51 protein-coding genes and 1 tRNA gene (2 of these 52 running past the window's edge) are annotated in these 57,671 nt (G+C 38.2%); 11 read left to right on the forward strand and 41 right to left on the reverse strand.

Annotated features, from left to right (window positions below; translation table 11 throughout):
- Positions 1–1,007, forward strand: the 3' portion of a protein-coding gene (locus tag HCN54_RS14750; protein WP_167598386.1) for a ferredoxin--NADP reductase. 46 nt of this gene lie to the left of the window's left edge; only the last 1,007 of its 1,053 coding nucleotides appear in the window; its start codon lies off the left edge, out of view; its stop codon occupies positions 1,005–1,007.
- A gap of 72 nt (positions 1,008–1,079) precedes the next feature.
- On the opposite strand, the gene HCN54_RS14755 is transcribed toward HCN54_RS14750, so the two are convergent.
- From HCN54_RS14755 to HCN54_RS14790, 8 genes are all read right to left on the reverse strand, one after another.
- A complete protein-coding gene (locus HCN54_RS14755) occupies positions 1,080–1,355 on the reverse strand; it encodes a type II toxin-antitoxin system RelE/ParE family toxin (protein WP_167598387.1) in 276 nt (91 codons plus the stop codon).
- Positions 1,345–1,581 carry a hypothetical protein gene (locus HCN54_RS14760; protein WP_167598388.1) on the reverse strand — a complete coding sequence of 79 codons (237 nt, stop codon included), beginning with the start codon at positions 1,579–1,581 and terminating at the stop codon, positions 1,345–1,347. The genes HCN54_RS14755 and HCN54_RS14760 overlap by 11 nt, the downstream gene beginning before the upstream one ends.
- Before the next feature lie 42 nt (positions 1,582–1,623).
- Positions 1,624–2,568, reverse strand: a complete 945-nt coding sequence (locus HCN54_RS14765; RefSeq protein WP_167598389.1) for an NAD(P)H-dependent flavin oxidoreductase — start codon at positions 2,566–2,568, stop codon at positions 1,624–1,626.
- A gap of 66 nt (positions 2,569–2,634) precedes the next feature.
- Positions 2,635–3,675, reverse strand: a complete 1,041-nt coding sequence (locus tag HCN54_RS14770) for a glycosyltransferase family 9 protein (protein ID WP_167598390.1) — start codon at positions 3,673–3,675, stop codon at positions 2,635–2,637.
- A gap of 3 nt (positions 3,676–3,678) precedes the next feature.
- Positions 3,679–4,293, reverse strand: a complete 615-nt coding sequence (locus HCN54_RS14775) for a DUF4254 domain-containing protein (protein WP_167598391.1) — start codon at positions 4,291–4,293, stop codon at positions 3,679–3,681.
- Positions 4,290–5,294 carry a DNA adenine methylase gene (locus HCN54_RS14780; protein WP_167598392.1) on the reverse strand — a complete coding sequence of 335 codons (1,005 nt, stop codon included), beginning with the start codon at positions 5,292–5,294 and terminating at the stop codon, positions 4,290–4,292. Before HCN54_RS14780 ends, HCN54_RS14775 begins: the two co-directional genes overlap by 4 nt.
- Complete coding sequence (locus HCN54_RS14785) at positions 5,291–5,971, reverse strand: hypothetical protein (RefSeq protein ID WP_167598393.1); 681 nt, start codon at positions 5,969–5,971, stop codon at positions 5,291–5,293. The genes HCN54_RS14780 and HCN54_RS14785 overlap by 4 nt, the downstream gene beginning before the upstream one ends.
- The gene (locus tag HCN54_RS14790; protein WP_167598394.1) at positions 5,923–6,855 is read right to left on the reverse strand and encodes a DUF6427 family protein; all 933 of its coding nucleotides are present in this window, start codon (positions 6,853–6,855) and stop codon (positions 5,923–5,925) included. Before HCN54_RS14790 ends, HCN54_RS14785 begins: the two co-directional genes overlap by 49 nt.
- A gap of 81 nt (positions 6,856–6,936) precedes the next feature.
- On the opposite strand from HCN54_RS14790, the gene HCN54_RS14795 reads away from it, so the two are divergent.
- Complete coding sequence (locus HCN54_RS14795; RefSeq protein WP_009781986.1) at positions 6,937–7,152, forward strand: DUF6341 family protein; 216 nt, start codon at positions 6,937–6,939, stop codon at positions 7,150–7,152.
- A gap of 63 nt (positions 7,153–7,215) precedes the next feature.
- Here the strand turns inward: HCN54_RS14795 and purD are convergent, their stop codons facing one another.
- Positions 7,216–8,487, reverse strand: coding sequence for a phosphoribosylamine--glycine ligase (gene purD / locus HCN54_RS14800; RefSeq protein WP_167598395.1), 1,272 nt, complete (start codon positions 8,485–8,487; stop codon positions 7,216–7,218).
- A 70-nt stretch (positions 8,488–8,557) separates the two neighbouring features.
- Between purD and HCN54_RS14805 the strand changes: the two genes are divergently transcribed.
- Positions 8,558–9,856 carry a phenylacetate--CoA ligase family protein gene (locus HCN54_RS14805; protein WP_167598396.1) on the forward strand — a complete coding sequence of 433 codons (1,299 nt, stop codon included), beginning with the start codon at positions 8,558–8,560 and terminating at the stop codon, positions 9,854–9,856.
- On the opposite strand, the gene HCN54_RS14810 is transcribed toward HCN54_RS14805, so the two are convergent.
- Positions 9,853–10,623, reverse strand: a complete 771-nt coding sequence (locus HCN54_RS14810) for a glycosyltransferase family 2 protein (RefSeq protein ID WP_167598397.1) — start codon at positions 10,621–10,623, stop codon at positions 9,853–9,855. The genes HCN54_RS14805 and HCN54_RS14810 overlap by 4 nt on opposite strands.
- Positions 10,601–11,953, reverse strand: a complete 1,353-nt coding sequence (locus HCN54_RS14815; RefSeq protein ID WP_167598398.1) for an exopolysaccharide biosynthesis polyprenyl glycosylphosphotransferase — start codon at positions 11,951–11,953, stop codon at positions 10,601–10,603. The genes HCN54_RS14810 and HCN54_RS14815 overlap by 23 nt, the downstream gene beginning before the upstream one ends.
- Positions 11,954–12,153: 200 nt before the next feature.
- Between HCN54_RS14815 and HCN54_RS14820 the strand changes: the two genes are divergently transcribed.
- Positions 12,154–13,233 (forward strand): glycosyltransferase, encoded by a 1,080-nt coding sequence (locus HCN54_RS14820; protein WP_167598399.1) that lies wholly within the window; start codon positions 12,154–12,156, stop codon positions 13,231–13,233.
- Here the strand turns inward: HCN54_RS14820 and HCN54_RS14825 are convergent.
- From HCN54_RS14825 to HCN54_RS14855, 7 genes are read right to left on the reverse strand one after another with little or no spacing between them, the layout of a single operon-like run.
- Entirely contained in the window at positions 13,214–14,494 is a 1,281-nt protein-coding gene (locus HCN54_RS14825; protein WP_167598400.1) for an O-antigen ligase family protein, read from the reverse strand. The genes HCN54_RS14820 and HCN54_RS14825 overlap by 20 nt on opposite strands.
- Positions 14,463–15,530 (reverse strand): hypothetical protein, encoded by a 1,068-nt coding sequence (locus tag HCN54_RS14830; protein WP_167598401.1) that lies wholly within the window; start codon positions 15,528–15,530, stop codon positions 14,463–14,465. Before HCN54_RS14830 ends, HCN54_RS14825 begins: the two co-directional genes overlap by 32 nt.
- Positions 15,530–16,840: a polysaccharide biosynthesis C-terminal domain-containing protein gene (locus HCN54_RS14835; protein ID WP_167598402.1), complete on the reverse strand. Its 1,311-nt coding sequence runs from the start codon at positions 16,838–16,840 to the stop codon at positions 15,530–15,532. The genes HCN54_RS14830 and HCN54_RS14835 overlap by 1 nt, the downstream gene beginning before the upstream one ends.
- A gap of 34 nt (positions 16,841–16,874) precedes the next feature.
- The gene (locus tag HCN54_RS14840) at positions 16,875–17,819 is read right to left on the reverse strand and encodes a hypothetical protein (protein ID WP_167598403.1); all 945 of its coding nucleotides are present in this window, start codon (positions 17,817–17,819) and stop codon (positions 16,875–16,877) included.
- Positions 17,819–19,510, reverse strand: a complete 1,692-nt coding sequence (locus HCN54_RS14845; protein ID WP_072981765.1) for a DUF6909 family protein — start codon at positions 19,508–19,510, stop codon at positions 17,819–17,821. The genes HCN54_RS14840 and HCN54_RS14845 overlap by 1 nt, the downstream gene beginning before the upstream one ends.
- 18 nt (positions 19,511–19,528) lie before the next feature.
- The gene (locus tag HCN54_RS14850) at positions 19,529–21,022 is read right to left on the reverse strand and encodes a GH3 auxin-responsive promoter family protein (protein WP_167598404.1); all 1,494 of its coding nucleotides are present in this window, start codon (positions 21,020–21,022) and stop codon (positions 19,529–19,531) included.
- Positions 21,022–21,888 carry a M23 family metallopeptidase gene (locus tag HCN54_RS14855; protein ID WP_072980905.1) on the reverse strand — a complete coding sequence of 289 codons (867 nt, stop codon included), beginning with the start codon at positions 21,886–21,888 and terminating at the stop codon, positions 21,022–21,024. Before HCN54_RS14855 ends, HCN54_RS14850 begins: the two co-directional genes overlap by 1 nt.
- Before the next feature lie 119 nt (positions 21,889–22,007).
- Here HCN54_RS14855 and HCN54_RS14860 point away from each other — a divergent pair, with 119 nt between their 5' ends.
- A complete protein-coding gene (locus HCN54_RS14860) occupies positions 22,008–22,214 on the forward strand; it encodes a twin-arginine translocase TatA/TatE family subunit (protein ID WP_072980907.1) in 207 nt (68 codons plus the stop codon).
- 72 nt (positions 22,215–22,286) lie between these two features.
- Here HCN54_RS14860 and HCN54_RS14865 read toward each other — a convergent pair whose 3' ends face one another.
- The 3 genes from HCN54_RS14865 to HCN54_RS14875 all read right to left on the reverse strand — a co-directional run bounded on the left by HCN54_RS14865 (position 22,287) and on the right by HCN54_RS14875 (position 26,152).
- Entirely contained in the window at positions 22,287–23,261 is a 975-nt protein-coding gene (locus tag HCN54_RS14865) for a DUF4837 family protein (RefSeq protein WP_167598405.1), read from the reverse strand.
- A 19-nt stretch (positions 23,262–23,280) separates the two neighbouring features.
- Positions 23,281–24,879, reverse strand: coding sequence for a lytic transglycosylase domain-containing protein (locus HCN54_RS14870; protein WP_167598406.1), 1,599 nt, complete (start codon positions 24,877–24,879; stop codon positions 23,281–23,283).
- A gap of 85 nt (positions 24,880–24,964) precedes the next feature.
- Positions 24,965–26,152: a phosphoglycerate kinase gene (locus tag HCN54_RS14875; protein WP_167598407.1), complete on the reverse strand. Its 1,188-nt coding sequence runs from the start codon at positions 26,150–26,152 to the stop codon at positions 24,965–24,967.
- A 139-nt stretch (positions 26,153–26,291) separates the two neighbouring features.
- Here HCN54_RS14875 and HCN54_RS14880 point away from each other — a divergent pair, with 139 nt between their 5' ends.
- Positions 26,292–27,440 (forward strand): ATP-binding protein, encoded by a 1,149-nt coding sequence (locus tag HCN54_RS14880; RefSeq protein ID WP_167598408.1) that lies wholly within the window; start codon positions 26,292–26,294, stop codon positions 27,438–27,440.
- Between the two features lie 47 nt (positions 27,441–27,487).
- Here HCN54_RS14880 and HCN54_RS14885 read toward each other — a convergent pair whose 3' ends face one another.
- From HCN54_RS14885 to HCN54_RS14905, 5 genes are all read right to left on the reverse strand, one after another.
- Complete coding sequence (locus HCN54_RS14885) at positions 27,488–28,063, reverse strand: OmpH family outer membrane protein (protein ID WP_167598409.1); 576 nt, start codon at positions 28,061–28,063, stop codon at positions 27,488–27,490.
- Positions 28,064–28,266: 203 nt separating this feature from the next.
- Entirely contained in the window at positions 28,267–29,121 is an 855-nt protein-coding gene (locus HCN54_RS14890) for a class I SAM-dependent methyltransferase (protein ID WP_240924898.1), read from the reverse strand.
- A 54-nt stretch (positions 29,122–29,175) separates the two neighbouring features.
- Positions 29,176–31,053, reverse strand: coding sequence for a tRNA uridine-5-carboxymethylaminomethyl(34) synthesis enzyme MnmG (gene mnmG / locus HCN54_RS14895; protein ID WP_167598410.1), 1,878 nt, complete (start codon positions 31,051–31,053; stop codon positions 29,176–29,178).
- 78 nt (positions 31,054–31,131) lie between these two features.
- The gene (ybeY, locus tag HCN54_RS14900) at positions 31,132–31,545 is read right to left on the reverse strand and encodes an rRNA maturation RNase YbeY (RefSeq protein WP_167598411.1); all 414 of its coding nucleotides are present in this window, start codon (positions 31,543–31,545) and stop codon (positions 31,132–31,134) included.
- Positions 31,538–34,903, reverse strand: a complete 3,366-nt coding sequence (locus tag HCN54_RS14905; protein ID WP_167598412.1) for a hypothetical protein — start codon at positions 34,901–34,903, stop codon at positions 31,538–31,540. The genes ybeY and HCN54_RS14905 overlap by 8 nt, the downstream gene beginning before the upstream one ends.
- A 181-nt stretch (positions 34,904–35,084) precedes the next feature.
- On the opposite strand from HCN54_RS14905, the gene gltX reads away from it, so the two are divergent.
- Positions 35,085–36,599: a glutamate--tRNA ligase gene (gene gltX / locus HCN54_RS14910; protein ID WP_167598413.1), complete on the forward strand. Its 1,515-nt coding sequence runs from the start codon at positions 35,085–35,087 to the stop codon at positions 36,597–36,599.
- Here gltX and HCN54_RS14915 read toward each other — a convergent pair.
- Complete coding sequence (locus HCN54_RS14915; protein ID WP_167598414.1) at positions 36,594–37,259, reverse strand: hypothetical protein; 666 nt, start codon at positions 37,257–37,259, stop codon at positions 36,594–36,596. The two genes, gltX and HCN54_RS14915, sit on opposite strands and share 6 nt — an antisense overlap.
- 90 nt (positions 37,260–37,349) lie before the next feature.
- Between HCN54_RS14915 and HCN54_RS14920 the strand changes: the two genes are divergently transcribed.
- Positions 37,350–38,357: an SPFH domain-containing protein gene (locus HCN54_RS14920; protein WP_167598415.1), complete on the forward strand. Its 1,008-nt coding sequence runs from the start codon at positions 37,350–37,352 to the stop codon at positions 38,355–38,357.
- Between the two features lie 104 nt (positions 38,358–38,461).
- Here the strand turns inward: HCN54_RS14920 and HCN54_RS14925 are convergent, their stop codons facing one another.
- From HCN54_RS14925 to HCN54_RS14940, 4 genes are all read right to left on the reverse strand, one after another.
- Positions 38,462–38,704 carry a DUF6327 family protein gene (locus HCN54_RS14925; RefSeq protein ID WP_072980931.1) on the reverse strand — a complete coding sequence of 81 codons (243 nt, stop codon included), beginning with the start codon at positions 38,702–38,704 and terminating at the stop codon, positions 38,462–38,464.
- A gap of 2 nt (positions 38,705–38,706) precedes the next feature.
- Complete coding sequence (locus HCN54_RS14930; protein ID WP_072980933.1) at positions 38,707–39,105, reverse strand: hypothetical protein; 399 nt, start codon at positions 39,103–39,105, stop codon at positions 38,707–38,709.
- A gap of 6 nt (positions 39,106–39,111) precedes the next feature.
- On the reverse strand, positions 39,112–39,486 hold the full coding sequence (locus HCN54_RS14935) for a YtxH domain-containing protein (RefSeq protein WP_072980935.1): 375 nt from the start codon (positions 39,484–39,486) through the stop codon (positions 39,112–39,114).
- A gap of 146 nt (positions 39,487–39,632) precedes the next feature.
- Entirely contained in the window at positions 39,633–41,663 is a 2,031-nt protein-coding gene (locus tag HCN54_RS14940; RefSeq protein ID WP_167598416.1) for a glutamine--tRNA ligase/YqeY domain fusion protein, read from the reverse strand.
- A gap of 206 nt (positions 41,664–41,869) precedes the next feature.
- Between HCN54_RS14940 and folB the strand changes: the two genes are divergently transcribed.
- Together folB and HCN54_RS14950 are read left to right on the forward strand one after the other, a co-directional pair.
- Positions 41,870–42,226, forward strand: coding sequence for a dihydroneopterin aldolase (gene folB, locus HCN54_RS14945; RefSeq protein WP_167598417.1), 357 nt, complete (start codon positions 41,870–41,872; stop codon positions 42,224–42,226).
- A 51-nt stretch (positions 42,227–42,277) separates the two neighbouring features.
- Positions 42,278–42,348 (forward strand) — tRNA-Cys (locus tag HCN54_RS14950).
- A 57-nt stretch (positions 42,349–42,405) separates the two neighbouring features.
- On the opposite strand, the gene HCN54_RS14955 is transcribed toward HCN54_RS14950, so the two are convergent.
- The 3 genes from HCN54_RS14955 to rnr form a co-directional block, all read right to left on the reverse strand.
- Complete coding sequence (locus HCN54_RS14955; RefSeq protein ID WP_072980941.1) at positions 42,406–43,119, reverse strand: LysE family translocator; 714 nt, start codon at positions 43,117–43,119, stop codon at positions 42,406–42,408.
- A gap of 134 nt (positions 43,120–43,253) precedes the next feature.
- A complete protein-coding gene (locus HCN54_RS14960; RefSeq protein ID WP_167598418.1) occupies positions 43,254–43,925 on the reverse strand; it encodes a head GIN domain-containing protein in 672 nt (223 codons plus the stop codon).
- 60 nt (positions 43,926–43,985) lie between these two features.
- Positions 43,986–46,190: a ribonuclease R gene (gene rnr, locus HCN54_RS14965; RefSeq protein WP_167598419.1), complete on the reverse strand. Its 2,205-nt coding sequence runs from the start codon at positions 46,188–46,190 to the stop codon at positions 43,986–43,988.
- Positions 46,191–47,289: 1,099 nt separating this feature from the next.
- Here rnr and HCN54_RS14970 point away from each other — a divergent pair.
- The gene (locus HCN54_RS14970; protein ID WP_167598932.1) at positions 47,290–47,730 is read left to right on the forward strand and encodes a GNAT family N-acetyltransferase; all 441 of its coding nucleotides are present in this window, start codon (positions 47,290–47,292) and stop codon (positions 47,728–47,730) included.
- An 86-nt stretch (positions 47,731–47,816) separates the two neighbouring features.
- On the opposite strand, the gene HCN54_RS14975 is transcribed toward HCN54_RS14970, so the two are convergent.
- The 7 genes from HCN54_RS14975 to HCN54_RS15005 form a co-directional block, all read right to left on the reverse strand.
- The gene (locus tag HCN54_RS14975) at positions 47,817–48,194 is read right to left on the reverse strand and encodes a hypothetical protein (RefSeq protein WP_072980949.1); all 378 of its coding nucleotides are present in this window, start codon (positions 48,192–48,194) and stop codon (positions 47,817–47,819) included.
- 151 nt (positions 48,195–48,345) lie between these two features.
- Positions 48,346–49,971 (reverse strand): S41 family peptidase, encoded by a 1,626-nt coding sequence (locus tag HCN54_RS14980; RefSeq protein WP_167598420.1) that lies wholly within the window; start codon positions 49,969–49,971, stop codon positions 48,346–48,348.
- A gap of 54 nt (positions 49,972–50,025) precedes the next feature.
- Positions 50,026–50,421, reverse strand: coding sequence for a ribonuclease P protein component (gene rnpA / locus HCN54_RS14985; RefSeq protein WP_167598421.1), 396 nt, complete (start codon positions 50,419–50,421; stop codon positions 50,026–50,028).
- 6 nt (positions 50,422–50,427) lie between these two features.
- Complete coding sequence (locus HCN54_RS14990) at positions 50,428–53,001, reverse strand: M1 family metallopeptidase (protein ID WP_167598422.1); 2,574 nt, start codon at positions 52,999–53,001, stop codon at positions 50,428–50,430.
- 163 nt (positions 53,002–53,164) lie between these two features.
- A complete protein-coding gene (locus HCN54_RS14995) occupies positions 53,165–55,009 on the reverse strand; it encodes a M1 family metallopeptidase (RefSeq protein WP_167598423.1) in 1,845 nt (614 codons plus the stop codon).
- A 95-nt stretch (positions 55,010–55,104) separates the two neighbouring features.
- Positions 55,105–56,760, reverse strand: a complete 1,656-nt coding sequence (locus HCN54_RS15000; protein WP_167598424.1) for a S8 family peptidase — start codon at positions 56,758–56,760, stop codon at positions 55,105–55,107.
- 81 nt (positions 56,761–56,841) lie between these two features.
- Positions 56,842–57,671, reverse strand: partial view of an MBL fold metallo-hydrolase gene (locus HCN54_RS15005; protein ID WP_167598425.1) — the 3' portion only. Its footprint extends 28 nt past the window's final position; only the last 830 of its 858 coding nucleotides appear in the window; the start codon falls outside the window, past its right edge; it ends in the stop codon at positions 56,842–56,844.

A 57,671-nucleotide genomic window follows, 5' to 3' on the forward strand; every position in this document is an offset into this window, starting at 1 on the left:
CTCAGCAAGCTGTAAGCATCACTTTTGGTGTGCCTAATGCTTTAAAAGAGGCATTTACTTTTAAAGCCGGTCAATACATCACCTTAAAAACCAAAATTGACGGCAAAGAAGTGCGCAGAGCCTACTCGCTGTGTTCTACACCAAAAAGCGGAAACTTAAAAGTTGCGGTGAAAGAAATTCAAGGAGGTACATTTTCTGTACTGGCAAACAATAAATTGACTGTAGGAGAATCATTAGAAGTGCATCCACCGGAAGGAAAGTTTATTGTTGAGCCTAACGGCGAAAATCAAAAAGATTATGTGGCTTTTGCCGCAGGAAGCGGAATCACACCCGTACTTTCTATCGTAAAAACGGTTCTTGAAGAAGAGCCTAAAAGTCGTTTTGTACTTGCTTACGGAAACAGAACCGTTGAAGAAACCATTTTTCATAAAGAGCTTTTAGAACTTCAGCTGAAGTACCCTGACCGCTTATTCATCGAATTCATCTACAGCCGGAAGCAGGAAACCGATGCGCATTTTGGTCGAATTGAAAAAGCTACTGTAAACTTCATACTTAAGAACAAATTTAAGTCTCACGATTTTGATCAATACTTTTTATGTGGACCAGAAGAGATGATCAACGGAGTACGTGGCGTTTTAGAAGAAAACGGCGTAGCTAAAGAACAAGTAAAGTTTGAGTTGTTTACTTCGTCAGATGATGGCGAGGAGATTGCCGAAGCTTTAGACGGACAAACCACGCTAAAAATTGTTTGCGATGACGAAGAGTTTGAGTTGGTGATTCCTCAGGATAAAATTATTCTTGACGCCGCATTAGACAATGATATTGACGCGCCACACTCATGCCAAGGTGGTATTTGTAGTAGCTGTATTGCTCGCGTAACTGAAGGAACCGCAGTAATGCGTAAAAATCAGATCCTGACCGACGATGAAGTTGAAGAAGGACTCATTTTAACCTGCCAAGCGCTGGCAACCTCAGCTAATTTGGTAGTAGATTATGACGATATATAAGAACTTGCATTATTAAGCGAAAATCCCCTGAACATTTGAAATGTTCAGGGGATTTTTTAATTTGTCTTAGTTCTAATACCACTGCTTTTGATGTAAAATGCGTAAAATTTTTACTGACTTGTCAAGAATTACGTAATGAATAGAATACTTAAATTCTTCAAAATGAACTATTCTTATTTCTTTATAACGCTTTTGAAATAACTCTGGATTAGTTGCCAAAAACGTAAGACATCTTTTAAAATCCTCAAGGAATTCTTTTGATAGCTTACGGTCTTGAGCGCGAAAAAAACACATAGTAACATCAAGTTCTACCTGTGCTTCCTGAGATAATTCAATTTTATACCTCATACCTTTTCAAAACCTCTTCTGCTGAAGTAAATTTTAGATTCCCTTGATCCAATTTCGTAAGCATATCATCCATCATCTGTTTATACGATTCTGAAGGTTCACTTACTCTATGAGCTTTTTCCGTAACTGTTTTTTCAATTAGGCTTTTAAGCGATCTGTTTTGAGCTTTAGCCTCCTCATCAAGAATCTGAATCACCTCAGGGTCAAGATCTATTAATTTACGCATCTTTTTCATTGTATATAATTTATATATAAAAATAGCACTTCTTCACACAAAACGTTCAATAATTTTTTCTACCGATTCGATAGCTTTACTGTGCTCGATGGTTGGCCCCGCGACCCAAACGGTTTTATATGTCGCTTCGGTTGCGGCTTTGGTAACCATATTGGTTCCTTTCAAGAAGCGCAGCATTTTTACGTATTTCTTCAACCATTTGTTCTTATTGAGAATCTTTTCAAGCCAGGTTTGCTCAGTGCCTATTTCTTGTACATAGGGCGTATTGATGACCGTACATGGTGTCCCGCTGATTTTTTGAGTCAGAACAATGTCTTCAGCTCCATAATTCACACAGGCCTCTTTATATTCTTGAGAAACCCCTGCTTCTTCCGAAGCAATAAACGGACTACCAACACTTACACCAACTGCTCCAAAGCTCAGTTTTTCTTCAAGTTGAGTTTTAGTTCCTACGCCACCCGCTGAAATTACCGGAATCTTCAAAGCTGCGTTTAGTTCTTCAATCAGTTGTTTAGGGGCAATATTACCTCGGTGCCCGCCAGCTTCATTGTTTACGGCAATAACCGCATCACAGCCTAAGCTTTCAACTTTCTTTGCCTGTTCGAGATTCACTATATCGCAAAACACCAGAATGCTCTTTTTATGAGCCTCTTCAATGACTTGTTTGGGATTGCCCAGAGAGGTGATGATAAAATCACAACCTAACTCGCAACATACCTTGAGTTGCTCGGGGAATTTCAGATTTGATTTATTGACGATCAAGTTGAAACCAAACGCTCCGCCTTCGGTTTTAGCGGTTTTCAATTTGGTTAGGGCTGCTCGTAATTCGGGTAAGGTGCGGTAATTCAACGCCGGAATACAACCCGCAATTCCGGCTTGCATTGCGGCTTTTACCATAGCAACGTTAGACACCAAAAACATAGGCGCCATAATGATTGGATGTTTGATATTTAGTAGTTGCGTAAGCGGCGTTTTCATAAGCGTAATTTAGAGAAGTAAGATACCTAAATATTGTACGCTAACGCGAAAAGCTTGAAATGAAAACTAATCTAAAATCTCCGAAAGCCGCTTTAGCACAGTCTCCGGCTGAATGCTATGCATCGCGCGTTCATAGCCTTCAGGAACCTTGTTGCCGTATGCTGAAGTGGGGATCGCAGGAAACTGTTTACGATCTGCGGTAAGTTGGTTTTCCTTCGTCTGCCCATAGGGTGCAAAGCCCAAATACGGGTGCGTAACGCCCCAAAGCGTCACCACCGGAACGCCAAAAAGCGCAGCCATATGACCGTTGCCGCTATCCATCGCAAGCATCGCATCAAGATGGGAGATCAACGCTAATTCTTCTTCAAAACTGAATTTACCCGCGACATTTATACAATTCTCATATTTGGCAGCAAAGGATTTCAGAAGCTGCTCTTCTTCCTTCCCTCCTCCAAAAAGAATGATTTTTAAAGGCTTTTCATTTAAAGCTGACAAGACTTGATCTGCCAGATCTAAAGGGTATTTTTTACCCTCGTGTGCTGCAAAAGGTGCAAAACCCAGCCATTTGTAAGGTTCTTGACCTATGGTTTGCTGTATTGTGTCGTTAAGTTTGCGCTTCGGTAGCAACTCATCTTCTTTTAATCGCACCGGGAAGCCCAAAGCTTCAAAAACATCAGCATAACGCTGATGTGTAGTTTTAAGCGGTTTAAAAACTTTATCTGTTTCTCGTGTAAGCGCTTTTTTTTCGGCTCTACCTTTATCTATTTGTGCTGTTTGACTTCCGCGTAAGCGAAAAAAAGATAACAACACCTTAGACCGAATCACATTGTGCAAATCTGCAATTGCGGTAAATTGTTCGGGTCTAAGCGCTTTATAAAGTTTGTATAAACCGGTACCGCCTTTGTATTTAGTTTTTACCTCGGCACCAAAAAAATGAACGCGCTCAATTCCTAAGAAGAAAGGCTCAAAAAAAGGTTTAGAAACGACCGTGATCTCCAGCTCTGGATAGGTAAGCGTTAACGCGATTAGCACGGGTACGGTCATCGCCACATCGCCCATCGCTGAAAACCGAATACATAAAATATGCGCTGCTTTTGGAGAAGGCATCAACTACTTTTTTGCTTGCCCGCGTAGTACCGGATTGAGCTCATCGTCATTGTACATTTTCATCTGCTTATAGACTTTCATGTACTTATCACCATTGCGAATATCCTTGATCAATTGGTCTATTGCTGTACATAAATCTACGCGTTGCTCTAGCAAAACATCAAGCTTTTGCTGGCAGGCCAATTTGTGATCTTGAGAAGCATCTTCGCGCGTAGCTTCTTCCTCCATATGATAGATCTTAAGCGTTAAAATTGCCAAACGATCTAAGGCCCACGCCGGACTTTCGGTATTGATCGTAGCAGATTCTTTGGGCTCAATGTCTTTATACTCATTCAAGAAATAGCTGTCAATATACTCGACCATATCGGTACGCTCTTGGTTCGACGCATCAATCTGACGTTTCAATTTCAGCGCTGCTTCAGGATCAATTTGAGGATCACGTATAATGTCTTCATAGTGCCACTGCACGGTGTCAATCCACGCTTTGCGGTAGAGTAAATGCTCTAAAAAGTCAACGTCAGTATCATACGGGTTACTGAATGGCTGATCAACGCGGTCTTTGATGTGGTAATCGTCAACGGCGCTCTGAAATATACGTTTTGCGGTATGAGTAATCATTTCTGGTGTTTTTCTAAAATGTGTAAATATTCGGTGGTGGCGTTTGCTTTATGATTTCTGTTTTCGGTTTTGTCAGCCTTAAAACGTTGATATTCTTTGGTGACCAAATCATATTTTCCGTAGCGCTGCATAATTTCTTTTACTGTTGCAGCAGGCATCAATCCTTCGTTATTATAACTTAAAAACAGAGTTTTAAAGCGCGCTTTTGCGATGAGTTCTTCAAAGCTATTTTCAACTTCAAGCTTACTGCAAAAAGCACTTTTTGTATACGCTCGTAAACCGGTTTTTCCTTTGGGTACAAAGGTATCTTTTTTTGCAATAGTATTGAGCACATGATAATTAGCTCCATATTGCCTGGCGTTGTATGGCGGGTCGAGATACAGGATATCTCCCTCAATATCATTGATTAATGCATTGCTGTTGGTGTTATATACCGAATGACTTCCTGAAGTGATCTCGAAATTAGCCGGTGCTAATTCTAAAGTTTTTTGTGCCGATTTTTTAAGCTTTTTGAGGTAAGCGCCATAAACCGAAGCAGTATTGGCAACCTTATCAGCACTTTCTAACAAACTTGCTAAAAGGAAAAAATAGGTGTCTTCATCGATTCTGGACTGCTCCAACCACTCCTCGATTTTAGCCCGAATCGCATCAATTTTCTGACCGTTTTCTGCGGAAAAATAAAGTCGGTTTTCTGAACCTGTCTCACTATACTGATAAAAGATAAAACCTTTTCTAGACGGAATTTCATTAAGTTCTTCAATTAATGCCGAAGCGTCAATTGCTGAATTATTCCCGATGTAATTTCGGTTTAAGACATAGCTGTAAAACTCCAGATCATTTGCAATAACGCTTTTTACATAAGGTTTAAACGTGCGTCCCACGGCTCCGGTTCCGGCAAAAAGATCACAAAAAACCAACTGAGAAAGATCATCGCCGCACACGGCTTTGATGTTCTCGAGCAGCCATTCTGAAAGTTTATGTTTTGAACCGATATAATTCATCGTGTCGCCCAGATGATGTCTGAAAGGGCCGTTTTATTTGTTTCGGTGGTGACGCTAATTAATTTTTCGGGCTCAAAAGTACTCACATAATTTTCAATTAAAGCCCGAAGCCAAGAAATTTCAGCTTTCAATTTATAGTGCTCGCCGTTGCCGGCAAACACCACCAGAAACAATCTGTTTTCTAAATGAAAACGGCGGCCCCTACTCTGATTCTTGTAAAGCCATTTTATAAGCGCTTCAGGATGCTTTTGTGCATATGCAAAATCCTTCTGAAAACCTTTGGGAAATTTGGTAGTTTTTAGGTCAAAACTAATTCCTTGGATACTGAAATCTTTAAGTCGGTCTTTTTCATTTAAAACCGCATTTACATTGGGTTGATCGATAAAAAGCTGCTCTACCGCTCGTGCGCTCCAGTAATTGTACCAGCGATTTAAACTGTAGTAGAAAAATTCCTTTTTATCAAACTGATTGAGCTGTAACTGACTTTTAATGCGTTCTATGAGCTCGTCAAAATCCTGAATGTTGTAAATAAAATTGCTCTGATTATCCCAGATGTTATTTTGCCTTCTAAACCAAACATCTCTGTATGGCCAGCGCTTTTTGAGTTCGTTTTCTATATGTTCTAAAACTACACGCGCCAAAATATTAAAAGAATTGGAATAAGAAATGCGAGCCACATCATCATCTCTTTAAACCAAAAACTCTTGCTGGTTTCTATGTAGGTGGCCGTGATAATCGCAAGCGGTCCAAACAAAAAATACAGCTCGCTTCCATCGCGTAAAGGAGCTACAAAAATTGCTATAAACAGCGCTACAAGCGAACTAATTATAATCAGAATGAACGAGGCTTTTAGCTTTTGAGGAGCATCAGAAACTTGTTTAATGTAGCGCAAACCGCACCAAATATAAAGTGCCAGAAAGAACGATGTGGGCAATAACAGTTTTAGAGAACTATACGCTCTAAAATCTAGCGTAGGCAACTCAAAATAACTTAAAGCAAACTCCTTTGCTCCTTCATAATACAGACTGAATGTAAACGTGAGCAGCAGTACGACAAAGATTCCGCCAAGGGGCATTAGCCAATTTCGGTATTCGCTTCGGCCGTAAAATAAAATCGAAAAATAGAGCACAACCAGAAATAAGATGCTCCAAAAGAAAAACAGGGATGCGATGGTGATCCAAAAAGCCGCGTCAAAGACTTTCTTTTTAAAATCTTTTTCTGTTTTCATACTGATGATGCGCCGCAAAGCCAGCAAAACAAAAAGCCCTGAAAACACGATATCGTAGTTGAAAAAAGAAACCGGAACGGCAAAAGTGAAACACACAAAGAAGTACAAAATATAGGTCGTTCGCTTAGAAAGTGTATTGCGTTTTACCACAAAATTGAGCACTCCCAAAGAGAACAAATAAGCTAGAAGCACAAAAAACTGACCTAACGCCTCTAATGAAGTAAACTCATAAACATCTGATACCAGATAGAATCCTGTGAAGTAAACGATGACTGCCAATACAATCATCGCAAAATTTATTGGTTTTGAACCGCCGAAAAAGCTTGTTAGCATTTTAGTTTTTTCTATTTTTGCAAAGCACACGTCAAAATTAAGGGTGTGACCGTGGTAATCACGTTGTAAAAGTATACAATTATGGAATTGAAAGATTTATTTTACGGTATTCAAGATTTTTTTGTCAACGTTGCTTTTGCACCGTTAGATGCAATTCGTGAATTGCAAGACAGCAGCTGGGTTGCCGCAAACCTTCTTAACTTTGTTTTTATTATCATCGTATCAGTAGCGTTTACTTACTGGTGTGTACAACTTAATAAGTTTGACAAAGACGAGCATCACAACATTCACGGTTAATCAACGACCGTTTTAGATATAAAAAAAGCCTGCTATTCAGCAGGCTTTTTTTATTTGTGATTTTTAAAGATCAAAGCCGATGTCTTTGCGATAATTCATTTTATCAAACTTGATCTTCTCAATATTTTTATAGGAATTTTTAAGTGCAGCTCTAAAGTCGGCATCCAGTGAAGTAACTGCCATCACACGGCCTCCGGCTGTAACCACTTCTCCGTCTTTTAAAGTCGTTCCGGCGTGAAATACCAAAGCATCTTCAACTTCTTCAGTCCCTGTGATCACTTTTCCTTTTTCGTAAGCTTCAGGATAACCGCCACTCACGAGCATTACTGTAGTTGCAGCACGCGTGTCAAGATCTAAGGTAACTTCATCAAGCTTTTGCGCTGCTACTTTTTCAAAAACCTCAACAAGATCATTCTTGATACGTGGCAGCACCACTTCGGTTTCAGGATCGCCCATACGTACATTGTATTCGATCACTTTAGGCTCGTCCCCTACTTTGATCAAACCAATAAAAATAAAGCCTTTATAATCGATGTCTTCGGCTTTTAATCCTTCTACCGTTGGCTTAATGATTCGATTTTCTATTTTTTCCATAAAGGCATCATCGGCAAAAGGCACGGGAGAGATGGCTCCCATTCCGCCGGTATTTAAGCCTTTATCGCCTTCACCAATACGCTTATAATCTTTTGCTGTTGGTAAGGTGATATAGTTTTTTCCATCAGTCAACACAAAAACGCTGAGTTCGATTCCGTCAAGAAACTCTTCAATCACAACGGTTTCACTAGCTGCGCCAAATTTTTGATTGGTCAACATATCGGTCAATTCCGCCTTTGCTTCCTCGAGATCATTCAAAATCACCACGCCTTTTCCGGCTGCAAGACCATCAGCTTTAAGAACGTATGGTGCATTGAGTTTTTCTAAAAATGCCTTTCCCGCCTCCAAACTTTCGGCTTTAAAGCTTTCGTAAGCAGCAGTTGGGATATCATACATCGCCATAAATTCTTTAGCGCGCTCTTTGCTTCCTTCAAGTAAAGCCCCTCGTTTTGACGGACCAATAATTGCTATTTCGCTTAATTCCTTATCATTTTGAAAGAAATCGTAAACCCCTTGAACCAATGGATCTTCAGGACCTACAACCACCATTGTGATTTGCTCATCCAGAACCAGTTTTTTGATCGCTTCAAAATCGGTCACGCCAATGGCAACATTGGTTGCTATACCTGCTGTGCCGGCGTTTCCGGGAGCTACAAAAAGACGCTCACATTTTGAACTTTGTGCAATTTTATAGGCAAAAGTGTGCTCACGGCCACCAGAACCCAGAATGAGGATATTCATCGTAATAGCTTAAAATTTGTTTAAGCCTCAAAAATAAATGTTTGTAAATTGACCTACTAATTTTAGTCTTGTGAATTTAATCAACCTCAGCCTGCAACTTAATAGTTATGCTATCGCTACTGCGCAAAAGCAACTTCAGGAACTCAAACAGCAGGTTGAACATAATTATACCTCTTATGCTGAAACAAAAAAGACCGAAATTGTAAAACATCATCTGCAAAACACCCCTTTTTACAAGAACTTAGTAGGTGATCGCTCTCAAACTTGGGAAGATCTGCCAGTTATCACAAAACAGGATTTACAACAAACTTTAAAAAGTAGATTATCTAAAGGTTTTTCTCCTAACAATGTACACGTTCATAAAACTTCGGGGTCTTCGGGAACGCCTTTTATTTTTGCAAAAGATAAGTTCTGTCACGCGTTAACCTGGGCTTCTATCACTCAGCTTTATTCAACTTCGGGAATCGATTTACAAAATTCGTATGAAGCGCGATTCTATGGAATTCCCAATCACGGCGCTGCCCGATTGAAGGAGCGTTTAAAAGATAGACTAAGCAATCGCTATCGATTTTCAATTTTTGACACTTCAGCAGCCAATTTTGAAAGCTTCATCTCAAGGTTTAAAAAAGAACGCTTTGGCCATTTAAATGGATATACCAGCGCCTTGGTGCTTTTTGCACGCTATCTCGCCGGAAAAAAGCTCATTTTAAAAAACCTTTGCCCGAGTCTTACGCATTGCATTGTTACTGCCGAAATGCTGTTTAAAGAAGATCTTGAATTGCTTCAGCAGCAGTTTGGTGTGCCGGTGATCAATGAATATGGCGCTTCAGAAACCGGAATTATTGCTTTAGGAAAAGCCGGAGGCGCGCTTCATATTGACTCGAGTTTGCTGTTTGTCGAAATTCTTGATGAGGCCAACAGACCAGTCGATCCGGGTTCTTCGGGAAAAATCGTGGTTACTTCGTTGTTCAATAAAGCGCATCCATTTATCAGGTATGAAATTGGCGATCTTGGGGTTTTAGTGTATCAAAATGGTTTACCTGTTCTCACGCAATTAGAAGGTCGTGTGGGTGATTTTGCGCTGCTTCCTGACGGAAAAAAAATTCCGGCTTTGGCGTTTTACTATGTGACTAAAGAAATTATGAACGATACGGCGAGCGTAAAAGAATTCAAGATCATTCAGAATAAACCGAATCATTTCAGTATCAATTATGTTGCAGATGCTGAATTTTCTGATCAGGATATTGAAAAGATCAAACGCGCTATGCTGAATTATTTAGGCACAGAAATTCAGCTTTCTTTCAATAAAAAACCCATTCTAGACCGAAGCAAGCGCGGAAAATTAAAGCAGTTTACCAGAACGTTTTAATTGCGGTATTTTACAAAACCTCTATACGCCCAGCACGTCAAATAATAGGCTGATGCAAATACTGATAATTGCTCAACCTCACGATAAAATTTCCACTGATATTTGATCAATCCGGCTTTATTGCGCGAAAGTGAATCCCGCCGAATGCGATAAATCGCCAAGGGCTCTTGAATGCCGTAAGCATAATCAATTTTCTTTAAGTACTGCAGCCACAAGCCCATATCTTGACGTTTTTTGATGAGCGGCATATACTTTTTACCCAAAACTTCGATATCGAGAAAAGCCGTCAAACAACTAATGGAATTGCTTTTTAAAATATCAGTATAACTCACCTTTTCAGGAACGATAAAGTCTGATAAATAAGGCTCTAAATTTTCATCTAGGCGTTTATAAGAGGCGAACACAAACGGATGCATTTTTGCCTCGGTACTACTTCGCTCTAAAAATTCGGGAAACCAGAGATCATCAGCATCCAGAAAGGTCAGATATTTTCCTCTAGCCTTTTGAATACCCAGATTACGAGCGTGTGCGGGACCTTTATTTTCTTTTAAGGAAAAACATTTTATACGCAAATCCTCAGCCTGTAAGCGTTTTATTTCTGCAACCGTTGCGTCTGAAGAAGCATCATCAACAATGAGCAATTCCCAGTCGGTCACGGTTTGTTGTTGAACAGAGGCGATGGTTTCTGCAATAAACTTTTCAGAATTATAACAGGGGGTTACAATAGAAACTAACGGCCGGGCATCAATAGGCTTTTTTATCGCCATAAATCACTTGAAAAAATGTTTTTGCTATAATACGCAGATCCATCAGGATAGACCAGTTTTCAACATAAAAGATATCAAAACGCACCCTACTTTTGATATCATGTTCGGTTTCAATTCCGCCACGATACCCGCTCACTTGAGCGAGACCGGTAATTCCCGGTTTTACTAGATGCCGCACCATAAATTTATCTATTTGCTGTTTAAACGAATGGGTATGGCTCACCATATGCGGCCGCGGACCAACAACAGACATCTCCCCGAGCAAAACATTATAAAATTGCGGTAACTCGTCTATACTCGTTCTTCTTAAAAATTTACCCAGTTCAGTGGTACGCATATCATTTTTACTCGCTTGTTTGTCGTTTGCATCTTTATTGATGGTCATGGATCTGAATTTGTAGCAATAAAACTCTTTGCCATCAATACCGTTACGCTTCTGTTTAAAAAACAAGGGACCTTTTGAGGTCAAGGGAATTATAAGCGCCAAAATAGGCGTCAACCACGATAAAATCCCTAAGATCACCACTAGTGAAAACACGATGTCTAATGAGCGCTTTAAAAACAAGTTGATTGGCGTATCAATAGGAAGCGTGCGCAGCGCCAGTATAGGCGTAATACCGTAGTATTGAAAGTCCATTTTCTTGGTAAAAATGTCTTTATTGTCCGGCAAGAATTTTAATGCGATGAGATTATTATCAGCAAATTGAATCAGTTCTTGAATTTCTTTGTTTTTCAATTCGGCGACCGAGCAATAGATTTGATGAATTCCTTGATCAACTGCAAATCGCGTCACCTCTTCCAGCTCGATGGTATCAAGGCGAAGATCAAAATTGGCGATAAACTGAAAGCCATACGCCGGATTATAATTGAAGAAATTTTTGAGTTGCTCGGTTTTTGCGTTTCGGCCCACGATAATTACTCTAATGGTATCTCGTCCCAGCTGCTTTCTAAACTTTTTTCGCAGATTAAAAACCACAAGCTTTAAAAGCGCTATAAAACCTATGCTGAGACACACGTATTCTAGAACAGCAGAAACAACTACATCGATTTCGTTGAAGATTCCAAAAAAAGAAAAACAACAAACTAAAAGAAGAAATGCCTGCTTAAGCACTAATCCTAAAATATTCACCAACGGCGTAAACCTATATACTTTGTAGAAACCAATTCCCACGGATGTAATAAGCCAACTGAAGATCAAAAAGGGAATAAAATACGTGTATTCTGCTTTTGAAAATTCAAACAAAAGCGCACACAGCATCAAAATGAGAAGATCACAAAAACCAACTAAGGGTTGAAGGACAAAACTATGTTTCGTACCATTTTCGTTCATACAAATTCGGTTAGTTGAGCTGACTTGGGACAGAGTCAACTGGACAAATTTAGCAAACAAGTTGAGTGCTACTTGAGCAGTATTCTTAAAATTTTTATAAAGCGCATCTCTAAGTAATGGCTTTAGATGATCGTTTAATTGAATTTATGATGCTATCTTGCTATCCTTCAAAAGCGCTAAAACACCCCAAGTTACTGCTCATGAGTACATTAAAAATCGTTCACGTTGTGGAAGCCTTGGGTGGTGGTGTTTACACATATTTCAAAAACCTCACTCAGGTTTTATGCGAAGCACCAGATCTGGAGGTAACAGTGATTTACAGCGGAAACCGAGATGAAATCAATAACGATCAGGTGACTGTTGATTTTCATCCTCAAACCCGCTTGATCTGTATCTCAATGCATCGCGAAATACGTTTCAAAGAAGATTTTAAGGCGTTTAAAGCGCTCAAAACTACTTTAAAGCAAATTGAGCCTGATGTGCTTCACTTGCATTCTTCAAAAGCGGGTATTTTGGGTAGGTTTGCCTATTTATTTTCTCCGCGTTTAAAAGCAAAACTCTTTTACACGCCACACGGATTTTCTTTTCTTCGGAAGGATATTAGTAGTCTAAAACGTCATTTATTTTTCAGTATTGAGTTTTTGAGTCAAAAGCTTACTGGTGGAACGCTGATCGCTTGCGGAGATACCGAATTACGCTATGCTAAGAAAATTGGTCCGGCACGTTTAGTGCGCAATGGTATTCAGCAACTGGGGCTAACAAACTTTGAGAAACAACACCGGCCGCAAATCAAATGTATAGGAACTTTAGGCAGAATCACCTACGCCAGAAACCCGGCCTATTTTAATCAGCTCGCACTAAACCATCCTGAGCTCGAATTTTTATGGATTGGTGATGGTGAATTGCGTCATCAACTCACCGCGCCCAATATTACCATTACCGGTTGGTTTAATCACTATGAGCAAGGCTTGAAAAAGCTCGAAGCATTAGACCTTTATCTTCAGACCTCCTTGTGGGAAGGTTTGCCTATTGCGATTTTAGAAGCTTCCGCCCGGGAAATTCCCATTGTCGCCACAAATATTATTGGAAATAAAGACATTGTTGCAGACGGAAAAACCGGCTTCCTCTTTGATGCTGAACACGAATTTGACCAGATTTTACAAAAATCTAAAAATCAATCTACACGAATAGCACTGGGGAACGCTGCCAAGAAACGCACGGCAATTTTATTTAACAGCGCCGTGAATTTTCGAAAGCTAATTAGGCTTTATCAAGCTTAATATCCAGCGCATTTTTAGTAAAAATCGACAACCATAGTGCGCTAAACACGATACCATCAAAACGTATTAGAAAATCATCCACCAGGTTTGCTGTTAAAAACAGTACAAAGAAAAACACGCATAAAATCTGCCGAGAGCTAAACCCGATATACGCAAACAGGCCTATATAAACCGCAACGACAAGCAGTCCTAAAATCCCGAATTTGATCCAGAAATCAAGAAATTGATTATGCACCGGAAACTTATACTTGGTTAAAAACTGCTGATTGGTTGCATCAAATTTGTTGATCACTGCTTGTTTTCCATCGGCGGCTCCTACGCCTATCACCGGGTGTTCTAAAGCTACGTCAAGACTGGTTTTCCAGATACTCAAACGAGTTACGAGACCATTATACGCAGTAGCTTCCGGATTTTCAAGACTATCTAGTTTTCCTACTTTATCAAGGTGCGCAAAAGTCACCTCGGAAAATTTTTCGATACTGTACGGAAAGATTTTTACAAATCCGTAGGAAAGTAATGCAAACCCGAATACCCCGATGGCAAGCCGTTTGAGTAAGCCTTTTGTTTTCAATTTTCGCACATCTGCCAGACTTATTAAAATGATTCCGAAGAACGCATTTACAATAGCTAGCCTTGTATTGATATACAGCAGCAGTATCACTGAAATTAAAAAGAATACCAAGCGCCAGATCACGTGAGTTTTTCTGATCTGCCCTAAAGCCTCTTTAAAAAAATAAAAGTTGATCACCACTACAAAAGCAACATGCATATTAAGCGCCGGAGCGTGCATCTTTATGGAGCGCGCGAAGGCATAACCCATTTCCCAAAGATCAACGCCGTTAAGGTATTTGCTGAATAATTCTGGTTCAATTATCGCGAACCTCATCAAACACAGACTTAAAACTGTCGTTGTCGCTAGTGCGTAATATCTGAGAATAAGCACCGTATTAAAACGGTGGTTTTGACTTAATATAAAAAAGGGAAGCAAAAGCAGACTTAACCGCTTTTCGCCGTGTTTTATACCTTCAGCAATACTGGTGTTATTCCATAAAAACAAGAGATCGAGTATGAAAGGTGCAGCGATTAAAAACATAAAAAAAACGCGGCGTCGAGTAAACTTCAGCTGGTTGAAGAATACGAGATTATACACAACAAACAAGATCAATAACACCGTAGCCGAAATTCGAAAAGGAATTGAGATGGCTAGAATTGTGAGCCACGCATTGTAGCTAAACCGGTATGTTCTTTCTGAAACTATCATAATACAATGCGACGTAAATAAATGGTAAGATGCCAATTTTATGCTTAACCGCCGAACCTAGATCGGGTTCAAAAACACCTTGGATGATAAAATAGGCAAAAACGAAGTAAAACGCCCAAAGCTCATACCGGTAAGCGTTTTTATTACTGAGACAATTTTTAAATAAATACAACAAATACAGAGAGAGTATCAATTGCCAGAAAACAAAAAGTACAATTTGAGGCCGAAATAGATGTTTTAAGCCATTTACAGGCACATTTACCGAAGCAAAACCATAAAGAATACCATAAGCCTCTCCATACCAAGTTTCGGTGTCTAACGGCGATATAATAACCGAATTGGTTGCCTCTTCGCCCAAACGCTCTTCATTAAGGGCTTCGCGCGTGCTTTGCGACAGGTATTCTCCTTTTACCATTCCGTAGGAAAGGCTTATAAAAATCACCATAAGTAGTCCGGAGCAAATGCCTGTGAGGGCCTTACGCTTAAAATTGATCAAGGTTATTAAATAAATAACTCCTGCAACTATGGGAATCAAAACATAATACGGCCGATACCAAATACCGAAAAAGAAAAGCCCCAAAACGATTAAAGTAAGAGTAGTTCGCAGACTCCACCTGCGCTTAATCAATAGCCAAGGCATCCAAGCGATAAATAGAAAGGTGATAAATTCTTTGGAAGGCATTGAGATGAAAAACGCCAGCATAAGGATTAAAAAGTAGGCCAAAATACTGCGTACCGTAAGTTTAGCAAACTGTTCTGGAATCCCGATTTTATAAATTACCCAAAGCAAAATAGGAAGTTGAATAATTGCAACAAGTTCAAAAGGTAAACTGCCTAAACTCGTTTTATCATAAAACAACATCGTCACCGGGTAGCTGCGCCAAAAGCCTTTTTCATTATAAAAATCTTCGGCAATAACGATTGCATCAAAAAAGAAACGTTCGGGAAGATAACTTGGTGCCAATACTCCCAATACGACAACTACCAGCCCTAAAAGGAGGTAAAGCAAGGTAGATCTTGGGATAAGCAATCTCATTAGTGTAAAAACAATTTAATTCGGTCTTTTTTATAGACCCAAACCACAGCGCAGCCGTTCCAGAATATCACACTAAATGCTGAAGCAACCGCAGCTCCCAGCATCCCATATTTCGGGATAAGTATCGAATTTAAAATCGCGTTGATCACCACAGCAATGATCAGGATATATTGTAAAACCACTTGTTTTTTAGTCATATTGAGATACACTTGAGTAACGCCAAACAACGTACTCATAAAATGCCCAGCGATCAATATACGCAATGCCGGAACGGCTTCTTGATATGCGGCACCAAAAACGCCAAGAATTTCTGCCGCAAATACGAATAAAATTACCGAAAGTAGTAATGCAAGACCTACAATAACACGCACTCCTTTTTTTAAAACAGCTTGTAAAGCAACTTGATCGGTCACAAATAAATCGGCAATTCGTACAGATAAATACGAACCCATGACATTGATTAAAGTCGAGATCAAAAAGATGATTTTTATCGAAGTTCCGTAATACGCTAAAGTCTCAAAATTGGTGTAGCGCTTTAAAAAAAAGACATCAATACTAATGAGCAGATAAAAACCAAAAGCACTTATCGCAATGGGAATCGTAGCTTTTAAAACCGTTTTAAATCGTATGGATGTTTGCCTAGAAACCACGGGATTCAAGCGTTTATACTTTAAGTAAACCTCCAATCCTGAGAGCAACGCGCAAAAGAGAAAACTCAGTAAAAAAACCTCAACAACATAGTCGTGCTGATTAAACAGGAAAAGAATTAACAGACCAAAACCAAAAGGTAACTGTTTTAAAATACCGCGGTATAGCTCAGACTTCTCGTGCAAGTCAAAAGCTCTGAAAAATTCGGTATTGAAGAGTGTCACCGCATAAAAAAATAAGCAGAAGCCCATTTTCATCAATAAAGTTCCTGACCTCTGATCGTTAAAAAACAAATTGTAATATTCTTTCGGAATTGCTAAAATGATCCCCAATAAAACGATGGAAACTCCAAGAAGTAACGCGAGCATTTTTAGGTAGACTTGAAACAAAGTACCTGCCTGCTCAGGTTTTGAAAACCTTCCTGAAAAAAACAAAATGGATTGATCTGTTCCTAGTAGCGTAACACCACCGATCAAGAATAAAGAGGAACGTGTAAATTCATAGGCGCCTACGACTTCAGCTGAATAGAAATTTGTTAGATAAAGTGTGATTCCAAAGAGGAAAATCACGCCCAAAACCCGTAAAATAAGAACGCGCAGCGCACCACCAAGCACATTGTGCAGGTTAAATCTATTGAAGTATTCCTGAAGTTTTTTAACCATAAATACATTTCAACAGTTGCGGATAGCAGGTTATTTAATGCTGGTCTTTCAATCGGGTATGTATTTTCAAACCGAGATGATAAAAGATAAAAATTAGTACAAGTACCACCGGAATGATGTACATCAATAAACTTCTCAACGAGGTCTTATCAACCCAGTTAGACACCCCATAAACCTTAAAAACGGCATCTAAACTTTCTAGTTGCTGCACGAGCTCTGCGTTGCGTTCTAATAGTTTAGTTTTTGAATTGATGATGGCGCTAACCTCATTATTTTCGGCACTATTTAGTAGCGCAAGATTGCGATGGTCTTGAGCAACCGCTGAAGGTACCACGGTTAAAATACTATCCAGTTGGTTGATCGAAAATCTATTGGCCTGAATTTCTGTTTCTATGCTTTTATAGGCTGCTTTCCGCTTGTTTTGGAGGAAAGGGTTTGCTTCAAGATAATCTAAGATTCCCTGTACACTAACAGTATCTTTTGCAATCACTACGATCTTGTGCAAGTCATAGGCCGGTGCATACAAGGGTTTTTCAAAAAAGCTAGATTCATCATCATAACTTTCAGAAATTCTGGGAACTATATCTACGGGAAAGACTTGAAGATTTTTGAGTACACTGGTTATATCTTCAACCGGTTCGATCTCAATTTTTTTCAGTTTTTCTGCGGAAAAATATCCAGTAAAATCTGCTTCATTTTCAGAAATGCTGCGGTCGAGGGTTTCAATTGTTCCGTATAGATAAGACGTGCTTTGAACATTAGGAGCTACTAAAACCTCAGCGGTTTTAAGCGGTTTCAAAAGTCTTGACAAGCCATAACCTACCGCAGCGCCTAAGACAATAAGCGCTACCAATATCAGACTATTCCTCAATAAAAATTTCACAAAGCGATACCCAAAAATCAGGAGCTTTTTCATCTGGCTTTTAAGCCCTCTGAATAGATCAAAAATATCGATATCCTGATTATTGTTCTGAGGCATTAGTCTTTAAAAATTTGTTCTAAGATTTGTTCGGTAATCAAATAGGTAGGTTTAACTCCTGTAGTTCCTAGACCACCTGAAGCCAGCGTGCTCCCGGTTTCAAGCGGATTATCTGAAGCATAATACGCATAGCGCACTTTAACGCTATCGCTAATGCTTCCGCGTAATTTTGCAGCAGCTTGAATCGCTTTTTGATAATGCGCGCCTTCCATCTCCAGACCAATAACATTCCACGTGCTTTCATAGAAAAAGCGCAAAATATCTCTGTTTTGTAGTGAGGTCCCCAAAACCGTGATCATTGCACCGTCGTAAACTGAAATCCCGTGCCCTTCAAGATCCTCTTTCTTCAGTTGGTTTTCAAACGGATAATTATCTGCGGTACCCTCAAACAAATGCGCAGTAGGGATCATAATATCGCCTTTTCCTCCTTCGAGAATTCCGGCTTTTCCCATTATAGAAACCGATTTAACATCAAGGTGTACCGTTTCTCTCTTGTCTTCATAAGGTTTAAGCAGCTCTTCCATGGTTTCATAGGCTTGCTCCCCAAACGCATAATCCATCACGATGATCACCGGCTCCTTCCCTTCTGGGTAAGAAGTTTTTGAGCAAAAGTTATTTTGTTTCAGATCTAGCTTAGCCGTATCAAAAATCTGTACATCAATATTGGTCCCGCTTTGATCAGGAATAAAGAGCATTCCGTGTTGCTGTGCTGTTTTTTCAACCCGCGCACGCAATTTTCCGCTGCTGGCGTTACTCAATGTCTCATAAATCTCAAGATTTGACTTTTTTGCCATTTCTTTTTCTAAAGCAACAGGCGCAAACAGCGTATTCATCACACTGTGCATATTGGCACTAATTATGTGTATGGGGCGTCGCAAAAGGTCTTTAGCATCCAACTCTTTTTTGATCGAATCTGCCCACACTTCGCCATGAATATGATGGCCCAAACGCTCTCTTAAAACCGGTGAAAAAGTAACTAGACGCTTATCGCTTTCTACAATCTCTTCAATCGCCCGCTTGCCTAACCAATAGACCAACTTTAAAAAGCGTTTTTCATTATTTGGCGCTGAAAACTTGCTGTAAATCGAAGTAACCTCGTGAAAAGTACGCCCTAGAATGTTTGCAGTATGCGTTAAGGCGATCTCGCGCTCAGCCTGTGAAAGCGGTTCTTCGGTCAATACGGCTTTCTCTAATTTTTGCCAATCGCGCGTGGTATGACCTTCTTCATTGATCACTACGCGCTTCATAATTTTATGAGACTCCACAAACAAGAACGTCAGGTGTGTTAAGATGTCATAGATCTCAGAACGGCCCCTGGTGATCTCTATATTCATTTGCTCATCGTCAATACGATAACAATTTCGACGACGCTTTGGCGGAACTATAGGTTTAAAATGCGAATTTTTATAGCCTTCGTCACTGGTAAGATTGATGTATCTACACTCTTCTATTCCTTCCGGAAGGCGGTCAATCACATACAATAAACCATTGAGTTCGACTTTTTCTTCTGCAATGGTGCCGTAAATCTCGGGGCGTAAAATAAGCAACGCTTCGCGCAGGGTTTCACCCGAAACGCCCATAGGTTTATAAAAGCCTCTGTTAAACAAGTGACGCATGGTTATATACATACGCTCTATTGCTGCAGAGCTTTCCTGAGATCGTGTTCTATCTTGTTGTTTTATTAAACTCATTAAATCAAATATACTTTTTTAAAAATCAAGTTGACTAAGGGCATCAGCAATACTACGATCGTTAGCAAGTCTGGGCAATTTATTTTGACCGCCAAGTTTGCCTTTTGATTTCATATATGCCGTAAAACCTCCTTGCGGAATTACTCTGATTTCTAATCTTTTTAAAATGTTTCCTGTTATTAAATCTTTATAATAACTGTTTTGTTCTTGGAGCGCCAGGTCAATTGCTTGAGCAAAGGTCTCTAAATTCTCGGGTGGTGCATCAAATTCGATGAACCATTCGTGATAAGGTAAGCCCTGATCAGGATTGATTTGCGGTGCTACCGTAAACTCACTCACTTGTGCTTTAAATTGGCTCGCTGTGCTCGTTAAAGCTTCTTCTACCTCCTTGCCTATCACGTGCTCGCCAAAAGCCGAAATAAAGTGCTTAATTCTTCCTGTAACCACTACACGATGCGGTTTTGTTGAAGTAAACATTACCGTATCTCCCACATTGTATGCCCAAAGCCCGGCAGTGGTAGAAATGAGCATTACATAGTTTACGCCAACTTCTACCTCCCCAATGGTTAAACGTTGTGGGTTTTCGGTGAAAAATTCATCTGCTTTTATGAATTCATAAAAAATCCCAGAATTCAGCAATAACAGCATTCCCTTTTCCATTTGAGAATCCTGAAACGCAAAAAAACCTTCGCTGGCAGGATAAAGCTCAATACTATCAACTCTTCTGCCGATGAGATTTTCAAACTTTTTGCGATAAGGTTCATAATTAACCCCACCGTAGATAAAGAGGTTAAACTCCAGAAAAATATCACCTATATTCTTTCCGGTTTTTTCTTGAAGTTTTTCAAAATACATCTGTACCCACGGCGGAATCCCACTGATGACCGTCATATTTTCTGGCAAGGTTTCTTCAACGATGGCATCAACCTTGGCTTCCCAATCGTCAATGCAGTTGGTTGGCCAGCTCGGCATACGATTTCGTTGCAAATACCCGGGAACATAATGCGCTACAATTCCTGAAAGCCTTCCGGTTTTTATGCCGTTTTTGATCTGAAGCTCCGGACTTCCTTGTAAGAAAATCATTTTTCCGTCTACAAAATCGCTATTTCCGCTTTCGGCGATATAATGCAAAATCGCATCCCGAGCGGCATTGACGTGCATAGGCATAGACGCTTTGGTAATCGGAATATATTTAGCTCCCGAAGTTGTGCCTGACGTTTTTGCAAAATATTCAGGCTTACCGGGCCATAAAATATCTGGCTTACCGGCAACCGCCTCTTCCACGTAGGGCTTTAACGCTTCATAATCTCTAACAGGAACTTTTTTGGCAAACGCCTCAAAAGAATCAATGTGCTGAAAATCGTGATCCTGACCAAATCGCGTCTGCGCTCCATTTTTAATCAAATGTTGAAAAACCGCTTTTTGTGTAGCCACCGGGTTCGCGCTCCATTTCCGGGTTTTTGAGACAATGTATTTTGCAAAAATTTTTGCTGAAAACGACTTTATAGACATTATTCAAACGAAATATAATTAGTAGGATCTACAGGGTAACCGCTGTTCCATAATTCAAAATGCAGATGTGGCCCTGTTGAAAATTTTCCGGTAGAGCCGGCGGTTGCGATGACTTCGCCTGCTTTTACTAAATCTCCTTGGTCTTTGGTAAGTGAGGCGTTATGCTTATAAACAGATAGTAAATCATTGCCGTGATCCAGAATGATCACATATCCGGTTTCGGCAGTCCATTCAGAAAAAATAACCGTGCCGTCTGCCACCGCTTTGATCGCTTCATTTTTAGGCACCACAACATCTGTCCCGTAGTGTTTCTCTTCGGCATCAAAACCTTCTGTGATGCTTCCTTTCACGGGCGGAAATAATGAAAAACTTACCGTTGAAGATGCAGGCTCAAATAGGTTATATCGGTCTTCATTGGCCACTTGCTCTCGCAATAAACTATCCTCTCGAGAGATCCTCATATTGAGACCACTAGTATCTCTGGGTTCTAGAAGCAAAATAGAATCTCTATTGAAATTCACCTCCTCAACATCACCTGTAAGCACTTTCTTTATGCTCGCAAAATACTGCTGATTGATGTCTAGTTGTCGTTTTAAAGAATCGGTCTCAAACATCAACTCAGTTGCCTGACGCTTAAGTTTAACCGAAGAATACCCGGGAATATACTCGCGAAGTGGTGTATACGCGATAAGTAAAGTGGTTAATGCGATTAAAATGATAACTGAAAAACCTACAACGATAAATACATTTAACCGCGTGAGTTTAAAAGAAACGCGCTCTTCAAAAGTATCTTCATTTAAAATAAGGAGCCTGTATTTATGCAGCAGGCGCTTTTTTAGCTTCTTTTTTTCTTTAGATTTTGCCATAAACGTCAATCGATCAACAAATATAAAATTTAATAGGCGTATGCCTATTGCTAAAGTTTCTTAAGGAACGGTCTATTCTTATGATTTCTTGTTATATTTACCGTCTAAATTATCATGATATGAATGCATTAGCAATATTTTTAGGAATGGTAGGGCCTTGGCAAATAGGACTTATCGTGGTTGTAATTCTTTTACTTTTTGGAGGAAAGAAAATTCCGGAGATGATGAGAGGGCTTGGTAGCGGTATCAAAGAGTTTAAAGATGCCTCTAAAGATGAGGAAGCATCTCATAAATCTGATGAAACTTTAGAAGAAAAGAAATCTTAAGTTCTGAAATAAAAGAAATAAAAAAAACCGCTTTAGAAGACTAAAGCGGTTTTTTTATGGTTTGTAATGCGTTTACTTCTTATCTACAAACTTTACCGATCTTAAGATAGATTCTAACTCAAAAAGATTATCTCTTTTATTCGCCGAAGGTTTAAATACAAAGCCTTCTAGCACAAGATATCTATCATTTTCTTTATCGTCAACTGTAAAGTTTACAAAGGGACCTGCCATATAACGCCCTTTAACTTCCCAAATACCATTCATTTGATACGCCGGTCTTCCTGCAATTGTAGTTTCAGAAAGGTAAGGAGCAAATGCAGCTTCGGTAATAAAGCGCATACCTTCACTTACAGTAATGTTATCTCCACCTATAGAATCTCGCATCTTGATCAATGAACCAATAGTGTTAGAGTCGCGATCGATAAGATTGTAAGGCACCTCATATACCGTAATGTTCATATCGCCGTTAGGAATGTCTTTTCTGATCCAGAAAAAGTCCTCATCTTCTTTAGCATAGCGATAAGCTGTAGGGAATTTCATTGTGATCCCAAAAGCTTCGGTGAGTGGTTTATCTTCTTTAAGCGAAAGACTAATTCTTCTAACTTTTTCAGTAAACTCGGTTTCCTTAATGGTGTTTACAATTTGAGCACTATCCTTCTTGATCAGATTAATGATCGCTTCTTCAGTAGGACCTTTTACTAAAATTCCCGTTTGCGGGCGGGCATATTCATCTTTAATAATTTCTAAAGCTGCAGTATCAGCCTGCTCGATCTTTAAAAACGTACGTTGCTTTCGCATAAAGCCAGAAAAAGCTTCATCAGGCATCTGATTGATCGCAAACATAGGCTCTACTTGTGGCAAACCATTTATGGGCCCTGCTAGTTTCTCCCGAATGCTCTCCCCTACCGGACCTTCCCACATCGTATTGGGCATCACCACAGTAAGGTTATTTAAGGCTCCGGAGGAAGCTGATAAGATTTTGCTTGAAGGCTTATCATTACAAGCCACCAGCGCAAAAATTAAAAAGGCTAGGATTAGTTTTTGCATAACATCAATAGGTTTAGAGTTAGTTAGCTATAACCAAGGTCATTCCCGGTTTGAGTTTTGTACCGCTAATATCGTTCCAAACTTTAAGGTTCTCTGCACTTACTCCGGGAAATTTGCGTGCGATCTTCCATAGACTATCTCCTTTGCGCACCACGTATTTCTTCTGAGAACTCCCAGAGCTGCTTTGCGATGAAGCCACTGAAGCTGACGGTTTACTGGGATACAAGGTTAATCGCTGCCCAATACGCAAATTGTTAGAGCGTAAATTATTCCAGCGTTTGATCTGAGAAACACCAACTCCATAACGCTCTGCGATTTTTCCTAAATAATCACCGCTGCGCACTCTATAAGTAATGCTTGACGGAACTTCCAGATATTCGGGCAATGTTTTTTCATCGCGTTCTAATTCTTTTTTAGCGGTTTGATAAATATTGTTTTCATTCGCTACAAAAGGACCAATCGCGGTGATAGGTAAGCGCAAATAATAGTTTTCATCGGCTACAAAAGGGATTACATCCAGTTTATATGCCGGATTTAAAAACTGAATTTCTTCAAGGGAAACACCGGTATATGATGAAACTTGCTGTAAAGTAATGGTCTCTTTAACCTTGATAGTATCAGTTTCAAAATAATTGACATCAGGTTGTGCCGGATGATAGCCGTGTTCTTCAGCATATTCAAAAATATACATGGTTGCTAAAAATGCCGGAATATACCCTGCTGTCTCGCGAGGAAGATGATGTCTGATATTCCAATAATTGGTTCTTCCGCCACTGCGACGAATGGCTTTGCTCACATTTCCGGGTCCTGAATTATAACTTGCTAACGCCAGATCCCAATCTCCAAAGATCTCATATAACTTAGATAAGTATTGTGCGGCAGCTTCAGTAGAAAGAATAGGGTCCATACGCTCATCAACATACGAACTGATATCTAGACCATACAATTTTCCTGTATTGAACATAAATTGCCACATACCCGTAGCTCCTACTCTGGATTTAGCTCTGGGACGTAATGCCGATTCTACGATTGCCAAATATTTAAGCTCAAGCGGCATATCGTATTTATCAAAGGTTTGCTCAAACCCGGGGAAATAAAACTGAGACAAGCCCATTAAACGCTCTAGCGTGGGTTTGTGTCGCTTTAAATATCCTTTAATGACATTTTCTAAAGAAGGATTATACTCAACATTGAACGGAGTGCGCGCATTAAGGTCTGCTAAACGCTTTTTAAGCGTTTCTGTGGTGAGTTCAGGGTAATCTACCTCTTCGTAGTTTGTATCTTCCACTAAAGCCGCCATATCGTCGTATAGCGTGTTTGTGGTAAGTTCTTCTAACCAAAGTTTATCAACCTTAGCCGGAAATTTACGGTCGTTGAGTTTTTTTGAAGTGCTATCCCATTTAACTTCTTTAAAAAGAAAAGGCTCAGGAACTTTTTGAACCACGTGAGCATTAGCGCTATTAAGCTCACGCATGAGATTCTTAAGTTCTACCGTATCTACAATGGGTAGGGATTGAGAAATTTGCAGTGTTGCTGCATTAGGGTTTTTCTTCTGGGCGTAAGATGCCAACGAGGTCATGATCGCAAAAGCATAACCGAGACAATAACGTTTTTTCATATGTGTTTACAACGATGCAAACGCTAAAGTCGTATTTTTTAATTAAAATCTAAAACGCCCGGAAGAAAGCCTAAATCATTTTATACTATTCTTTGATAGCTGCTATACCGGGAAGTTCTTTACCCTCAAGCATTTCTAGCATCGCACCGCCACCGGTAGAAACATAACTTACTTTATTTTCAAAGCCAAATTGTTTTACGGCAGCAACACTATCCCCTCCTCCAACAAGAGAGAAGGTACCATTGCTAGTTGCTTCAGCGATTGCATCACCTAGTGCGATTGTTCCTTTAGCAAAAGGCTCCATTTCAAAAACTCCTAAAGGTCCGTTCCAAAGAATGGTTTTGCTGTTTTTTACAACCTGAGCAAAATTCTCTAAAGATTTTGGTCCTGCATCAAGACCTTGCCATCCATCAGGAATCTTGTCAATAGGCTCCACTTTTGTATTCGCAAATTCTGAAAAACTATCTGCGGCTAAAACATCAACCGGCAAATGTACATTTACATTTTTTTCTTTGGCCTTTTTCAAGATATCTAAAGCGAGTTCCTGCTTGTCATCTTCACAAATTGAACTCCCTATCTGACCGCCCTGCGCTTTGATGAAAGTATAAGCCATTCCGCCACCTAAAATCAAGTCATCTACTTTATCAAGTACATTCTCGATAACGGTGATTTTTGATGAAACTTTTGCTCCTCCTAAAATAGCTAAAACCGGACTCTCGTTGTCATTAAGCACTTTATCAATACTCTCGATTTCTTTTGCTAATAGGTAGCCAAAGCATTTATTTTCAGGAAAAAACTGTGCTACAATAGTCGTTGAAGCGTGTGCTCTATGCGCTGTACCAAAGGCATCATTCACATAAATGTCTCCTAACTGAGCCAATTGCTCTGCAAAACCTTTGTCTCCGGCGGTTTCCTCATCGTGATAACGTAGGTTCTCTAGGAGTAAAATTTCCCCTGGTTCCAATTCTGAAGCAGCTTTCTCGGCAGCAGCACCAACACAATTTTCAACAAATTTTACCTGTACACCAATGATTTCAGAAACTTTGGCAACAATATGTTTTAAAGAAAATTCAGGTTCGTTGTTTTTTGGTCTTCCCAAGTGAGACATTAAAATCGCAGATCCACCATCTTCTAAAACCTTTAAAATTGTGGGTTTTGCGGCTTCAATACGCGTAGTATCTGTCACCTGATGATTATCATCTAAAGGCACATTAAAATCTACACGGATTAATGCTTTTTTATTCTCAAAATTAAAATCGTCGATGGTTTTCATGTAATCTTTATTATTTGTGATTTTGGTAATTAATTAGTCGGTTGCGTTACTAAGCAGCACCGCATTTAAGGCAGCACTGAACAAACAAATATAACGGATAGCGCCAAAAAATACGTTACATTTCTGTTATATTTGGCCAATGCAATTTCAATCAATTCTCGGTCAAAATTTCATTAAAAAACATCTCACCACCAGTGTAGATCGTGGTCGTGTTGCGCACGCGCAATTGTTTGTAGGGCCTAGTGGTAGCGGTGTTTTACCGTGCGCGCTTGCCTATGCGCAATACTTGATCTGTAATAATGTTGACGGCGAAAATTCTGGAGGCTCATCTGCCTGTAATCTCAAGTTTAATCATCTTGCTCATCCTGATTTGCATTTTGCCTATCCTGTAGCGCCTAACGAAAATGTAAAATCACATCCTGTATCTGACAACTTTGCAAAGGAATGGCGCGCTTTTATTCAAGAAAATCCATACGGTAGCTTATACGATTGGCACCGACACATAGGGATTGAAAAAAAACAAGGGAAAATTGGCGTCGATGAAGCCCAAGATATTGTAAAAAAACTTTCGCTTAAATCATATGAAGGCGGATTTAAAGTGATGATCATTTGGATGGCAGATAAGTTGAATAATGCTGCATCAAACAAGCTTTTAAAACTTATTGAAGAACCGCCTAAAAAAACGGTTTTTATACTTATTGCCGAAAATGAAGATCAAATCTTAGACACGATTAAGTCAAGGTGTCAAGTGTTGCGCTTTCCTCCGCTTGCTGCCGAAGCTTTAGAAGAAGCGCTGATACATACACACCATTGCAATCCTTCTGAGGCAAAGAAACTAGCTATTAAAGCGCACGGCGATTACAATCTGGCGCTACATCTATTAGATCATAGCAGCGACGAAGAAGAGTTTGAAACTTGGTTTGTAAGTTGGGTACGTACAGCTTTTAAAGCCCGCGGAAACAAAAAAGCCATTATAGATTTAATCGCGTGGAGTGAAAATATTGCTTCCAAAGGAAGAGAGACACAAAAGAGTTTTTTAGGCTACTGTGAAGATTTTTTTAGGCAAGCCATGTTACTGAATTACAAAGCAGATCAATTAGTGTATCTTCAGCCGGTTACACAATTTGAGCTCGCTAAATTTGCACCTTTCATTCACGGAAACAATATAACAGCCATCATTGAGGAGCTGCAAACTGCCGCGTATCATATTGAGCGCAATGGAAATGCAAAAATTGTTCTTACTGATTTATCTATCAAATTAACCCGCCTACTTCATACTAAAGCATAAAAAAAGCAACCCTCGGATTGCTTTTTACTTATTCTAATATTCACTGTTTATTCTGCGGAAACCGTATCACTTTTTTCTTCTTGCGTTTCAGATGTCGAAGTCGTTTCACCTGAACTGTATGAGGTGTTCAAGGCTTTAAGAATATCATCTGTGATGTCTAATTTTTTATTTCCGTAGAGTACGTTACCGCTTTCATTTTTACCGTAAATAAAATCATAGCCGTTCTCTTCACCATAAGTATCTATAAACTTGCGCACCTTGCTGATGACAGAGTCTATTGCAGCTTGACTTTCTTGCTGAATCTGACCACCACGCGCTTGTTGCATTTGCTGAATTTCTTGTTGTAAAGCTCCCAGTTCCTGTTCCTTTGCCTGACGCTCGGCCGGACTCATAGTGCTTGCATTTTTTTGATAAAGATCTACTTTAATTTGAAAGGCTTGTATTTTTGGCTGAAGCTCTTCACGCACTTCGTCTGTAAGTTTTGTATACTTATCTTGAACTTCTGTCATTTCAGAATATTCTTCAAAAAGCTTTTGTGTATCTACAAATGCAGATTTTGATTTTGTACAACTTGCCAATGTAAATGCAACTGCAACTACAAAAAGACTCAATTTAGTTTTCATAAGAGATTTTAAGATTTTGATGCAAATGTAAATAGTTGCACGAGATAAGCACTCTTTTTACTCAAATTCTTAAGTATTACAATAATCAATACTTAAACTTAAGTTCATCACTAATTTCTATAAAAATTACATAAATATAAAGCGTTCTCAGAGGCTTTTATAGAAAACCAATAACATTACAAAGGAGTGGTGCTTAAAAGCGCTTAAAACTTCTTATTTTGCGTATTTCTTGATTTAAGGACATAAATTATAGAAGAATATTCTTTAGTCTGTTGTGCTCTCCAATTTGAACGCAATCCAATCATAAAAGCGGAAACTGGTTTTATTAAAGAAGTAGATTTATATTTTTCGGAAAGTAAACTGACATAGAACGAATCAAAAATCAGTGGTTTTTGTTCTATTAAATTGAAACCATTTTTTTCAAAAAGCGTTTTAATGCTTTTGTATGAAAAATGATGCAGATGTCTAGGAACATCCCAAGCAGCCCAAAAATTTTTATAATACTTAGCGTCGTAAGAATTGAAGTTGGGAACTGCTACAATCAAAACTCCGTCAGTCGATAAATGATTTTTGATCCATTCAATTTGCTTTTGTACATCTGGTACATGTTCTAAAACATGCCACATGGTAATTACATCAAATTTCCGTTCTCCTACTTCCGCCTCCTCTTCAAATAAATTAATCCCTTTTTCAAAAGCTCGTTTTCTTGCAGCAGCCGAAGGTTCTATTCCTGTAACATCCCAACCGGATTTTTTGGCTTGATTTAAAAAATCACCGGTTCCGGCGCCAATATCTAAAAGCGTTCCCTTTTCCGCATAAGACGAAATCAGCTTAACTTTTTTCTTAAGCATATAATTTTTAACCCACTGATACACTTTTTCAAAAAGTCCGTCATTTGAATCGGTATGGGAAATGTAATTTTTGCTCAGGTAATACTTTCCTAAATTATCCGGAACAGGATCAGTCGAAAACATTTCTAATACTTCATCATAAACCAAAGTAAATTCTTCTTGAGAAATTGAATAATCTTTGATTTTCAGATTAGCTTTTTTAGTCAACGAATTAGCGTTTTATTAAAATGAATTAAAAGTGTTTCACGTGGAACTAAAAATTTAGCGTCCCATATAAACTAACATTACCGAAATATCACTTGGCGATACTCCGCTAACACGTGAAGCTTGCGAAATAGTTGTAGGTTGGATTTTAGACAATTTTTCGCGGGCCTCGTAAGAAAGCGATTTCAGTTTACTGTAATCAAAATTATCTGGAATTTTAATATTTTCTAAGCGCTGTAATTTATCTGCATTGGCCTTTTCCTTTTCGATGTAGCCGGAATATTTAATTCTAATTTCCGCTTGTTCTAAAACTTCAGTATCCAGATCATGTTCCGCGACATATTCTTTTACATCCTTAAAAGAAAGCATGTCGTCTAAAGCAATTTGAGGACGGCTAAAAATCTTAACCATTTTATCAGATTGCTTCATCGGAGTTGTTCCTTTTTCGGCCAAAACTGGGTTTGCTTCTTCTGGCTGAATACTTGTAGTATTAAAAAATTCAACAAGATTTACCGCTTGCGCTTCCTTTTTCTCCAGAGCGCGCATACGTTCTTCACTCGCCAATCCCACTTCAAAAGAACGAGGCGTAAGACGTGCATCAGCATTATCCTGGCGTAATAAGGTTCTATATTCTGCTCGAGAAGTAAACATTCGGTATGGTTCTTTAGTCCCTTTAGTAATTAGATCATCTACTAAAACACCTATATAAGCTTCGTCTCTTTTAAGAATAAACGGATCCTTTTCTTGAACTTTTAAACTCGCATTTACTCCGGCAACCAATCCTTGAGAAGCTGCTTCTTCATAACCGGTAGTTCCATTAATCTGACCGGCAAAATATAATCCAGAAACCAATTTTGTTTCTAGCGTGTGCTTCAATTGCGTTGGTGGAAAATAATCATATTCGATTGCGTAACCTGGTCTAAAGAATTTGACATTTTCAAAACCAGCTACCTGACGTAATGCCTTAAACTGAACTTCTTCCGGTAAAGATGTAGAAAACCCGTTTACATAATACTCAATAGTATTCCATCCTTCAGGCTCTACAAATAATTGATGCCGGTCTTTATCTGCAAAGCGATTGATTTTATCTTCTATTGAAGGGCAATATCTGGGTCCGGTACTTTTAATTCGACCATTAAACATAGGTGAACGGTCAAAACCTTCGCGCAATAAATTGTGCACTTCAGGACTTGTATAACTCATTTGACAAGACCGTTGTTTTGTGAGCGGCTTGGTCGCATCACTATAACTAAATTTCTGCGGATCATCATCTCCAGGTTGCTCGATCATTTTTGAAAAATCAAGACTCCTACCATCTACACGTGGTGGCGTTCCGGTTTTCATCCTTCCCGAATCAAAACCTAAATCTACAAGCTGTTCGGTAATACCAGTTGCTTTTCGCTCCCCTGCTCTACCTCCACCAAATTGTTTCTCGCCGATATGAATTAAACCATTAAGAAAAGTTCCATTAGTTAGTACAACAGATTTACCTTTAATCTCAATTCCTAAAGAAGTGCGAACCCCGGCAACACGATCACCTTCGATCAAAAGACCATTTACCATCTCCTGATAAAAGTCTAAATTAGGAGTATTCTCGAGCATCAAACGCCATTCTTCTGCGAAACGCATACGGTCACTTTGCACGCGTGGACTCCACATTGCAGGTCCTTTACTTTTATTGAGCATCTTAAACTGTATCGCGGTCTTATCTGAAACAATCCCGCTATAACCTCCCAATGCATCAATCTCTCTAACGATCTGACCCTTAGCAATACCTCCCATCGCGGGATTACACGACATCTGTGCAATAGTTTGCAGGTTCATCGTAACCAACAAGGTTTTGCTTCCCGTATTTGCTGCAGCTGCCGCCGCCTCACATCCTGCGTGGCCACCACCAACTACAATTACATCGTATATATCTTCAAAAAAACTCATTGTTCCACGTGAAACATTTAATTACACTTCCTTAAAAACGGGCGCAAAGGTACTCAAAATTAAACGGCTAACCATAGCTTATGCATTCCATAAAACAAGATACTCATCCTCCTTAGCACGCATCAATTCTTTCTCATCTTCAGTCTTATCACCGTAGCCGCACATATGCAATAAACCATGTATGATGACACGCCTTAATTCTACATCAAAGTCAACATTAAAATCCTTGGCATTATCGGCAACGCGATCTGTACTTATATAAATTTCCCCATTGAGAATCTTCCCTTCTGTATAATCAAAAGTCACAATATCTGTAAGTGTATCGTGATCTAGAAATTGTTTATTGATTTCCAACAAAAATTCGTCAGAGCAAAAGACATAACCCAGACTTTCTATGCCAAAAGATTCCTTCACAGCAGCAGCTTTTAGCCAATGCTCAACACGCTCTTCGTCTTCTAAATTAAAATCATTTTGGCTACTAAATTCAATCATCCTGCTTCTGAAAATATTGTTTAACTTTAATCTTATACTGTTCCTGCAGCGGAAGTTTATCCCGATTCAAAATCTCCTTTGCATTGAAATAACGCTTCGCGTCAGGAATGCTGTTTGACGTGTTATTATTAAATTCCTTACGATTAGCATTTGCTTCACGCTGGGTATTCTTATCCTTTTCTTGTTCGGCTTCTTCAAGCTTTAAAAACTGCTGAATAACGTTATTCATTCTTCTCCGCGCTGTCTCAGCATTCCCATTCAAAAGATCATGTTCTACTGCTTCAATACTTCTTAATAAACGCTCAGTCACTTCAGAGGTTCCGGAACCTTGCAACAAATTTTCCAACTGATTTCTGATCGCTTCTTGTTGCTTATAAATCTCATATTGTCTGGCCAATTCGCTTTCCGAAGTTCCTTCTCCACTATCTCCATTTCCGTCACCTTCTCCAGATGACTTGCCAGAATCACCTTGACTTCCAGAATTTCCTTCTTTGCCATTCTCACCGTCTTGACCAGTTTTACCATCCTTCTTTCCTTCTCCCAATTGCTCCTGCAATTCCTTTTGAGACATAATAATATCAGATAACTGTTTACCACTACCCTGTCCACCACTTGGAATAGGCATGGGCATACCAGAACTCCCTGATCCCATTGCAAAAGATAATTGCGCTTGCATATTATCTAAAATATCCGAGAGCATATCCGCTAAGGTATTGGCGCCGGCGAAAACGTATTGCTCACTCGCTACACCTTTGACAATATCATTGTCAGCTAAACGCTCTAAGCTCTGATCTAAATTATAGGTGATTTCGGTTAACTGCTCATTAATATCTTCTTGCAACATAGGATTCCGTAAGGACAAAACAAATAAACTATCGTCTATATGCTCAAAATTATCGCGCAATTCATTCTGCTTAACAAGATATTTTGAGAATGATGGGTTCCCATTGTCTATAGTTGAAAATTTGTCTTTTAGCGCCTCTTGATCAAAAGAAAAAATCACCAAATTATCTAAAATCTGTCTGAGCATTTCAACATCTTCTTCCAACTGTTCGACATCTCCACCACCGCCGCTTGACATTTGCTGCATCATCTTTTGACCCATTTGTTGCATCTTCTTACCAGCTTTCTGCTGATTAGATTTAGCATTTTCTTGCGCTTTTGAATCTTCTTGTTTCTGTAAATTTTCTTCAGCTGATTTTAGTTCCTGACTGATTTCTTCTTCAGTCTTTGAATCGTCGGGAATATCTATAGGTTTATTTAACTGCTTATTTTCATCCTTTAAATTTTTAAGTTCTTCTTTCAAATTTTCAAAAGATTCTGACAGTTCCTTTTGCCTATTCAATTCCGGATTTTGTTTCTTACTTTCTTCCTCTTGATCCTGGCCTAATTTATCTAGCGCTCTACCAATACGCTCCCCCTTTGTTTGTACAAAAAAACGCTTTGTAAGCTCTAGCAATTGTTGCATAGATCTGCTAGAATTCTTTGATTTATTAGATAATTCGTCAAGCTTTTCCTTAAGCTCTTCATCATCCATTAAATCTTGGAGTTTATTTAACTCTTCAACTAATTTTTCCTGTTCTTTAAGTTGCTCCTCATTCTTTTCTAAACGCTTTTTGAGCAACTCATTCTTTTCCGATTTAGATTCGGAAAGTTCATCTAATGCATTAATACTCTTTTTTAATTTTTCAGAATAATTCTGCATCATTTGTTCTTGAACTTTCTGACGTTCAAGAAAGGATTGAATTCTACGTTTGTCATTAAAATCAAGTGCATTCTTTTCCTTCTGAAGATTTTGAAGTTCTTTTAAATCGCGTTCCTGTTCTTGCATTTGCTTTACAGATCTATCCAAACCTTGCAACGAGTTTTCTTGTATCTCAAGCTGTTTATCAACAGCCTCTTCTGTGGTCAAAGATTGAAACGAAAATGTTTCAGAACGTGTTGCTTTATGCCCGTGTAACACATCATTATCACGCACTTCAAAATAGTAAGAGTAACTTACGCCAGCTGATAAATCTAAATTTCCCGGAAATGAGTAATAAAATTGATCTACGGTAGAAGAATTCACAGGAATACTTACTTTTTTACTATTATCTATTTGATTTTCAGAATAATAAATCAATTTAAGATCAAATAAGCCATAATCATCAGCCAGATTTCCTTGAAAATATGTTTCAGCATCATCTAGACTGTCTTTTCGTACCTCGAGATTCATTTCAGGATAAGCATCCTTAATGACAGTCAACTCATAATTGAGTCGTTCATAGCGTTTGAGATTAGCATTACTTGTAGCGATACTATAAGCAGTTGGATTAAAGAACCGTTCTGAAAAACTGAATTGTTGATCATCCTTTTCAAATTGAAAAACGGTATCGCTTATCCACTCTACTAAATTTGTTTGCTCTGTAGCTATAAGCCAACGCACCTGCGTGCCTTCAGGGATGGTAATATTTCCGGTATTCTCTATAATCTCATCAGTACGATTAAGATACTTAGGATAGTTCAATTCGATTTTAAATTCTGATATTCGAGGCGTATTGATTAATTCAAATTGAAACTGATCAGAAACAAAACCATTTCCCTCAAAATATACATTTAGATCTTCATTAGGCTGTTCTACAGTATAACTAAAATTACCTCCTCCCCTATTTTTCATAAAATAAGAAACTCCATTTAGCGAAACCTCAACTTCCTCAGGTAATTCTTGACCGTTCACTTTTGCACGAATTTCTATAGTTTGTCCCTCAACGATAGAAGTGTTTTCATTCTGTAATTCAAAAGAAAAAGGTGCAGGCGGCGCATAAACCCGTTTATAATCCATCACCCGAGTTGCACTTTCTTTAAAAAACGTAGTTCCCTTACTCAGGCTAATTCCTAAAAAGATGAAAACAGGAATCAATGCATATTTTAAATACTTCAGATTTTTCCTGTAATCGATAGCAAGTGAAAACGGGATAGGTTCTAATTCTTTGGATTTTTGCAGAATACTGGCTTGAACCAAATCAGAATTGCTCGCACTTGTTTTCAATTGCAGCGTATTCAACAATTTGTCCTGAACTTCGGGGAAATGATTTCCAATCAATCTAGAAGCTTGAGTATAATCTATACCTTTTGAAAGCTTAAATAGCCGTGCTATAGGAATCAACACAAATCTAAACAGCAACAAACCCGCGAGGCCCGCAAAGGACCAAAATAGAAATGCCCTGCCCCACGTACTCAACCAGAAAAAATATTCGATCACTAAAACTAGAAGCACGTAAGCCAGACCGATCGCAACAAAAAATAAGAGTCCTCTAAGGAGTTCATCCTTATAATATTTACGAATAAAACGCTCTAATTTAGCTTCTAATTCTTGCAAACGTACCTTGATTTAAACCTGTGTTATTTCAATAACTAAAACTACAACAATATATTATAGCTGCTACAAGCTTAACATACAAGCCTAAAATGATTTTGACCAAAAACAGCTATTGAAACCCAAAAAATGTAATGTGTGTCACATTCTCATATTGAGTACCTTTGCAGCCTAAATTTTTACTATGCATCAAAATGTACGCGTGCGTTTTGCACCAAGCCCTACCGGACCTTTGCACATAGGCGGTGTAAGAACGGCACTTTATAATTATTTATTTGCTAAAAAACACGGCGGAACCTTTGTACTTAGAATTGAGGACACTGATCAAAACAGATACGTTGAAGGTGCCGAAGATTATATTGTTGAAGCGCTAAACTGGTGTGGAATACCTTATGATGAAGGCCTGGGCAAAGAAGGTGGTTTTGGTCCTTATCGTCAAAGTCAACGCAAGGATAAATATTTTGCTTTTGCCGAAAAATTAATTGCTTCCGGTGATGCTTATTATGCTTTTGACACTGCCGAAGCTTTAGATGCACATCGTAAATCTCACGAAGAACAAGGTAAAACCTTTATTTACAACTGGCACAATCGCGAGAAGTTAGATAATTCATTAAACCTTTCTGGGGAAGAAACTCAGAAACGCATTGATGCAGGTGAGGATTATGTAATTCGATTCAAATCGCCACAAAGCGAAATTCTTGAACTTGAAGATATCATTCGCGGCGCTGTTGAAGTAGATACGAGTTTGCTTGATGATAAGGTTTTATTTAAGGCAGATGGTATGCCCACCTATCATTTAGCTAATATTGTTGATGATCATCTTATGGAAATCACGCACGTAATTCGTGGAGAAGAGTGGCTTCCATCGCTAGCGTTGCACGTGATGCTTTACCGTGCATTTGGCTGGGAAGCACCCCAATTTGCACATTTACCGCTGATTATGAAACCTGTAGGAAAAGGCAAACTAAGTAAACGCGATGGCGATAAAATGGGCTTCCCCGTATTCCCGTTAGAATGGAAAGATCCTAAGTCTGGCGACATCGCTTCAGGTTATCGCGAGGACGGTTACTTACCAGAAGCGGTTATCAATATGCTTGCCTTTTTAGGATGGAATCCTGGTACCGAAAAGGAAATTTATACGCTTGAAGAACTGGTACAAGATTTTGAATTGACTCGTGTACATAAGTCTGGTGCCAAATTTGATCCTGAAAAAACAAAATGGTTTCAGCAACAGCACTTGCAACTAGCTTCTGATGCTTCCCTAGTTTCTGGTCTACAAGGTATTTTGAAAGAAAAACACTTGGATTACGATGATGCTTATGTAAAGCAGATTATTCATTTAGTAAAAGAGCGTGCGGTTTTTGTTTCTGATTTATTTGATCAAGGAAGTTTCTTTTTTGAAAGACCGACTTCTTACGACGAAAAAGCAGCTAAAAAAGCCTGGAAAGATGATACCGGTGAGATCATGATCAACCTTTCAAAAATCATTTCAGAAACCGAAGATTTTTCTGCCGAAAATCTTTCAGCTAATGTAAAAGGCTGGATTCAGAATGAAGGTTTAGGATTTGGTAAAGTAATGCAACCTTTACGCCTTAGTCTTGTAGGCTCTATGTCTGGCCCAGATGTTTTTGATATTGCTTCAACAATTGGTAAAGCAAAGACTTTAGAGCGCATTCGATTTGCGATAGAAACCTTATAAATACAACACGATTCCTGCAGTAATAAGTCCCAGATTTCCTTTAAAATTTGTTGCTGCAGGATCTTTTAATTCCAGTCTTTCATCATTTAATCTCTTTAGCGCATTGGTAAAACCGTATTGATAATTTGCGGTAAATCGTACGCGTGTAAATCCGGCGCTCAATCCCAAGGTTACTAAACCATTCACACGCGACCACTCTTGAATATCTTCCGCTTGCAAGCTGGTGTAACCGTCTAGTATCAGCGCACGTTGATTTTCGTTATCTAACTCCATTTTACCATTAACCTGAAAAATGGGTCCAAATTCGACGCTAAAATGATCCCCTGCAATCAGGTAACTCAATAACATTTTTACCTGCGCTCCACTCCACGTATACTTTACTTTTTCAACTTCAGCAGCGGCACCATTAGCATTTATACTTAGAGAAGTTTGCATAAAATCTACACCAAAGATCAAATCAAAGTTGTTATAAAATGCAGAACGTTTAGATAATCCGGCTAAAAAACCAGCTTCTTGATTGGTATGAAAGTTTGAGGTGTTGAGATCTAAAAGCGCGTATTGCCCTTGTATGCCAATGCGGTTTGAAGCATTTTTAAGATTACTCTGTGCATTTGCTGCAAACGCAGTTAATATCAATAGAAATAATAAAAAATGCTTCAAAGTGTTACGAATTTTCAAAATGGGCGACAAATGTATTGTATTTTTAATAGTCAGTACCCGTTTACTTTTCAAATAATTAAAACTTAAAATATGACTTACTTCCTTCCGATTTTGCTGTTTTTTGGGATCATTATCCTAATTTCAGCAGTATTTATTGTAAAGCAACAGACTGCGGCAATTATTGAACGCTTCGGTAAATTTACCAGTGTTAGAAATTCAGGAATTCAGATAAAAATTCCATTAATTGATAAGGTTGCCGGTCGTGTGAACTTGCGTATTCAACAGTTAGATGTGATCGTCGAAACCAAAACTAAAGATGATGTTTTTGTTCGTTTAAAGATTTCGGTACAGTTTCAGGTGGTGAAATCTAATGTGTATGACGCATTTTACAAATTAGAAGATCCGCAAAACCAAATCACTTCTTATGTCTTTGATGTAGTACGTTCTGAAGTTCCTAAGATGAAACTGGATGATGTTTTTGAGCGTAAAGATGATATTGCAATCGCTGTTAAAAGCGAATTGAATCAATCTATGACCGATTATGGTTATGATATCATTAAAACTCTCGTTACCGATATTGATCCTGATCAGCAGGTAAAAATTGCAATGAACCGTATTAACGCTTCTGAACGTGAAAAAGTAGCTGCAGAGTATGAAGCCGAAGCAGAACGTATTAAAATCGTTGCTAAGGCGCGCGCAGAGGCCGAAAGTAAGCGTTTACAAGGTCAAGGTATAGCAGACCAGCGTAGAGAGATTGCGCGCGGTCTAGAGGAGTCTGTAGAGGTTTTAAATAATGTGGGAATTAATTCACAAGAAGCTTCTGCCCTAATCGTGGTTACGCAGCATTACGACACCTTACAATCTATAGGTGAAGAAACAAATAGTAATTTAATTCTATTACCTAATTCTCCACAAGCAGGTAGCGATATGTTGAATAATATGATTGCAAGTTTTGTGGCTTCAAACCAAATAGGAGAAGAGATGAAAAAACGCAACGAACAATTGGGTTTAAAAACACCTAAGAAAAAAGACAAGCCAAAACCAGAATCAGGTTATGATGATGACTTTGATGCAGACGACGATCTTTCTACTTTATAAATTTAAAAGCAAATTCAAGGTGTTCTAAACCTTGATACAGGCAATAAAAAAAACCGGAGCACAAAACTCCGGTTTTTTTGTTATTTTTCTTTTTCTATAACAATTTATTTGTTGTCGTCTATATTTTTAACCTTGACTTTTTTAATACCTAAAATCTTGTTCACAGCTTTAAGAACGATGGTTTTTTGAACGATCGCCCCTACTGATCCCGCGACTAAACTTACCGGAGAAAATGCTGCTTTAGTATCATTAATACTTAGTTTAAGTTGCTCTTCATCAATCTGCTGTTGCAACTTTAATATTCTAAGATCTTGTTCTATCTGATCAAATGATTTATATACTTTCATAATTACTCTTGTAAATGTTTAAATTCTTCATCTAACACATCTTCTTGCGAAGATTCATTGAAAAATACTTTAGAATATTTTCTGAGTACAATTTCAGTAATAAATGGTTTACCAAATAATTTATACAGCACATAAATCACAAGATAAATACCTGCTACAATAAAATAACCATAGCTCAAACTACCCAGTGATTCTCCAATTACTATAGCAACTCCAACCGAGATAAAAAGTATAAAAATCAAAAAGATGCTGCCGCTAACCATTAGATTTACTAAGGATACAGCACCATCCATCATCTTTTTAAAACTATCTAATTTGTAGTATTCTAGACTACTGTTTAGATACTTTTTAGCATCGTCTGATACTTTACTAATATGTTCTGAAAGATTAAATATAGACATGCACCCTTATGCTTTTGCAGTTGGTACATCAATATCTTTTACTTCCTCAACTACTTCTGTAGTCGCTTTAGCATTTTTCTTTCTTAATTCTTCAAGTTTCTTTTCCATAGAAACTAAAATGTTATCTGCTTTTGAGCTCGCAGTCTTTAAAGTATCTTCAAGCTTAGCGTCAAAAGATTTTTTAGCCTCTTTTGCAGATGCAGATAAATGATCTGAAGTTTCCTGAATCTGCTTTTCTAGTTTCTTTTTAGCTTCTTTTGCGTTTTTAGAAATTTTCTTTCTTGTTTTATCGCCGCTTTCCGGTGCATATAATAAGCCAAGTCCTGCTCCAATTGCTGCTCCCGTTACTAATGCTAAAATGGTATTACTTGTTTTTGACATGGTGATTGTTTTTTGTTATGCTCAAAAGTAATAATGTTAAAATCTAATCTCCGTTAATAACCGGTTAATAAATTGACTATTAACCTTAAAGGTATGCTAAAAAAGGGCCACGAGGGCCCTTTTTCAATGTCTATACTAAGATAAAATTATAGGTTTTTAACCGAATTTTCTAAAAGTTCATTTCCTGAGGTTTTCATTTCTTCAAGATAAGCGGCCACTTCGTCATGCTTTTGGTCAACTTTATTCAACTGAATTAAAACAATCAAGGTTTCTAAAACCGCTAGACGTGTACCTATCTTCTTAGCTGAAGTATTAAACAACTCTTTAAGTTCTTCATAATCTACATCTTTAGCTAGTTCGCGAATTCTCGCAATCGCCTTTACCCGTTTCTCATCTGGAATTTGCGCCAGCTTCTTCCCTACTTTTTTGATTTCGTTTAACGCAGGTATTTGAGGAATTTGCTTTTTAGGCGCTGCTTTAGGCTGCTCTTTTTTTGTTGATTTTGATTCAACCTTTGCCCAAGTATCGCGTAATCCCACAGTTTTATTGAAGACTAAATGTTCTGAGGTACTGTCTTTATCAACATTAAAATAGCCTAGACGCTGAAACTGAAAAATATCCATCGGCTCTACCTCGCTAAGACTTGGCTCTAAATATCCGGTAATAGTTTCTAAAGAATTAGGATTGAGATGCTCCATAAAATCAACCTCTTTATCACCATCTGGAGACTCGTGATTGAACAGACGATCATACAAACGCACCTCAGCTTTTATAGCGTGCTTAATTGAAACCCAATGCAAGGTTCCTTTTACTTTACGCAGACTTGCTTCGGTACCGCTTCCACTTCGAGAATCGGCATCGTATGTACAGTGAATTTCGGTAATGTTTCCGTCAGCATCCTTTACAACCGACTCTCCTTTGATGATATACGCATTCTTTAAACGTACTTCCTTACCTAAAGTAAGTCTGAAGTATTTGCTGTTTGCATTTTCTTTGAAATCATCCTTCTCGATGTATAATTCTTTGGAAAAAGGCACTTTTCTAAATCCTGCACTTTCATCTTCCTGGTTATTTTCGGCTTCTAACCATTCTTCTTGATCTTCAGGATAATTGGTGATGACCAATTTTACCGGATCTAAAACGGCCATAACACGTGGCGCTGTTTTATTAAGATCTTCACGTACATTGAATTCTAAAAGCGAAACATCAATCACATTATCACGCTTAGCAACTCCAACTGCATCTATAAAATTACGTATCGCAGCCGGCGTATACCCACGTCTTCTGATCCCCGAAATGGTAGGCATTCTAGGATCATCCCAACCGCTTACAATACCTTCTTGTACGAGCTTAAGCAACTTACGCTTACTCATAATCGTATAGCTTAGGTTTAAGCGCGCAAATTCGCGTTGTTTGGGTTTAATACCGTTTGTATACACATTATCCACAAACCACTCATAAAGCGGTCTGTGCGGCTTAAATTCAAGCGAACACAAACTATGTGAAACTTGCTCTACATAATCGCTCTCTCCGTGTGCCCAGTCATACATTGGATAAATATTCCAGGTATTTCCTGTACGGTGGTGCGCTTTGTTAATAACGCGATACATAATAGGATCACGTAATAACATATTAGGCGATTGCATATCTATTTTGGCGCGTAGAACGTGTACACCTTCAGCAAATTCACCTTTTGCCATTTTCTCAAACAGCTCTAAATTTTCTTCTACGGAACGCTCCCGGTACGGACTGTTAGTTCCGGGTTCTGTAGGGGTTCCTTTTTGCTCAGCCATGTCTTCACTAGACTGTGAATCTATATACGCTTTACCATCTTTTATAAGCTGAATCGCCCAATCGTACAACTGCTGAAAATAGTCTGAAGAATAACAAACTTTATCCCACTTGAAGCCTAACCATTTTATATCTTCCTGAATCGCATCTACATATTCCTGCTCTTCCTTAGAAGGATTAGTATCATCAAATCTCAAGTTTACCGGAGCATTGTACTTCTCACCCAGTCCAAAACTGATGCAAATAGCCTTACAATGCCCAATGTGTAAATAACCATTAGGTTCCGGTGGAAATCTAAAGCGTAAATCATCTTTAGGAAATCCGTTAGTAATATCTTCTTCTACGATTTGCTCTAAAAAATTAAGAGCTACATAATCTTCTGCCATAGCTTAATAAATGCTGAAAAATAGAATTACTCGTCTATCGAGCTTAAACTGAAGTACACTATTGTTTAAATAATATACCCTATAAGTTGCCAAAAATACTAAAAATACGTGTGCTGAAACGTGATTAACAACCTATTTAAACCTCGATAATCAAGTTCCTGCTCTGCTTTATAAATAATATCTTTACCCTATAAAATGAAGTTGTAATGGGCGTTATAAAACTCAATCGCGTAAAAGTATATGCATACCACGGCTGTCTGGTAGAAGAAGGTCAGATAGGCTCTGATTATCTCGTAGATTTAAAAATAAAGACAGATCTATCCATACCGGCTCAATCTGATAACTTGAGCGATACCGTAGATTATGTACATCTCAATAAAATTATTAAAGAAGAAATGGCGCAGCGTTCTAAGCTCTTAGAGCACGTATGCGATCGTATTTTAAATCGTTCTTTATCAGAGATTTCAACAATAACAAAAGCTAAAGTTACTGTGCGTAAAATCAATCCGCCGATTGGTGGTGATGTTGCTTCGGTAGGCGTTACAATGACTAAAAAACGTTAATAGCTTTTATATCTAAAGAAAAACCTTAAATTTGCAGTCCTAATTAAAAAGGGTGTCGTGGCCGAGTGGCTAGGCAGTGGTCTGCAACACCATCTACAGCGGTTCGAATCCGCTCGACACCTCAACAAAGACTCTTCAACTGAAGGGTCTTTTTTTATGTCTTGATTTTTCAAAGAATTTTAAAACGGAATCGTATCTCCTTCGATAAACTCATTCTCTGGCGCGATCTCCTCAATACGTTTTTCAATCTGATGAATTTTTGAAGGAAATAAACCTTTTGAGATCAATAATAAACCGAATAAGAACATCAACACGCTTATAATTTGTTTTATAATAGCAATACGTGTTGGTGTTAGTTTGCTGCGTAACTTTTTAGCAAGTAGAATTTTAATAATATCAATGATTAGATAAGTGAGCAAAATGGTACCAAAGAATACCGTTAATCGCTCTGAATTCATATCTAACTGTGGCCCAGCTGAAATAAGAATTACCAACCAAAACCCTAGTACTCCAATGTTAATAAAGTTGAGTAAAAAACCTTTTACAAAAAGCCCAAAATAGTTGCGTTTACTCATCACAACAGTAGGATGTTCATCATCATCAAGTTTGTTTTTTTTAACCCTCAAGAATGACATAATCCCATAAACTGCGAGTAACATCCCACCAAAAATATAAAGTGCAGGATCGTCTTTAAGTTTATCAAGTAGCTGATTAGTACTAAAGTAGGCTATAAAAATAAATAAGGTATCTGCAGTAACGACACCTATATCAAATAGAACAGCTGCTCTAAAACCCTTTAGAGCAGCTGTTTCTAATAGTACAAAAAACACAGGTCCTACAAGAAAGGCAAGTAGAAAACCAAGTGGTATTGCTGTTGAAATGTCTTGTAGCATTTAGAAGTAGGAAGTCTTTTTACTTCTTAGCAAGCTAGATCTTCTAGAAATAGCACTATGAAGTATTTTATTAAGATTCTACCCCCGGTTATTAACCGACGATTAGATTACAAAAGTAACCAAATTGAACTAAACTACTTCATCACACGTACGCGACCCCCTATAAATTTATCTTTGATGAGCTCTGTGGGATTTCCGTAAACGTCTACATCGCCACCTGCTCTGATCTTAACTTCGGCAGTTCTTCGGGCAAAAATATCTGCTTCTCCCCCAGCCTGAATGCGTATCGTGGTATCTGTAGTTTCTAGAGATTTTCCTTCAAAAACTCCACCTGTATTTACTTCTACATTTTGATTTACAGCGCTTCCGCTTGCGGTAATAATTCCACCGGTTACAGCACGCATTTCGGCATTTTCTACCTTTAAACCAGCAGTCACTTGAGCGCCTTCTTGTACTTTAATTTCAATTTTAGGTTGTTCAAGCAATTCGTTTACCACAATTTCTGCGCCTTCGTTACCGTCTATAACTCTTAGATTATTATAATGAACTTCAACAAAAGTCTCGTTACCATCAAAGATCTTATCCAGATCCATACGTATTTTTAAAACGCCGTCTTTATTAACAAGTTCTATATAATCAGTGTCTTTACCTTTTAAATAAACTTTGTTTTCAGAATCTTTAATAAGGTTGACGCGCATGCGATCAAAAACTTTTACTTCGGTAAAATCGCCAACGTCTTTGGTATCGTCTTGTGCATACGTTGCACCTGCAGCCACAAATAGTACTGCCATGATTAGTTTTTTCATAAGAATTGATTTTTCGTATTTAAAAGACCAATCGGTTTTTGATTTGTTACAGTAGCTATCTTATTGAATTGCCTCTTTAACGTCAACCAAAGTAAAATCAAGGTGTTTTTTAACAAGATCTGCTTCTTTTACTTTCACATAAACCTCATCACCCAGGGTAATTGTAGCTCCGGTTTTGCGACCTACGATAGCATATTTCTCCTGATCAAAATCAAAATGATCGCCTTTAATGTCTCTTAAACGAATCATCCCCTCACATTTATTGTCTATGATCTCCACATAAATACCCCATTCGGTAACTCCGGAAATCACACCTAAGAAGGTTTCATCTTTGTGATCTTGCATAAACTTCACCTGCATATACTTGATAGAATCGCGCTCAGCACTAGTAGCCAGATATTCCATATCACTACTGTGTTTGCATTTAGATTCATATTCTTCTTCTGAAGCAGATTTACCTTGATCTAGATAATGCTGTAAAAGGCGATGTACCATTACATCAGGATAACGGCGTATTGGTGAAGTGAAATGCGTATAATACTCAAAAGCCAATCCGTAGTGTCCTATATTGTCTGTACTATATACCGCTTTGCTCATCGTACGAATAGCAAGTGTGTCTATCAGGTTCTGTTCTTTTTTACCAACAACATCAGTAAGAAGGTTATTTAAAGAAGCGGTTGTACTTTTTCTATCTTTAAGATTCATTTTATAACCAAAACGACCTGCGATGGTTTGCAAAGCTGCAAGCTTCTCGTCATTGGGTTCGTCGTGAATACGATAAACAAAAGTTTTCTTTGGGGATTGCTTTCCTATAAACTCAGCCACTTTTCTATTGGCCAAAAGCATAAATTCTTCAATTAGCTTATTAGCATCTTTTGAAGTTTTAAAGAAAACTCCAACCGGATCATTTTCTCGATCGAGTTCAAATTTTACTTCCACTTTATCAAAAGAAATCGCACCATTTTTCATACGTTGCCTACGCATAATTTTTGCGATTCTGTCTAGTTCTAAAGTAGCATTTACAATAGCAGGATCTACGTTATATGACTTTCCGGTAAGCGAAATGTCCTCAGGAATCAATCCTTCTCTGGTTTCTATAATTTGTTGCGCTTCTTCATATGCAAAACGTGCATCACTATAGGTTACTGTGCGCCCAAACCATTGCTTTTTCACTTTACCCGAAGATTTGTCTAATTCAAATACTGCAGAAAAGGTATATTTCTCTTCGTTAGGTCTTAACGAACAAGCGTTATTAGATAAAATCTCAGGTAACATGGGCACCACTCGATCTACTAAATACACCGAAGTCGCACGTTCATAGGCCTCCTCATCCAGAATAGTTCCCGGAATAACATAATGAGAAACATCTGCGATGTGAATTCCTACTTCATAGTTTCCATTTTCTAAAACCTGAAAACTCAACGCATCATCAAAATCCTTTGCATCTTTAGGATCAATAGTAAATGTGAGCACCTCCCGCATGTCGCGACGCTTAGCAATCTCCTCTGCTTTTATGCTTGTATCAATGTTATTAGCATAGGCTTCAACCTCTTCAGGGAAATCATGGGGCAAGCCGTACTGCGCTAAAATAGAATGAATTTCTGTATTATGTTCGCCTGGTAAGCCCAGTACTTTAATCACTTTTCCGAAGGGCGAATCTGCTTTCTCCGGCCAATCTTCAATCTTTACGAGCACTTTTTCACCATCCTGTGCTCCATTCAATTTATTCTTCGGAACAAAAATATCAGTACGCATTTTTCCTTCTGCGGAAGTATTTACAAAAGCAAAGTTCTTTTGCATCTGCACTACACCTACGAATTCGTCTGTTTTGCGTTCCAGAATTTCTACAATCTCCCCTTCGTGTTTTTTGCTTCGGCGTTGTTTGTAAACATATACTTTAACCGTATCACCGTGCAAGGCCTTATTCATGTTGTTCTTAGGAATATAAATATCCTGTTCCATTCCTTCTACAACAACATAACCATCTCCACGAGAAGTAGCATCTAGTGTTCCTGTATGATAATGAGAGGTCGCGTTAAAGCTGTATTTGCCACGCTCTTTCTCTTCGATATGTTTTTTTGCGGTAAGTTGTGAGAGCTTTTTTACGATCTCGTTACGGCTGTTTGGGTCATCCACTTGAAGTTTAGCCGCAATTTGTTTATGATTGAATAATTTACCGGGTTCTCTTTTTAAAATTTTTAAAATCTTTTGAGTGAGATCACCGATTTGAGTATTTGATCTTCTTCTTCTCTTTTTATTTGGCATTAAATGCTTTTATTAATTAGTGCAAAATTAGCGTTAATCGTATTAACTTAAGTCGTGTTTAGGTGAACTTTTAGTTAATCTTAGTATTTCATTATCAAATAAATACATATTTAACAGTAACATGATCAAGATTTAATTTCAAAACAATCGTTTTTGTTAAAAAAACCTTAATTTTGTTCTATTCATTAATCAAAACTTTTCTTTATGAAAACGTTTAAATTGAAACGCTATAGAATAGCACTGCTCTTTATAGGAATATTCATCCTGGGATTCGTAGCTGTTTTATCCTACGTCAATTCAATTTTTTAATACAATCAACCACTTTTAAAAGTACTAAAGGAACTCTAAACAGGGTTCCTTTTTTATTATAAATACATTTCAAGTAGAGTCAGCTAAGTTTCCCAATTCAAAATAGTCTTCAAAAACAGTTTTCAACAGTATACATATATATCATTTTTCTTTTTTAAAATTTAAATTAAAAGTGATGGTTATTATAGTCTGTTAATAGCGGTATAACTTGGGGATCCTAAAATTTGTTTTTTTAATTATGGGTAGATATTAACGCTTTATTCCATACTTTTAAATACAATTTTTACTTGATTTATAAGCTTTTAGTAAACACTGTTAACAATTGTTGATAACCTGGATTAAATGCATTTTTTGAATAAAACGTTATCAACACTTATTAAAAATGAATTCTTTTTATGCTCATAATTTGAAAAGAAAATTCTACAAGATTTTCTTGCATGATATTACTTAAGATCTGCTTTGTAATTTTTTCTCATTTAAGCAATTTTCATTTTACTTTTTTGACGACAACTTATAAACAGTCATGTTAACTAAATGTTAACTTATTGAAAACGAGCACTATCACGTGTTTTGTAAACTGCATTGTATTCTTAATCAGATAGCTTACTATTTTTTAATGTTCAACCGCTAATAACAGTCTGCTTTTTGGGTTTGTTTTGGAGCTTTACTATATCAATAAAGCGAGCTTTTGAAAGTTTTCATCAAAGGATTCGAAGATATGAAGCTAGATAAAGAAGTTCTCTCTAAAAATTAGATATTGCAACAAAACTAAAACTTAGAACCCCCAATGATGACTATTGAAATTAAAGCGTTTAATGAGCTTAACTTAAACAGTTTATATGAAGTACTCCAATTGCGCGCTGAAGTATTTGTGGTAGAACAAAATTGCCCATATCAAGATGTTGACGGTAAAGATCAAAAGGCCATGCACATTCTAGGTTATCATAAGGAGCAACTGGTAGCCTATACACGGGTTTTTGAACCCGGATATTATTTTGATAACGCTAGCATAGGTCGCGTTGTTGTAAAAGAAAATGTGAGACAATACGGTTTTGGAAAAGATATTATGAAAGCTTCTATTGCTTTTATTGAAGATACCTTAGATCTGAGCACAATAGAATTGTCTGCACAGACCTATTTAAAGAAGTTTTACAACGACCTTGGATTTCAAGAAATTGGAGAAGGTTATCTAGAAGATGATATTCCGCATATACGTATGATAAAAAAATAAACGACTAAGATATCTGATACCCTTTGGCGCCGCCAATAAAAAAAGCCGCAATACGCGGCTTTTAATATGTTTATAACTGAGGATGTTTAAATCTTCACCGGAGTCATATCAAGATTGATACTGTTTAAGGTGTCATCGGTGAATTTATAATGACCTCTAGTGGTAAAGATTTTAAACTTAAAATTCTTCATCGAACTCAAAGTATCTAAAAATAACCATTTTGACTTCAGTAGTCTAGGTTTTTTAGATTTTAAACTCAGTTCAAAAATATGTTTTTCGCCATCGCGTTCCGCTACAATATCTGGTGTGATTGATACTTCGCTTCCGCGTCTGATATACGATTTAGGAGACTCAAAACCGTCTGTATCGGCTTTGATATTTTCATATCCTCGGTCTTCTAAATAGCTTATCGCTGTTCCTAAAATTTCTGTGTTCTTATCGGTATCCTTATCTATAGTTATCATACATATAACATAAGAGATAGCGATTAAATTACTACTAATTTAAAGTTAAAGAACTGGCTATTAATGTTAAACCAGTTCTTAAATGTTGTATTTTGTACTAAAATAATAGTATATTAAATATTTTTGGTTAATTAAGTATAACCCAGAAAATCTATCGGTTAAGAATTTTTGCATAGCGCTGTGGATCTTGGAGTACTTTTTTAGCCTCTTCAATTTCCTCATTGTGTGAAAGTTGATATTCATACAAACCTTCGCGATAAAAATACCGCTTTACAAGTTCGTCAATGATCAATTTAGAAATCTCACGTTCTTTTCTATTCAGTTGCTCCTTTTTAGCAACATCAATGGTACGCATTAAGTTAGCATACTCACTACTGATATCATCCTGTAAGTTATCTTTAGATGCATCTAGGTAAACTTCTTCAAGATCTTTTTCAGTTTGGGTTTGATACTCAAAACCTTGCTTATCTAAGTACGTTTTAAATGCCGTATAATCTGCATTGGTGAATTTAAAATCAGAGATGTTGTTATGCTTATGTTTGTAAAAATAATCAGTAGCAAAATCAAAGATCGCTTGATCGCGTAGTAACGCTTCGGTGATCGCGCTCATTCCTGCTGATTCAATTTGAATATCCGGTAAAATTCCGCCGCCGTCATAGACCTTGCGACCGGTACTCGTTTTAAATTCGTTGTAATCTTCTGCATTTGTGCGTATGGCATTACCGTTATCATCCCGATTCCAATAATCTAAAGCTTGAATACATCTACCACTTGGGGTGTAATATCTAGAGATGGTGATCTTCAATTGCGTGCCGTAAGTAAGCTCTTTAGGCCGCTGCACCAAACCTTTACCAAAACTACGTGCACCCACCACCACTGCTCTATCATAATCTTGTAATGAGCCTGATACGATCTCGCTCGCCGATGCACTGCGACCATTGATCAAAACTGCTACCGGGATTTCCGTATCCAACGGCTCTTTTGGCGTATAGTATTCCTGATTGTATTTCTCAATAACCGATTTTGTGTTGGTGATCAATTTACCCTTCGGAAGAAATAAATTACTCACATTTATAGCTTCGGTTAAAAGTCCGCCGGGATTACCTCTCAAGTCTAAAATAAGTGAAGTTGCTCCTTGCTCTTTTAAATCTTTAATGGCTGCTGCAGTCTCTGACGAAGCTTTTTTATTGAATTTTGAAAGCACTACATACCCTATTTTTCCATCAATAAGCGTGTAATACGGCACCGCATTGATGTCAATTTCTTCTCTGGTCAGACTGGTGGTTTGAAGTTTACCTTGACGTTTGTACGTTATAGGAATACTCGTTCCCGGAGCACCTTGTAACAGATCACCGGCATCTTCTTCAAAGTCTGCGATGTTGATATCTCCTATTTTGATCAACTCATCTCCCGCTTGCAAACCGGCTTTATCAGCAGGATAATCTTTATAAGCTTCTAAAATTGTGATGGTTTTATTACGCGTTAATACCGAAGCGCCAATACCCGTATATTCTCCACTGTTACTTATACGCGCATCTTCAACCTCTTGTTCTGTCCAGTATTTAGTATAAGGATCCAGATCTGCCAGCATTCCTTCAATAGCGCTATCCATAAGCTCCGCCGGATTTACCTCATCTACATAATTCATATTGAGCTCTTTGAACAAAGTGGTAAAGATTTCTATCTGCTTGGCGATTTCAAAAAAGTCACTTTTAAAACTTACGGTTGTAAATAAAATGAGGACCGCTGTTACTGAGATGAGTATGCGCTTTTTCATAGAAATTATTTTTTAGGTATTGCTTTTAGAAAGATACTAAGAAAGCAAAGAAATTTAAAAACCGGCCTCTTGATCTGTTGTGGCTGTTTTAGCATTAAACTTTGCAATAAGCTTCAACATCGCTTTTTCTAATTGGATATAAGAAGCTATTTCTTTGCCGGTATAGATAAACATAAACGCAAAAGTCTTGTCATTTGTTTGAAACTGCGTTTTGTTTTTTCGATAAACTTCGCGCATTAAGCGCTTTAACCTGTTGCGTGTTACCGCTTCTTTATGATTGCGTTTTGCTACAGAAACGCCAGCTTGTATTTGTACTTGTTCTTCTGGCAAAGCGGTTGGGACGTAAAATAATAACAACGGATAACTGTTTACCTTTTGACCTTCGGTAAACAATTTATCCAGTAGTTTTTTACGCTTTAAATGCTCCTTTTTAGGGAAAGTTTGATCCATAACTTTTTAATTTTCTAAAGAAGCTTGCATCACGTGCACACGTTCGAGATCATCAGTGGCTTGTAATAATTTGTTTTTAAGCACCTTGTTGAGGTCAGGATGTGCTTTTAAATAATTTTCTCTAATGGTATATGCTTCTGCTGAAGAATAACGCCCAATGGTAGCATTTAACCAATTCTTTGGAAAGAAAATATCTCCTGTCAGTTGTATTTCTTCGAGTAATTTTAAAGAGGTTTTAAGGTGTTTTAAACCACTTTCTTGTCTCAATGGATGGTTTATATAATTTAATGCTGAAAGTACCCAAGATTCTTTCTCTCTGTTTTTAGCATCACGCAAACTGTTTACAAAGCTAGCGCGGGTAGCTTCGTCTGAAGATAGTGCGGGTTGTAAAAACTCAAATCGGCGTTTTTTATCAGGATTGGTAATGGCGGCTGATGCTTCTTTGAGAATGGCATCAGTATGCTCGTGCCCAAATAATGCAAGTTGCATAGCGATGCCGGTATAATCGTCTTCGTTGAGTTTAAGGTTATTTATCTGTGTTTCCCTATTCCATATTGCATATAAGCGGTCTTTACCTGAAGGTGAATAGGCAATAGACTCAAAAAGCCCAAAAAGTGTTTTTTTAATATTCGCCGGAAGCGCTTGCTGCAACTGGTTATACACCAGATCTTCTAACTCTTTCTGATGCGATTCGCGTTGTATATCGGTGAGGTAGGTCCAGTATAAATTTTGCATCTGACTGCTGATTCGGTTTAAGATCAATGCGTTTTTTTCGTTAACCAAGCCTTTTTTATACAGTTCAAATACTGAAATGGGATTAAGACCTGCATTTAATAAATTCTCATGAACATTGATATAGCTGTATCCTCTGGCCACCTCATCTTGAACCTGCGGAAGACTTTGAAGCAAATCATCTTTCTGCGGAAAAATACCATAACCCATTCCGTCGTAATTGTAGATAATTTGTTGAGGTTTTGGCAAACCTTGAGCACCTTCTAGAAGTAAGCGTTTTTCTTTAAAAGCAGCTGTGAGTATGTGGGTAGAGTCGGCATATACAAGCCCAATTTTAAAGGTTTGCGGCCAAATTTTAGCACTTCCGTCTTCAGCACTTTGAATAAGTTGAAATTTTTCAATAGTATTCTGAGCATCATAGGTAATTTCTTCAGAAAACACAGGGCGACTGCTTTGATTAACCCAGACTTCACTCCATTTTTTGAGGTCTAAATTTGTTTTAGTATCTAAAATAGAAACCAGATCATCCCACACAGCATTATCATTAGCATAGGTCTTTATGTACTGTTGAATACCTTCTTTAAAAGCTTTTTTACCCGTAGCAAGCTCAAGCTGACGCATCATGATAGGCGCTTTGTGATAGATGATTCCGCCGTAAAGAGAACCGGCATTTTTTAAATTATCAAGCTCTTGACGTATGGGGTTAGCACCTTTTGTGCGGTCTTCACCATAAGCGCCGGGGTAATGACTCAATACAAATAACAAGTCGTGATTTACCTCAGGAAATGCCGGATTAACGATCTTATCTGCCATGAAATTGGCAAACACTTCTTTCATCCAAACATCATTAAACCAGTTCATCGTGACCAAATCGCCAAACCACATATGCGAGGTTTCATGCGCGATGAGTTTGGCTCTGCTTAACAACTGACTTTCGGTTGCGGTCTGATCTAAAAATAAAGTAGATTCCCGGTATTGAATAGCGCCCACGTGCTCCATTCCGCCATATTGAAAAATGGGAATCGCAGCAAAATCAAGCTTCTGAAACGGAAAAGAATATGCAGTATAGTCCTCTAAATAATCTACCGCGCCTTTATGCAATTCAAAAATTGGATCAAGACTGGATTGCACTTTTGCACTGTCTGTCTCGCGATAAAGTAACTTCATATCAAACCCTGAAAGATCTTTTGTTGCGGTTTTAAATTTTCCGGCCACAAAAGAGAATAAATAGGTACTCATCAAGTCTGAGGTGGCAAAGGTATGCGTGATGAAATTTCCATTTTTTGATTGCTCTTGCTCCGGTGCTCCGGCCAGAACTTCCCAATCTTGGGGTGCGGTGATGCTTAAATTATAAGTTGCCTTTAAATTAGGTTGATCAAAGCAAGGAAATAAGGTACTTGCCCTATCAGGAACCAAGAGCGTGTATAAAAAGTCTTCGTTTCTGTTAAGAGATTGCTCTCCGGCAGTAAATGCTATTTCAATATGATTTTTACCTTCTTTTAAATATTCTGAAGAAATGATCACATGCTCCTGCTCGTGAATAATCTCAATGACTTCGGTATTGGCTATGACTTTACTTACGTGACCTTTTTCCACATTAAAATCAAGATAAAGCGGTTGAGAACTATCGTGAATGGTAAGCGTAAGATCTAGAGAGGCGGGTATCGAATCTTCTAATTTTTCAGGGATAGAGAACTCTAGATCATAAACAATATCGCTGAGCTGTTGCTTTCTAAAATCGGCTAATTCTCTTGAAATTCCTGTACTGAGTAAATTATAATCTTCGGATGAAGGTTTACAAGAGAAAAGACTCAGTACCAAAATGGAGACAAATACGCGTGTGGTCATTAAAGGGTGCTTGATATTTGAAAGGTTAAATATCGGGAAAACGCTGCAATGCATGCCTATGCCCATAAAAAAAGCCGTTTTCAAAAGGTGAAAACGGCTTTAATTACTTCTTTTTTTGATATCACCAAAGGATATATGATCCTAAGGAATTAGGCTTCAAGACTTATTCAGTATCTTTAGACCAGCTGTTATTGCTTCTGTCTATGTCAGCCATTAGCTGTTGTGCGTCTATAGTCATCGCTTTAATTTCAGAAAGCGGTTTGTCTATCGTAAAGGTATACGTTGGGTATGCCCACGGCCAGTCTTCTAACTGCGTGCGTGGCATAGTAGGAAACGGATTTGCCTTGCTTGCGCGCATCATACGTAACGGAATGTAATAGGCTTCTGTAGCATCATCTGTTGTGTTGATATAGAAATCTACCGGCATTGGCATTAAGCCTTTACGCTCTAAAGTAACTTGAGTTTTTCCATCAACTTCTTCAACGTTTTTAATCGCGTAATCAATGGTGTTGGTAGTTTCGGTCCAGTCTACCAGATACCAGTCAAGCTGCATACCGCTTACTTTTTCTGCAACACGTTTAAAGTCGTTAGGCGTAGGATGTTTAAAATGCCATTCATCAAAATATTTTGTTAGGGTTTTTGCTAAATTCTCCTGACCAATGACATAACCTAATTGTGCTAAAAACACAGCACCTTTAGAATACGCCGAAGCACCATATGCAGCATTTAGTGCATAACGGTCTGCATAAGTGGTTTGCGGTTGTTCTATACCGCTGGTTGCCAATCTGAAGTAAGAAGAATAATTACCCGCTTGCGGATTTTCTTTCTTCTCTCCCATTACCACATTTTCTGCTACGGTAGAGATATAGGTGGTAAAACCTTCATCCATCCACTCGTATTTTTGCTCATTGGTTGCCATTAAAAACTGAAACCAACTGTGAGCAAATTCGTGTGCGGTTACTCCTACTAAACTTCCAAAACTGCGTTCACCGGTAATTAAAGTACACATTGCATACTCCATACCACCATCACCACCTTGAATCACTGAGTACTGATCGTAAGGATATTGGCCTACGTGCTTGTTATAAAAGGCTAAAAGCTCTGCTGTTTTAGGCTGAAGATTTTTCCAGTTTTCAATGATTTCCTTGTTGTTTTTGTAAAAGAAATGCAAGATCGTACCGTCTTCTGCTGTGATTTTATCGTGAATGTAATCAGGATCAGCTGCCCAAGTAAAATCGTGTACGTTAGGCGCCACAAAATGCCAAGTGTATTTTCCTTTTGTTGGCTTTACAGGCTTTTGATCAGGTGCTCCGTATCCGTGGCCTATCTCAGGATTTTGTAGATATCCGGTACCACCAATGGTATAGTCTGCATCGATGCTGATTTTCACATCAAAGTCTCCCCAAACGCCATGAAATTCACGTGCGATGTACGGATCTGCGTGCCAACCCTGAAAATCGTATTCAGCTAATTTAGGATACCACTGTGTCATAGATAGTGCTACTCCTTCGGCATTATTGCGACCGCTTCTTCTGATCTGTACAGGTACTTGACCGTTAAAATCCATGTTGAAGGTGGTGCTTTCGCCCGGAGCGATAGGCTTTGCAAGACTTACTTCAAGTACAGTCCCAGCTACGTTGTACGTTAGTGCGGTTCCATCTTGAGTCAATGTACTCACTTTTAAGAAGCCGATCTCGTCCGGTTCTAATTTTGAAATGCGATCTACCACGCGACGATCAGGATCTTGAATGGTTAAAGAACGTACATCCATCTCGCTTCCCGGTTGAAAAGCATTAAAATAAAGATGATAAAAAACCTGATCTAGAGTATCAGGCGAATTATTAGTGTACACCAATTCTTGTTTACCGGTGTAATTGTAATCTTCAACATTCATATCAACCTCCATGGTATAATCAACATGTTGTTGCCAGTATGAAGTATTGTTTTGTGCTTGTGCAAAGCTAAAAAAGCCTAAGATTGAAAGACCTACTAGAGTTTTTAAGTTCATATTTTAGTTTAGTTTTTACGCAATAAACGATAAAAAATGCTCGAAACACTACATCCCTTGGTGGTGCCAATAATGGGTGTTTCGAGCAGTGTTATTTATTTACTTGATAATTCGGCCATTTTAAAGGCATTATACATATTAACCATTTTTCCTGATTTAGAAAGCTGAGAAAATGATTTTACGTTTTCTGGATCACCACCTGCAGAAACCTGAATGTTTGTGCTTACACCGGTTTGCAGGATGATCTGTTTGATTTGTGCTGCACTGAATTGTGGATAATAGGATCTCAACATTGCTGCAACTCCTGCAACTTCTGGAGAAGCCATTGAAGTTCCTTGCAAAAATTCATATTCATTACCCGGAACGGTTGAATAGATCTGAACTCCCGGAGCAAAAACATCAACGTTTGATTTACCGTAGTTTGAGAAACTAGCAACTAGTTTACCGCCGTAGGTTTCATTAAGCGCACCTACAGAAATTAAGTTATCTGCAAATTCAGTTTTGTTATCTAATTGATCATTAGGATAAACCGTGTCACCGGTATCTAAATCTATACCTTCATTACCTGCAGCGTTAACGATCAAAACATCCTTTTTTGCTGCGTATTTGATAGCGTCATAAACCCATTCAGGATTTGTGGCGAAGTATTTTCCAAAGCTGGTATTGATCACTTTTGCACCGTTATCTACAGCATAACGTATAGCAAGAGCAATATCTTTATCGCGCTCATCACCATCAGGAACCGCGCGTACTACCATAATTTTTACATTGTTAGCAACGCCATCCATACCAATACCATTATTACGTTCTGCAGCGATAATACCGGCTACGTGAGTACCATGTCTGGCAGCATCAGGATCAGGACCTATAACATTATTATTTCCATAATCAGTGTCTTTAATGTCGTCTGGATCATCACCAACTACTGCTCTGTAATTACCCTCTAGATTGTAGTTATGATTAATTTGATTCGTCATACTTTCTAGCTGCTCGTTGATCATTACCAGAAATTCAGGAATAGAATCTTCATAATTAAGCATCTGAGTCAGGATAGCCTTATTGCGCTGGTCCATTTCGGTGGTTGCTTCAAGAGCCTGAAGTTCTTCTGCAGTGTAATCTTCTTTTCCTAATTTTTGAGAAACCGCAGTATGTGCGCTTTTTACCGCTGCAACGATCTGATCGTATTGCATTTTTTGCTGAATAAGTTCGTCTTTTTCAGTTTCTACTTGCTTTTTAGCTTCGGTATAAGTTTTAAAAAGTTCTTTTTGAGCAGCAGGAATTTGATCTAAAGTTTTACCCTTAAACTGTGCATCATATTTTTGAACGATACGGCTTTTTTCTAATTGCTCATTCACAACGTCGCCTAGAAAATTCCATCCATGTACATCATCGATGTAGCCATTTTTATCGTCGTCTATTCCGTTATTGGGAATTTCATCTTCATTGGTCCAAATCACCCCGTCAAGGTCTTCGTGCTCAATATCTACCCCGCTATCTATAACCGCTACGATTACTGAAGATCCGGTACCTTTTATGATCTCATCATAGGTTTTAGCTACGCTCATACCGGGAATGGTATCTGCCGTAATATCTTTTGTAGGCCAGGCTTTTTCTTGAGTTTCATTAAGCTCAGAAACTTTTAAAGGAAGTTGGTCAACATTTTCAGCAGGAATACTGATTAATGGCGCTGTGGAATCACAACTTGAGAGAAGCAATGCAGCTCCAAAAGCTGCAAGAACTATTTTTTTCATATTTAGGAGTTATTTTATGTTGTGGCATTGCTGCCGGGTTGCTGAGGAAATGGGTTATAACTATTCTTTAATTCCTCAGGATTAAAGAATATCTGCAATATTAAATTTTTCATTCAAGCGCACGCCTTTTTCGGTATGTTTAACCGTAATTATAGGATTGTGCGCATCATGCTGAAGCCATAAATAATAGTTTTTATCAGCAGCATCTTTTAAAAAGTTTTCTTTTTCGCCAAGTGTTAATAGCGGACGCGTATCAAATCCCATCACATACGGCAATGGTAAATGTCCTGCGGTAGGCAAAAGATCTGCTGCAAATACAATGGTTTTCCCTTGATATTCAATATGTGGAATCATTTGTTTATCAGTATGACCATCTACAAACAAAATACCAAAGTCTAACGCCGATGTTGCAGTAAATGCTTTATCAGGTCTATCAACAAATTTTAACTGACCACTTTCTTCGATAGGAAGAATGTTTTCTTTTAAAAAGGAGGCTTTCTCACGAGCGTTGGGTTTGGTCGCCCATTCCCAGTGGTCTTTATTACTCCAGTAGGTTGCATTTTTAAAAACAGGCAGCAAGGTTTTTCCATCTTTAGCCCATTTTATACAACCCCCGCTATGATCAAAATGTAAGTGTGTCAGGAAAACATCGGTCACATCATCTGGATGAAATCCTTTTTCTAACAGTGAATTTTCAAGAGTTGCACCACCCCAAGGATGATAATGGCTGAAAAATTTTTCGCTTTGCTTATCTCCCATTCCTGTATCTATTAAAATCAGGCGATCACCTTCTTCAATAAGCATGCAGCGTGCACCAATATCAATCATATTGTTAGCATCTGCAGGGTTGGTGCGCGTCCATAATGATTTTGGAACTACACCAAACATAGCACCGCCGTCAAGCTTAAAAC

Source organism: Leeuwenhoekiella sp. ZYFB001 (assembly GCF_011784865.1).
Lineage (GTDB): Bacteria > Bacteroidota > Bacteroidia > Flavobacteriales > Flavobacteriaceae > Leeuwenhoekiella > Leeuwenhoekiella palythoae.

Bases quoted from the DNA above. Each gene is read 5' to 3' on its own strand.
- HCN54_RS14760 (WP_167598388.1), bottom strand. From the start codon at position 1,581: ATGCGTAAATTAATAGATCTTGACCCTGAGGTGATTCAGATTCTTGAT.
- HCN54_RS14875 (WP_167598407.1), bottom strand. From the start codon at position 26,152: ATGAAAACCATCGACGATTTTAATTTTGAGAATAAAAAAGCATTAATC.
- HCN54_RS14790 (WP_167598394.1), bottom strand. From the start codon at position 6,855: ATGCTAACAAGCTTTTTCGGCGGTTCAAAACCAATAAATTTTGCGATG.
- HCN54_RS14970 (WP_167598932.1), top strand. From the start codon at position 47,290: ATGACTATTGAAATTAAAGCGTTTAATGAGCTTAACTTAAACAGTTTA.
- HCN54_RS14865 (WP_167598405.1), bottom strand. From the start codon at position 23,261: ATGCAAAAACTAATCCTAGCCTTTTTAATTTTTGCGCTGGTGGCTTGT.
- HCN54_RS14990 (WP_167598422.1), bottom strand. From the start codon at position 53,001: ATGACCACACGCGTATTTGTCTCCATTTTGGTACTGAGTCTTTTCTCT.
- HCN54_RS14830 (WP_167598401.1), bottom strand. From the start codon at position 15,530: ATGAGATTGCTTATCCCAAGATCTACCTTGCTTTACCTCCTTTTAGGG.
- rnpA (WP_167598421.1), bottom strand. From the start codon at position 50,421: ATGGATCAAACTTTCCCTAAAAAGGAGCATTTAAAGCGTAAAAAACTA.
- HCN54_RS14870 (WP_167598406.1), bottom strand. From the start codon at position 24,879: ATGAAAAAACGTTATTGTCTCGGTTATGCTTTTGCGATCATGACCTCG.
- ybeY (WP_167598411.1), bottom strand. From the start codon at position 31,545: ATGATTGAATTTAGTAGCCAAAATGATTTTAATTTAGAAGACGAAGAG.
- rnr (WP_167598419.1), bottom strand. From the start codon at position 46,190: ATGCCAAATAAAAAGAGAAGAAGAAGATCAAATACTCAAATCGGTGAT.
- HCN54_RS14980 (WP_167598420.1), bottom strand. From the start codon at position 49,971: ATGAAAAAGCGCATACTCATCTCAGTAACAGCGGTCCTCATTTTATTT.
- HCN54_RS14765 (WP_167598389.1), bottom strand. From the start codon at position 2,568: ATGAAAACGCCGCTTACGCAACTACTAAATATCAAACATCCAATCATT.
- HCN54_RS14930 (WP_072980933.1), bottom strand. From the start codon at position 39,105: ATGTCTATATTTAATCTTTCAGAACATATTAGTAAAGTATCAGACGAT.
- HCN54_RS14935 (WP_072980935.1), bottom strand. From the start codon at position 39,486: ATGTCAAAAACAAGTAATACCATTTTAGCATTAGTAACGGGAGCAGCA.
- folB (WP_167598417.1), top strand. From the start codon at position 41,870: ATGGGCGTTATAAAACTCAATCGCGTAAAAGTATATGCATACCACGGC.
- HCN54_RS14885 (WP_167598409.1), bottom strand. From the start codon at position 28,063: ATGAAAACTAAATTGAGTCTTTTTGTAGTTGCAGTTGCATTTACATTG.
- mnmG (WP_167598410.1), bottom strand. From the start codon at position 31,053: ATGAGTTTTTTTGAAGATATATACGATGTAATTGTAGTTGGTGGTGGC.
- HCN54_RS14815 (WP_167598398.1), bottom strand. From the start codon at position 11,953: ATGAACGAAAATGGTACGAAACATAGTTTTGTCCTTCAACCCTTAGTT.
- HCN54_RS14850 (WP_167598404.1), bottom strand. From the start codon at position 21,022: ATGTCTATAAAGTCGTTTTCAGCAAAAATTTTTGCAAAATACATTGTC.
- gltX (WP_167598413.1), top strand. From the start codon at position 35,085: ATGCATCAAAATGTACGCGTGCGTTTTGCACCAAGCCCTACCGGACCT.
- HCN54_RS14825 (WP_167598400.1), bottom strand. From the start codon at position 14,494: ATGATAGTTTCAGAAAGAACATACCGGTTTAGCTACAATGCGTGGCTC.
- purD (WP_167598395.1), bottom strand. From the start codon at position 8,487: ATGAATATCCTCATTCTGGGTTCTGGTGGCCGTGAGCACACTTTTGCC.
- HCN54_RS14795 (WP_009781986.1), top strand. From the start codon at position 6,937: ATGGAATTGAAAGATTTATTTTACGGTATTCAAGATTTTTTTGTCAAC.
- HCN54_RS14920 (WP_167598415.1), top strand. From the start codon at position 37,350: ATGACTTACTTCCTTCCGATTTTGCTGTTTTTTGGGATCATTATCCTA.
- HCN54_RS14925 (WP_072980931.1), bottom strand. From the start codon at position 38,704: ATGAAAGTATATAAATCATTTGATCAGATAGAACAAGATCTTAGAATA.
- HCN54_RS14770 (WP_167598390.1), bottom strand. From the start codon at position 3,675: ATGCCTTCTCCAAAAGCAGCGCATATTTTATGTATTCGGTTTTCAGCG.
- HCN54_RS14975 (WP_072980949.1), bottom strand. From the start codon at position 48,194: ATGATAACTATAGATAAGGATACCGATAAGAACACAGAAATTTTAGGA.
- HCN54_RS14835 (WP_167598402.1), bottom strand. From the start codon at position 16,840: ATGGTTAAAAAACTTCAGGAATACTTCAATAGATTTAACCTGCACAAT.
- HCN54_RS14780 (WP_167598392.1), bottom strand. From the start codon at position 5,294: ATGAATTATATCGGTTCAAAACATAAACTTTCAGAATGGCTGCTCGAG.
- HCN54_RS14845 (WP_072981765.1), bottom strand. From the start codon at position 19,510: ATGAGTTTAATAAAACAACAAGATAGAACACGATCTCAGGAAAGCTCT.
- HCN54_RS14810 (WP_167598397.1), bottom strand. From the start codon at position 10,623: ATGGCGATAAAAAAGCCTATTGATGCCCGGCCGTTAGTTTCTATTGTA.
- HCN54_RS14995 (WP_167598423.1), bottom strand. From the start codon at position 55,009: ATGAACTTAAAAACTCTAGTAGGTCTTTCAATCTTAGGCTTTTTTAGC.
- HCN54_RS14960 (WP_167598418.1), bottom strand. From the start codon at position 43,925: ATGAAAAAACTAATCATGGCAGTACTATTTGTGGCTGCAGGTGCAACG.
- HCN54_RS14940 (WP_167598416.1), bottom strand. From the start codon at position 41,663: ATGGCAGAAGATTATGTAGCTCTTAATTTTTTAGAGCAAATCGTAGAA.
- HCN54_RS14880 (WP_167598408.1), top strand. From the start codon at position 26,292: ATGCAATTTCAATCAATTCTCGGTCAAAATTTCATTAAAAAACATCTC.
- HCN54_RS14840 (WP_167598403.1), bottom strand. From the start codon at position 17,819: ATGCCTCAGAACAATAATCAGGATATCGATATTTTTGATCTATTCAGA.
- HCN54_RS14775 (WP_167598391.1), bottom strand. From the start codon at position 4,293: ATGATTACTCATACCGCAAAACGTATATTTCAGAGCGCCGTTGACGAT.
- HCN54_RS14860 (WP_072980907.1), top strand. From the start codon at position 22,008: ATGAATGCATTAGCAATATTTTTAGGAATGGTAGGGCCTTGGCAAATA.
- HCN54_RS14955 (WP_072980941.1), bottom strand. From the start codon at position 43,119: ATGCTACAAGACATTTCAACAGCAATACCACTTGGTTTTCTACTTGCC.
- HCN54_RS14855 (WP_072980905.1), bottom strand. From the start codon at position 21,888: ATGGCAAAATCTAAAGAAAAAAAGAAGCTAAAAAAGCGCCTGCTGCAT.
- HCN54_RS15000 (WP_167598424.1), bottom strand. From the start codon at position 56,760: ATGAAAAAAATAGTTCTTGCAGCTTTTGGAGCTGCATTGCTTCTCTCA.
- HCN54_RS14755 (WP_167598387.1), bottom strand. From the start codon at position 1,355: ATGAGGTATAAAATTGAATTATCTCAGGAAGCACAGGTAGAACTTGAT.
- HCN54_RS14820 (WP_167598399.1), top strand. From the start codon at position 12,154: ATGAGTACATTAAAAATCGTTCACGTTGTGGAAGCCTTGGGTGGTGGT.